Source organism: Phenylobacterium sp., assembly GCF_030681155.1.
GTDB lineage: Bacteria > Pseudomonadota > Alphaproteobacteria > Caulobacterales > Caulobacteraceae > Phenylobacterium.
On record NZ_JAUXXE010000003.1, the window covers coordinates 1 to 53797 of the forward strand.

Annotated in this window: 58 protein-coding genes and 1 pseudogene (1 of these 59 cut by a window edge); 31 read left to right on the forward strand and 28 right to left on the reverse strand. The window is 66.5% G+C overall.

Annotated elements, in window-relative coordinates:
* On the reverse strand, positions 1-922 hold a 922-nt coding region (gene coxB / locus Q8M13_RS00690), incomplete at its 3' end, for a cytochrome c oxidase subunit II (RefSeq protein ID WP_305297696.1).
* Positions 923-1264: 342 nt separating this feature from the next.
* On the opposite strand from coxB, the gene Q8M13_RS00695 reads away from it, so the two are divergent.
* From Q8M13_RS00695 to Q8M13_RS00705, 3 genes are all read left to right on the forward strand, one after another.
* Complete coding sequence (locus Q8M13_RS00695) at positions 1265-1552, forward strand: DUF3140 domain-containing protein (protein WP_305297755.1); 288 nt, start codon at positions 1265-1267, stop codon at positions 1550-1552.
* Positions 1553-1607: 55 nt separating this feature from the next.
* Positions 1608-3038, forward strand: a complete 1431-nt coding sequence (gene tldD / locus Q8M13_RS00700; protein WP_305297697.1) for a metalloprotease TldD — start codon at positions 1608-1610, stop codon at positions 3036-3038.
* Between the two features lie 121 nt (positions 3039-3159).
* Positions 3160-5199 (forward strand): TonB-dependent siderophore receptor, encoded by a 2040-nt coding sequence (locus tag Q8M13_RS00705; RefSeq protein WP_305297698.1) that lies wholly within the window; start codon positions 3160-3162, stop codon positions 5197-5199.
* A 73-nt stretch (positions 5200-5272) separates the two neighbouring features.
* Here the strand turns inward: Q8M13_RS00705 and Q8M13_RS00710 are convergent, their stop codons facing one another.
* Positions 5273-7213 (reverse strand): peptide MFS transporter, encoded by a 1941-nt coding sequence (locus Q8M13_RS00710; protein WP_305297699.1) that lies wholly within the window; start codon positions 7211-7213, stop codon positions 5273-5275.
* Positions 7214-7400: 187 nt separating this feature from the next.
* Here Q8M13_RS00710 and Q8M13_RS00715 point away from each other — a divergent pair, with 187 nt between their 5' ends.
* The gene (locus tag Q8M13_RS00715) at positions 7401-7892 is read left to right on the forward strand and encodes a DUF427 domain-containing protein (protein ID WP_305297700.1); all 492 of its coding nucleotides are present in this window, start codon (positions 7401-7403) and stop codon (positions 7890-7892) included.
* On the opposite strand, the gene Q8M13_RS00720 is transcribed toward Q8M13_RS00715, so the two are convergent.
* From Q8M13_RS00720 to Q8M13_RS00730, 3 genes are all read right to left on the reverse strand, one after another.
* The gene (locus Q8M13_RS00720) at positions 7889-8287 is read right to left on the reverse strand and encodes a GFA family protein (protein WP_305297701.1); all 399 of its coding nucleotides are present in this window, start codon (positions 8285-8287) and stop codon (positions 7889-7891) included. The two genes, Q8M13_RS00715 and Q8M13_RS00720, sit on opposite strands and share 4 nt — an antisense overlap.
* Before the next feature lie 9 nt (positions 8288-8296).
* On the reverse strand, positions 8297-9655 hold the full coding sequence (locus Q8M13_RS00725; protein WP_305297702.1) for a glutamate--cysteine ligase: 1359 nt from the start codon (positions 9653-9655) through the stop codon (positions 8297-8299).
* Between the two features lie 77 nt (positions 9656-9732).
* The gene (locus Q8M13_RS00730; protein WP_305297703.1) at positions 9733-10467 is read right to left on the reverse strand and encodes a 16S rRNA (uracil(1498)-N(3))-methyltransferase; all 735 of its coding nucleotides are present in this window, start codon (positions 10465-10467) and stop codon (positions 9733-9735) included.
* Positions 10468-10515: 48 nt separating this feature from the next.
* Here Q8M13_RS00730 and ppk2 point away from each other — a divergent pair, with 48 nt between their 5' ends.
* The gene (gene ppk2 / locus Q8M13_RS00735; protein WP_305297704.1) at positions 10516-11286 is read left to right on the forward strand and encodes a polyphosphate kinase 2; all 771 of its coding nucleotides are present in this window, start codon (positions 10516-10518) and stop codon (positions 11284-11286) included.
* A 7-nt stretch (positions 11287-11293) separates the two neighbouring features.
* Positions 11294-12487, forward strand: coding sequence for a winged helix-turn-helix domain-containing protein (locus Q8M13_RS00740; RefSeq protein WP_305297705.1), 1194 nt, complete (start codon positions 11294-11296; stop codon positions 12485-12487).
* 16 nt (positions 12488-12503) lie between these two features.
* Here Q8M13_RS00740 and Q8M13_RS00745 read toward each other — a convergent pair whose 3' ends face one another.
* The 4 genes from Q8M13_RS00745 to Q8M13_RS00760 form a co-directional block, all read right to left on the reverse strand.
* The gene (locus Q8M13_RS00745) at positions 12504-13304 is read right to left on the reverse strand and encodes a methyltransferase (protein WP_305297706.1); all 801 of its coding nucleotides are present in this window, start codon (positions 13302-13304) and stop codon (positions 12504-12506) included.
* 73 nt (positions 13305-13377) lie between these two features.
* Positions 13378-15165 carry an ABC transporter ATP-binding protein gene (locus tag Q8M13_RS00750; RefSeq protein WP_305297707.1) on the reverse strand — a complete coding sequence of 596 codons (1788 nt, stop codon included), beginning with the start codon at positions 15163-15165 and terminating at the stop codon, positions 13378-13380.
* A complete protein-coding gene (locus Q8M13_RS00755) occupies positions 15162-16955 on the reverse strand; it encodes an ABC transporter ATP-binding protein (RefSeq protein ID WP_305297708.1) in 1794 nt (597 codons plus the stop codon). The genes Q8M13_RS00750 and Q8M13_RS00755 overlap by 4 nt, the downstream gene beginning before the upstream one ends.
* A 105-nt stretch (positions 16956-17060) precedes the next feature.
* Positions 17061-17858 carry a bifunctional 2-polyprenyl-6-hydroxyphenol methylase/3-demethylubiquinol 3-O-methyltransferase UbiG gene (locus Q8M13_RS00760; protein ID WP_305297709.1) on the reverse strand — a complete coding sequence of 266 codons (798 nt, stop codon included), beginning with the start codon at positions 17856-17858 and terminating at the stop codon, positions 17061-17063.
* 380 nt (positions 17859-18238) lie between these two features.
* Here Q8M13_RS00760 and ubiA point away from each other — a divergent pair, with 380 nt between their 5' ends.
* A complete protein-coding gene (gene ubiA, locus Q8M13_RS00765; protein WP_305297710.1) occupies positions 18239-19171 on the forward strand; it encodes a 4-hydroxybenzoate octaprenyltransferase in 933 nt (310 codons plus the stop codon).
* On the opposite strand, the gene Q8M13_RS00770 is transcribed toward ubiA, so the two are convergent.
* On the reverse strand, positions 19168-19578 hold the full coding sequence (locus Q8M13_RS00770; RefSeq protein WP_305297711.1) for a MerR family DNA-binding transcriptional regulator: 411 nt from the start codon (positions 19576-19578) through the stop codon (positions 19168-19170). The two genes, ubiA and Q8M13_RS00770, sit on opposite strands and share 4 nt — an antisense overlap.
* 155 nt (positions 19579-19733) lie before the next feature.
* On the opposite strand from Q8M13_RS00770, the gene Q8M13_RS00775 reads away from it, so the two are divergent.
* Genes Q8M13_RS00775 through Q8M13_RS00790 form a run of 4 tightly spaced genes read left to right on the forward strand, consistent with a single transcriptional unit; the run spans position 19734 to position 22848 of the window.
* Positions 19734-20423 (forward strand): SDR family NAD(P)-dependent oxidoreductase, encoded by a 690-nt coding sequence (locus tag Q8M13_RS00775; protein WP_305297712.1) that lies wholly within the window; start codon positions 19734-19736, stop codon positions 20421-20423.
* A gap of 41 nt (positions 20424-20464) precedes the next feature.
* Positions 20465-21235 (forward strand): SDR family NAD(P)-dependent oxidoreductase, encoded by a 771-nt coding sequence (locus Q8M13_RS00780; protein WP_305297713.1) that lies wholly within the window; start codon positions 20465-20467, stop codon positions 21233-21235.
* Positions 21236-21277: 42 nt separating this feature from the next.
* Positions 21278-21913 carry a TetR/AcrR family transcriptional regulator C-terminal domain-containing protein gene (locus Q8M13_RS00785; RefSeq protein WP_305297714.1) on the forward strand — a complete coding sequence of 212 codons (636 nt, stop codon included), beginning with the start codon at positions 21278-21280 and terminating at the stop codon, positions 21911-21913.
* On the forward strand, positions 21913-22848 hold the full coding sequence (locus tag Q8M13_RS00790) for a fatty acid desaturase family protein (protein ID WP_305297715.1): 936 nt from the start codon (positions 21913-21915) through the stop codon (positions 22846-22848). Before Q8M13_RS00785 ends, Q8M13_RS00790 begins: the two co-directional genes overlap by 1 nt.
* Positions 22849-22858: 10 nt before the next feature.
* Here the strand turns inward: Q8M13_RS00790 and Q8M13_RS00795 are convergent, their stop codons facing one another.
* The gene (locus Q8M13_RS00795; protein WP_305297716.1) at positions 22859-23335 is read right to left on the reverse strand and encodes a hypothetical protein; all 477 of its coding nucleotides are present in this window, start codon (positions 23333-23335) and stop codon (positions 22859-22861) included.
* 113 nt (positions 23336-23448) lie between these two features.
* Between Q8M13_RS00795 and Q8M13_RS00800 the strand changes: the two genes are divergently transcribed.
* A complete protein-coding gene (locus tag Q8M13_RS00800; protein WP_305297717.1) occupies positions 23449-24243 on the forward strand; it encodes a TSUP family transporter in 795 nt (264 codons plus the stop codon).
* A 63-nt stretch (positions 24244-24306) separates the two neighbouring features.
* Here Q8M13_RS00800 and Q8M13_RS00805 read toward each other — a convergent pair whose 3' ends face one another.
* A complete protein-coding gene (locus Q8M13_RS00805; protein ID WP_305297718.1) occupies positions 24307-24900 on the reverse strand; it encodes an HdeD family acid-resistance protein in 594 nt (197 codons plus the stop codon).
* A 141-nt stretch (positions 24901-25041) separates the two neighbouring features.
* On the opposite strand from Q8M13_RS00805, the gene Q8M13_RS00810 reads away from it, so the two are divergent.
* Together Q8M13_RS00810 and Q8M13_RS00815 are read left to right on the forward strand one after the other, a co-directional pair.
* Complete coding sequence (locus tag Q8M13_RS00810) at positions 25042-25704, forward strand: methyltransferase (RefSeq protein ID WP_305297719.1); 663 nt, start codon at positions 25042-25044, stop codon at positions 25702-25704.
* Positions 25705-25748: 44 nt separating this feature from the next.
* Entirely contained in the window at positions 25749-26087 is a 339-nt protein-coding gene (locus Q8M13_RS00815) for a VOC family protein (RefSeq protein ID WP_305297720.1), read from the forward strand.
* A gap of 3 nt (positions 26088-26090) precedes the next feature.
* On the opposite strand, the gene Q8M13_RS00820 is transcribed toward Q8M13_RS00815, so the two are convergent.
* The gene (locus Q8M13_RS00820) at positions 26091-26378 is read right to left on the reverse strand and encodes a hypothetical protein (RefSeq protein WP_305297721.1); all 288 of its coding nucleotides are present in this window, start codon (positions 26376-26378) and stop codon (positions 26091-26093) included.
* 113 nt (positions 26379-26491) lie between these two features.
* Between Q8M13_RS00820 and Q8M13_RS00825 the strand changes: the two genes are divergently transcribed.
* From Q8M13_RS00825 to Q8M13_RS00840, 4 genes are all read left to right on the forward strand, one after another.
* Positions 26492-28255 (forward strand): gamma-glutamyltransferase family protein, encoded by a 1764-nt coding sequence (locus tag Q8M13_RS00825; RefSeq protein ID WP_305297722.1) that lies wholly within the window; start codon positions 26492-26494, stop codon positions 28253-28255.
* The gene (locus Q8M13_RS00830; protein ID WP_305297723.1) at positions 28255-28404 is read left to right on the forward strand and encodes a YdeI/OmpD-associated family protein; all 150 of its coding nucleotides are present in this window, start codon (positions 28255-28257) and stop codon (positions 28402-28404) included. The genes Q8M13_RS00825 and Q8M13_RS00830 overlap by 1 nt, the downstream gene beginning before the upstream one ends.
* Positions 28401-28760, forward strand: a complete 360-nt coding sequence (locus Q8M13_RS00835; protein WP_305297724.1) for an MmcQ/YjbR family DNA-binding protein — start codon at positions 28401-28403, stop codon at positions 28758-28760. Before Q8M13_RS00830 ends, Q8M13_RS00835 begins: the two co-directional genes overlap by 4 nt.
* A gap of 194 nt (positions 28761-28954) precedes the next feature.
* Positions 28955-29140: a hypothetical protein gene (locus tag Q8M13_RS00840; RefSeq protein WP_304808885.1), complete on the forward strand. Its 186-nt coding sequence runs from the start codon at positions 28955-28957 to the stop codon at positions 29138-29140.
* A gap of 3 nt (positions 29141-29143) precedes the next feature.
* On the opposite strand, the gene Q8M13_RS00845 is transcribed toward Q8M13_RS00840, so the two are convergent.
* On the reverse strand, positions 29144-29443 hold the full coding sequence (locus tag Q8M13_RS00845; RefSeq protein ID WP_305297725.1) for a UrcA family protein: 300 nt from the start codon (positions 29441-29443) through the stop codon (positions 29144-29146).
* Between the two features lie 121 nt (positions 29444-29564).
* A complete protein-coding gene (locus Q8M13_RS00850) occupies positions 29565-29786 on the reverse strand; it encodes a hypothetical protein (protein ID WP_305297726.1) in 222 nt (73 codons plus the stop codon).
* Between the two features lie 79 nt (positions 29787-29865).
* Between Q8M13_RS00850 and Q8M13_RS00855 the strand changes: the two genes are divergently transcribed.
* Positions 29866-31392, forward strand: coding sequence for a UbiD family decarboxylase (locus tag Q8M13_RS00855; protein ID WP_305297727.1), 1527 nt, complete (start codon positions 29866-29868; stop codon positions 31390-31392).
* A 361-nt stretch (positions 31393-31753) separates the two neighbouring features.
* Here Q8M13_RS00855 and Q8M13_RS00860 read toward each other — a convergent pair whose 3' ends face one another.
* From Q8M13_RS00860 to Q8M13_RS00865, 3 genes and pseudogenes are all read right to left on the reverse strand, one after another.
* Positions 31754-32017 (reverse strand): hypothetical protein, encoded by a 264-nt coding sequence (locus Q8M13_RS00860; protein WP_305297728.1) that lies wholly within the window; start codon positions 32015-32017, stop codon positions 31754-31756.
* A gap of 85 nt (positions 32018-32102) precedes the next feature.
* Positions 32103-32213: pseudogene (locus tag Q8M13_RS20910) on the reverse strand (DUF6481 family protein); the annotation flags it as partial.
* A gap of 413 nt (positions 32214-32626) precedes the next feature.
* Entirely contained in the window at positions 32627-32836 is a 210-nt protein-coding gene (locus Q8M13_RS00865; protein ID WP_305297729.1) for a cold-shock protein, read from the reverse strand.
* A 603-nt stretch (positions 32837-33439) separates the two neighbouring features.
* Here Q8M13_RS00865 and Q8M13_RS00870 point away from each other — a divergent pair.
* From Q8M13_RS00870 to Q8M13_RS00885, 4 genes are read left to right on the forward strand one after another with little or no spacing between them, the layout of a single operon-like run.
* Positions 33440-33841, forward strand: coding sequence for an MAPEG family protein (locus tag Q8M13_RS00870; RefSeq protein ID WP_305297730.1), 402 nt, complete (start codon positions 33440-33442; stop codon positions 33839-33841).
* A gap of 37 nt (positions 33842-33878) precedes the next feature.
* Positions 33879-35210 carry a TldD/PmbA family protein gene (locus Q8M13_RS00875; protein ID WP_305297756.1) on the forward strand — a complete coding sequence of 444 codons (1332 nt, stop codon included), beginning with the start codon at positions 33879-33881 and terminating at the stop codon, positions 35208-35210.
* Entirely contained in the window at positions 35210-36004 is a 795-nt protein-coding gene (locus tag Q8M13_RS00880; RefSeq protein WP_305297731.1) for a 3'(2'),5'-bisphosphate nucleotidase CysQ, read from the forward strand. The genes Q8M13_RS00875 and Q8M13_RS00880 overlap by 1 nt, the downstream gene beginning before the upstream one ends.
* Before the next feature lie 17 nt (positions 36005-36021).
* The gene (locus Q8M13_RS00885; RefSeq protein ID WP_305297732.1) at positions 36022-36258 is read left to right on the forward strand and encodes a DUF4170 domain-containing protein; all 237 of its coding nucleotides are present in this window, start codon (positions 36022-36024) and stop codon (positions 36256-36258) included.
* Between the two features lie 141 nt (positions 36259-36399).
* Here Q8M13_RS00885 and Q8M13_RS00890 read toward each other — a convergent pair whose 3' ends face one another.
* Positions 36400-37065 (reverse strand): beta-lactamase hydrolase domain-containing protein, encoded by a 666-nt coding sequence (locus Q8M13_RS00890; protein ID WP_304805761.1) that lies wholly within the window; start codon positions 37063-37065, stop codon positions 36400-36402.
* A gap of 67 nt (positions 37066-37132) precedes the next feature.
* Complete coding sequence (locus tag Q8M13_RS00895; protein ID WP_305297733.1) at positions 37133-37567, reverse strand: DUF930 domain-containing protein; 435 nt, start codon at positions 37565-37567, stop codon at positions 37133-37135.
* A gap of 140 nt (positions 37568-37707) precedes the next feature.
* Here Q8M13_RS00895 and Q8M13_RS00900 point away from each other — a divergent pair, with 140 nt between their 5' ends.
* From Q8M13_RS00900 to lpxK, 5 genes are read left to right on the forward strand one after another with little or no spacing between them, the layout of a single operon-like run.
* A complete protein-coding gene (locus tag Q8M13_RS00900; protein ID WP_305297734.1) occupies positions 37708-39480 on the forward strand; it encodes an ABC transporter ATP-binding protein in 1773 nt (590 codons plus the stop codon).
* Positions 39477-40196 carry a lysophospholipid acyltransferase family protein gene (locus Q8M13_RS00905; RefSeq protein WP_305297735.1) on the forward strand — a complete coding sequence of 240 codons (720 nt, stop codon included), beginning with the start codon at positions 39477-39479 and terminating at the stop codon, positions 40194-40196. The genes Q8M13_RS00900 and Q8M13_RS00905 overlap by 4 nt, the downstream gene beginning before the upstream one ends.
* 11 nt (positions 40197-40207) lie before the next feature.
* Positions 40208-41191 carry a cation diffusion facilitator family transporter gene (locus tag Q8M13_RS00910; RefSeq protein WP_305297736.1) on the forward strand — a complete coding sequence of 328 codons (984 nt, stop codon included), beginning with the start codon at positions 40208-40210 and terminating at the stop codon, positions 41189-41191.
* 7 nt (positions 41192-41198) lie between these two features.
* Positions 41199-42455 carry a 3-deoxy-D-manno-octulosonic acid transferase gene (locus tag Q8M13_RS00915; RefSeq protein ID WP_305297737.1) on the forward strand — a complete coding sequence of 419 codons (1257 nt, stop codon included), beginning with the start codon at positions 41199-41201 and terminating at the stop codon, positions 42453-42455.
* Positions 42452-43444 carry a tetraacyldisaccharide 4'-kinase gene (gene lpxK / locus Q8M13_RS00920; RefSeq protein WP_305297738.1) on the forward strand — a complete coding sequence of 331 codons (993 nt, stop codon included), beginning with the start codon at positions 42452-42454 and terminating at the stop codon, positions 43442-43444. Before Q8M13_RS00915 ends, lpxK begins: the two co-directional genes overlap by 4 nt.
* Here the strand turns inward: lpxK and Q8M13_RS00925 are convergent.
* The 5 genes from Q8M13_RS00925 to Q8M13_RS00945 form a co-directional block, all read right to left on the reverse strand.
* Positions 43441-45420, reverse strand: coding sequence for a transglycosylase domain-containing protein (locus Q8M13_RS00925; protein ID WP_305297739.1), 1980 nt, complete (start codon positions 45418-45420; stop codon positions 43441-43443). The genes lpxK and Q8M13_RS00925 overlap by 4 nt on opposite strands.
* A gap of 74 nt (positions 45421-45494) precedes the next feature.
* Entirely contained in the window at positions 45495-46562 is a 1068-nt protein-coding gene (locus tag Q8M13_RS00930) for a phosphotransferase (RefSeq protein ID WP_305297740.1), read from the reverse strand.
* Positions 46563-46699: 137 nt separating this feature from the next.
* Positions 46700-47974 (reverse strand): phosphoribosylamine--glycine ligase, encoded by a 1275-nt coding sequence (gene purD / locus Q8M13_RS00935; protein WP_305297741.1) that lies wholly within the window; start codon positions 47972-47974, stop codon positions 46700-46702.
* Between the two features lie 77 nt (positions 47975-48051).
* Positions 48052-48246 carry a hypothetical protein gene (locus Q8M13_RS00940; protein ID WP_305297742.1) on the reverse strand — a complete coding sequence of 65 codons (195 nt, stop codon included), beginning with the start codon at positions 48244-48246 and terminating at the stop codon, positions 48052-48054.
* 24 nt (positions 48247-48270) lie between these two features.
* Positions 48271-49299: a 2'-deoxycytidine 5'-triphosphate deaminase gene (locus Q8M13_RS00945; protein ID WP_305297743.1), complete on the reverse strand. Its 1029-nt coding sequence runs from the start codon at positions 49297-49299 to the stop codon at positions 48271-48273.
* 138 nt (positions 49300-49437) lie between these two features.
* On the opposite strand from Q8M13_RS00945, the gene metZ reads away from it, so the two are divergent.
* Positions 49438-50622 (forward strand): O-succinylhomoserine sulfhydrylase, encoded by a 1185-nt coding sequence (gene metZ / locus Q8M13_RS00950; protein ID WP_305297744.1) that lies wholly within the window; start codon positions 49438-49440, stop codon positions 50620-50622.
* A gap of 109 nt (positions 50623-50731) precedes the next feature.
* On the opposite strand, the gene Q8M13_RS00955 is transcribed toward metZ, so the two are convergent.
* On the reverse strand, positions 50732-51199 hold the full coding sequence (locus Q8M13_RS00955) for a glycine zipper 2TM domain-containing protein (RefSeq protein WP_305297745.1): 468 nt from the start codon (positions 51197-51199) through the stop codon (positions 50732-50734).
* 361 nt (positions 51200-51560) lie between these two features.
* Between Q8M13_RS00955 and Q8M13_RS00960 the strand changes: the two genes are divergently transcribed.
* Together Q8M13_RS00960 and Q8M13_RS00965 are read left to right on the forward strand one after the other, a co-directional pair.
* On the forward strand, positions 51561-52124 hold the full coding sequence (locus Q8M13_RS00960) for an HdeD family acid-resistance protein (protein WP_305297746.1): 564 nt from the start codon (positions 51561-51563) through the stop codon (positions 52122-52124).
* A 102-nt stretch (positions 52125-52226) separates the two neighbouring features.
* Positions 52227-52895, forward strand: a complete 669-nt coding sequence (locus tag Q8M13_RS00965; RefSeq protein WP_305297747.1) for a helix-turn-helix domain-containing protein — start codon at positions 52227-52229, stop codon at positions 52893-52895.
* A 104-nt stretch (positions 52896-52999) separates the two neighbouring features.
* On the opposite strand, the gene ccoS is transcribed toward Q8M13_RS00965, so the two are convergent.
* Complete coding sequence (gene ccoS / locus Q8M13_RS00970; RefSeq protein ID WP_305297748.1) at positions 53000-53167, reverse strand: cbb3-type cytochrome oxidase assembly protein CcoS; 168 nt, start codon at positions 53165-53167, stop codon at positions 53000-53002.
* Positions 53164-53797, reverse strand: partial view of a heavy metal translocating P-type ATPase gene (locus tag Q8M13_RS00975; RefSeq protein ID WP_305297757.1) — the final stretch only. Its footprint extends 1541 nt past the window's final position; only the last 634 of its 2175 coding nucleotides appear in the window; the start codon falls outside the window, past its right edge; the stop codon is at positions 53164-53166. Before Q8M13_RS00975 ends, ccoS begins: the two co-directional genes overlap by 4 nt.

Genomic DNA, 53797 nt, shown 5'->3' on the forward strand with positions numbered 1-53797 from the left:
CCGGGGTGCTCGCAGCCGGAGTCGCGGGCGCCGTGGCGGCGGCCGGCGTCGCGGCGTCGGCGGCGGCCGGAGCAGCAGCGGCCGGAGCGGCCGGAGCGTCTGGCGTCATCGAACCGCCCTTCGAAGCCACCCAGGCTTCGAACTCAGGCTGGGTCACAACCTTGATTTCCAACGGCATGAACGCGTGGTCGACGCCGCACAGCTCAGAGCACTGGCCGTAGAAGGTGCCGGTGCGCTCGGCGCGGAACCATGTTTCGTTGATCCGGCCAGGAATGGCGTCGATCTTCAAGCCGAACGCCGGAAGGGCGAAGGCGTGGATCACGTCGGCTCCGGTGACCAGCACGCGGACGGTCTTATTGACCGGCACGACGAGCGGCTCGGTGGCGGCCAGGCGATAGGGAACGTTGCGCGCCTTGGCTTCGTCTTCCGGCAGCATGTTGGAGACGAACTCGCCGACCTTTTGGTCAGGCAGTTCATAACCCCAGTACCACTGGTAGCCGGTGGCCTTAACGGTCAGGTCCGGCTTGGGCATGTCATGGTAGGCGAAGAGCAGTTTGAACGAGACGACCGAGATGGCCATCAGGATCAAAACCGGCACGACGGTCCAGATGACCTCGACGACGGTGTTGTGGCTCCACTTCGCCGGGATCGGGTTCGAACGCTTGTTGTAGCGAACCACGCACCAGATCAGCAGGCCGAGCACGAACACGCAGATGAGCGTGATGATCGGCAGCAAAATAAAATCGTGGAAATCGTGCGCGGCGTGCTTCAGCGGCGACGCAGCCGGTTGAAGACCGAGGCCACCTGGCGTCGGTTGCCCCATCAATTGCTCTGCGAACGCCTGGACGCCCCAGAACGCTGACGTCGCGCCCGCAGCGGCTGCCGCCGCCCACGTCCGCATGCCCTGAACCCTAGACTTCATGTCCCCTCGGTCTGCTTGGCCGGCCGCGCCTCGCGAAAGACGATCGCCCCCGCCGACTGGAATCGAGACTAGGCCCCGAAATCGCGAGGCCTTGCCCTTAAGCCGGGGTCCATACGCGCTCTCCCTGGGCTTGCCAAGGCGCTAAGACCCCCTATGGCGCGTTGTCTGCACACCGACCGACGATATGTCGGGCGCCAAGCGTCCAAAACGGCCAATCCGGCGTGGTTATCGCGAAACTGAAATTGGGGAATTCGTGAGCCTGCACCGCTCTCCCGACGAGGAAGACGCCATCCGGCGCGACTTCGAGTCGGTCGTGAACATGTCGCCCGCAAAGCTTCGTGACTGACTGCAAACCGACGAGAGCAAAAGGTCGGCTTCACCCGCCGCGGCGAAACCGAATCCGTCGGCCGGCAGTCCGGGCGGCGGATCCTGGAGATCATGGCCACGCCCGCCGACGACCTGAGCCAGGCCGACTACAGCCATATGAAAAAGGTGATTGGCGATGCCCGGCGCCACCTGGCCCAGCGACCTTGGGGCGATGTGACGCGGACCCGCTGGCGGTGGTCGCTGATGAACTGGGGTCACGATCCGTTGGTGCGTCGTGGCGGCGGCGACAGCGGTTTGGGGTGACGGCGGGGCCTGGACCTCCTATCTCTGATGGCTCGCCTTTCGAAAGCACAAGCCGATGAACGCCCTCTCCCCCGCCCCATCGATCCTCGACTCCGCCGGCGTCTCCCCGGAGCGCGCCCGCGAGATTCTCGGCGAGGCGCTGGTCGGGGCCGACGATGGCGAACTTTTCGTGGAAAAGTCCGAGAGCGAGGCGTTCCTGTTCGACGACGGACGATTGAAGTCGGCCTCGTATGATTCGTCGGAGGGCTTTGGACTGCGCGTCGTGGCTGGCGAGACCGCCGGCTACTCCCATTCCAGCGAAGTGTCCGAGGCGGCGATCAAGCGTGCAGCGCAATCCTCGGCCCTCGCCAAGCGCGGCTATTCCGGCGTCTCGGCTGAAGGCCCCCGCGCCACTAACGCCAAGCTGTACGGCGAGGACGATCCCACCGCATCGCCCGCCTTCTCGGACAAGGTCGCCTTGCTGCAGGAAATCGACGCCTGGGCCCGCGCCCGCGATCCGCGCGTCGTCCAGGTGATGGCGAGCCTGGCCGGTGAACGCCGCACGGTCGAAATCCTGCGCGCCGACGGCCGGCTGATCCGTGACGTGCGCCCGCTGTGCCGCGTGAACGTCCAGGTCACCGTCGAGAAGGACGGCAAACGCGAAAACGGATTCGCCGGCGCCGGCGGCCGTGCTGGCTTCGAAGCCTGGATCACGCCGGAGAAGTGGCAGGAACAGGCTGAGGAAGCGCTACGCCAGGCCCTGGTCAATCTGGACGCTGTCCCCTGCCCGGCCGGTGAAATGGACGTGGTGCTAGGCCCAGGCTGGAACGGCGTGCTTCTGCACGAAGCCGTCGGGCATGGGTTGGAAGGCGACTTCAACCGCAAGGGCACCTCGGCCTTCTCGGGCCGCATTGGCGAGCGCGTGGCCGCGCCGGGCGTGACGGTGTTCGATGACGGCACCCTGGCCGGGCGTCGCGGCTCCCGGACCAGCGACGACGATGGCACCCCCACCGAACGCACCATCATGATCGAGTACGGCATCCTGGTCGGATACATGCACGACCGGATGAGCGCCCGGCTGATGGGCCTGGCCGCGACCGGCAACGGTCGTCGCCAGTCCTACGCTCACATGCCGATGCCGCGCATGACCAACACCGCGATGATGGGCGGCTCGACACCGCGTGAAGAGATGATCGCCTCGACCAAGCGCGGCCTCTACTGCGCCAACTTCGGCGGCGGCCAGGTGGACATCACCAATGGCAAGTTCGTCTTCCAGTGCACCGAGGCCTACCTGATCGAGGACGGCAAGATCACCACCCCGGTGAAGGGCGCGACCCTGATTGGCGATGGTCCGTCGGCCCTGACCCGCGTCACGATGATCGGCGACGACTTCGACTTCGATCCCGGCGTCGGGGTCTGCGGAAAGTCCGGCCAAAGCGTGCCGGTCGGCGTCGGCCAACCCTCATTGAAACTGACCGGCCTGACGGTTGGCGGGACGAGCATCTAGCTCGCCCCCGCCGGCAGGCTGTCGGTAACATGTCGCCGATTTAACCTACCTTTCCGGGATTTAATTGGCGCGATTCCCGTAACGCAGGTCACTTGCCTGCGTTCTTGGGGAGCGTTGTTACATGATCGTTCAGGCCCTGGCCTCAGCCCTGGCGCTTGCTGCGCCTGACGTCGGCCAGGATACCCAAGCGGTCGTTGCGACCGCTCCCGCCGCGACAACCGGCGTCATCAGCTATCCGCCAGAATTCTTCACCGCCTCACAGCCTTCGACGGCGCTCGACATGGTGTCCCGGCTGCCGGGCTTCACGGTCGATGTGGGCGATTCGGTGCGCGGATTCGAAGGCGCGGCCGGCAATGTGCTGATCGACGGCCAGCGGCCGACGACGAAGACCGACGACCTCGAAGAAATCCTGCGGAGAATTCCCGCGAACCAGGTCGTCCGCATCGACCTGATCCGCGGCGGCGCGCCGGGCATCGACATGCAAGGCAAGTCGGTTCTGGCCAATGTGGTCAAGAAGCAAGGCGGCGGCTTTCGCGGCGTAGTCGCCCTGTCCAACAGCATCATCTATGACGGCCGCAACATGACCGGCGCGCGCCTGGAATTGTCGGGCGATAAGGCAGGACGCGCCTGGGAAGCCTCGGCCCGCTACGGCATGGGCGTCGATGACGGGGCAGGCGAGGGGCGGCGGGTCCGCAGCGGTCCATCGGGCGAACCGCTGATCATTTCGGACGTCGATTCAGAGGGCGACACCAATCAGGCGACCTTGACCGGTTCCTACGCGACGCCGCTGTTCGGCGGTCAGGCGAAGGTCAACGCCCGGCTGTTCAACGACAATTTCAAATACGAAGAGATCAATCGCATCACTTTCCCCACGCTCGGCCGCGAGGGGACGATCGAGCACTACGACGAGTTCCAGACCGAGCTTGGCGGCAACTTCACGCGCGGCCTGGGCGCCAAGACGACGATGGAGCTGATCGCCCTGCGCAAGGACGAGACGCAGGATATCACCTCAGACTTCCGCGCAGATGCCGCCAGCGCCCGCTTCTCCCTGAGCCGCGACACCAGCGAAACCATCGGCCGCGCCGTGCTGAAGCATCGCCCGACGGATCAGATCTCGCTTGAGGCTGGCGGCGAGGTCGCGATCAACATCCTTGAGAGCCAGACCGCCTACGCCAAGGACGGGGTGAACGTCCCGCTGCCGGCCGCCAATGTCCGCATCCAGGAGGATCGCGGCGAGGCGTTCGCCAAAGGCGTTTGGCGACCCAACTCGAAATGGACGATCGAGGCCGGGCTCCGCTACGAGGCCTCGACGATCGAATCCAGCGGCGACGTCAGCCTGGAAAAGAGCCTCTACTACGCCAAGCCGCGCCTGGCCCTGACCTGGTCGCCGCAGCCGGCGACGCAGGTGCGTTTCCGATTCGAACGCGTGGTGGACCAGCTAGACTTCGACGACTTCGTGGCCGATTCCTCGCTCAACACCGGGGTCATCACCGCCGGAAATCCAGACCTCGTCCCGGAGCAAGCCTGGGTCAGCGAGGCGGCCTTCGAGCAGCGATACGCTGGCGCGGCCATCGTGCTGACCGTGCGCCACTCGGCGCTGAGCGACGCTATCGACCGCGCCCCGGTCTTCCTGCCGACCGGCGTCTTCGACGCCCCCAGCAACATCGGCGATGGGACCAAGGACGAGTTGATCCTGTCGCTCAGCGTGCCGCTGGCCAAGCTCGGCTTGGAGGGCGCGACCATCAAGGGCGAATCCACTTGGCGGCGCTCGGAGGTGACCGATCCGACCACCGGCGAGAAACGCGAAATCTCCGGACTGCGGCCGCTGGAATGGGAGGCCCATTTCACCCACGACCTGCCGGCCCATCGCCTGACCTGGGGCGTCGACGTCTATAGCGCCTGGCGGGAGACCTACTACCGCTTCGACGAGATATCGACCGACAAGCTCAAGGCCTTTGTCGTGCCGTTCGCCGAGTGGAAGCCCAGGTCGGACATCGTGATCCGCGCTGAGCTGCAGAACGCCACCAACCGCGGCTTCCGTCACACTCGCACGGTCTATGACGGCCCACGCAACACCAGCCAGGTCGCCTTCGTGGATGACCGCGATCTCCAGTTCGGCCGCATGTATTGGGTGCGGATTCGCAAATCCTTCGGCGGCTAAGCAGAACGCCGCCCAAGAAAAAGGGCCGGAGCAGCGATGCTCCGGCCCTTGTCGTTTCTAGGCGCGGAAGAGGCTAGCTTTCCCGGTCGGCGCGCATCGCCGCGGCGCTGACCGCCTGGCGTTCGCCGTCCAGGACCGGAGCGATCGGCTCAGGCTGAGCGTGACCGGCCGGGGTGTTCGCGCCATGCGACCAATGCTTGATGAAGAAGCTGAGCGCGATGAACGCCACGCCGACCCCAAGGCCGGCCCAGCCGAGCATCTTGAACACCTCAAGCGATGAGGCGAGCGCGGCTTCCGGATCGAGCACCTGTCCCCCCACCGTCTCGGCGCCGGCCAGGCCGGCGATCCAGCCGCCCACCAGCTGAGCAATGGACGAGGCCAGGAACCACACGGCCATCATGAAGGACGCGATCGAGGCCACCGACAGCTTGGTGATCTCCGAAAGTCCCACCGGCGACAGGAAGAGCTCGCCCGTGGTGTGCAGCAGGTAGAGCATACCGAGCAGCATCAGCGGCAGGCGATAGGAGCCGTCGGCCATGCCGGCGCCCCAGACCACCACCATGAAGCCGAGCCCGACCTGGATGAGGCCAAAGCCGAACTTCATCGTCGGGTTCGGATCGCGGCCGCGCGCGGCCAGCCACGCCCACATCGCCGCGAAGATCGGGGCGAAGATCAGAATGAAGGCGGCGTTGAACGACTGGGTCTGGGCCGCGCCCATGGTGGCGTCGATCCAAAAGCCCTTCGGCTCGATGCCGGCGGCGGCCAGTTGCTCGGCCGATCCCATCGGGATGCCCAGGAAGCTGGTGGCCTGATGGGTGATCGACAGGTCGACGTTACGCGCCGCGAACAGGTTCAGCGAGGTGCCGGCCTGTTCGAACAGGGTGAAGAAGATGACCGAGCCGAAGATCAGCACCAGGGCGAGCATCATCCGCTCGCGCTCGACCTTGGTGCACTTGGTCAGGAAGTAGGCGATGTAGGCCAGCGAGGCGACGGTGGCGCTGAGCAAAGCCCAGGCCACGAAGCTGTTGCGTTGGACCAAGACCCAGACGCCGCCGACGCCCAGGATCGCGACGATATAGATCAGCCACTCGCGGTTGATGGGGCCGACGACGGCCTCCTTCAGGCGTTCGGGATTCGGCGGCTCGCCCTTGCCTTGCAGCAGCGGCTTGCCGAGCACGAAGACCACCCAGCCAAGCGCCATGCCGACGCCGGCCAGGCCAAAGCCCGCCCACCAGCCGACCGTCTGTCCGAGCAGGCCGCAGAGCACCGAGGCCCAGAAGGCGCCGAGGTTGATGCCGTAGTAGTAGAGGGTGAAGCCGGAATCCCGCCGCGGGTCGCCCTGCGGATAGAGCTGGCCGACGATGGTGGAGATGTTCGGCTTCAGGAAGCCGACCCCCATGATGATCAGCGACACCGCCAGATAGAAGGCGTTCACGCCCAGCGGATCGCTCTTCTTCTCCATTTTGTAGCTGCCTTCGGCCAAGACGGACGGCAGCGGCGCATTGGCTGGCAGGTCCTTGATCTCGAGCCCGCCGCCTTCGGCCGGACCGAACGCGTGAAGCGTGTCGCCGATCTTGAGCTGCACCGTGCGCGCTTCCATGCGCCCCTCGGCGACCACCTGGTAGCTCTGGTTGGCGTAGGTGAGGGTCTGGGTGGCGGGGCTGCCTTCAACGGCCATGGTCATGTGGCCGGCGACGAGCAGCAGCGCGCCAAAGGCCACGGCTTTGCGGGTGCCGAGATAGCGGTCGGCGAGCAGGCCGCCAATCAGCGGCAGCAGATAGACCAGGCTGGTGTAGGAGCCGTACTGAGCGCCGGCGGTGGCGTCATCAAACAGCAATTGTTGGGTGAGATAGAAAATCAGGATGCCGCGCATCCCGTAGTAGGAAAACCGCTCCCACATCTCGGCGAAAAACAGAATCATCAGCCCGCGCGGGTGCGTTTTCAGCAGCTGCAGCAGGACGGGGACGCCGGTCGCCAGCGTAATGACGATCCCCAAGAGGATAACAATATTCATAAGGGCGGTGTTCCGATTCCTTGGACGGCCGGCGCTCCCTGGGGTCGTTTCACCCCCGCCGGGCATATTTGGCGCGAGAAGATCACGCGGTAAGGCCAAGCACAAGCAAGGCGGCGCCTGTACACTGGCGCTCAGGGAGCCTCAAGCCCATCTTAGGCGTTGGACTGGTCATAGGAGGAGCGTCCAAATGCTAACCCCAGGCCCTGACCACCCCATCACCATCACGCCCGCCACGACCCGGTGGCGCGCCAAATATGGCGACCACGTTATCGCCGACACCGGCGACGCCCTTATCCTGAAGGAAGCGGAGTATCCGGCCGTGGTGTACTTCCCGCGCGCCGACGTCTCCATGGACTTCTTCTCGCGCACGGACCGCACGACTCATTGTCCGTACAAGGGTGACGCGGCCTACTACACCATCCTGATGGATGGCCGTTTCGCAGAAAATGCGGTCTGGACCTACGAGCAGCCCTTCCCCGCCATGGAGCAGATCCGCGGCCGGCTAGCCTTCTATCCGGACAAGGTTGAGGTCTATCAAGTGGACGGCGCGGTAGTCGATCCGACCCACGTTCACACTGTTATCGACGAGGTTGTCCTGCACACCGACAGCGGCGCCGGCGCCAGCCAGCGCGACCATTGGCCGCCGAACGTCGAAAGCCCGGCGCCGGAAGAGCGCTAGGCTTCAGAAGCCCGCGGCCCCGGCCATTCGGACCGGGCGCCGTCGGGGGCGAGGGTCATGCTTGCCCCTTCGGTCGCCCTGACCGGCATGCTCGCGACGTCAAAATTATCCAGGCAGAACACGTTGACCCCGTAGTGATCGGGGGCCGAACGTTTGCGGTGGAAGGTGTAGATCCCGCATCGACTGCAGAAGTAGTGCTTCGCCCGCCGGGTATTCCATTGATAGAGCGAGAGCGCTTCCTCGCCGGCCGTCACCGTCAAGGCGTCCTCGTGCACCTTGGCCATCACCGCGTTTTTCTTGACGCATAGCGAACAATCGCAAGTCGTCAGTTCATCGATCTGCGCGCTTACTTCAAAGCGCACGGCGCCGCAGTGACAGGAACCCGACCAGGTCATGGCTGGCCTCTAGTAGGCGAAGTCCTCAAAGACCCGGCGCACATCGCCCTTCCAGGGGCCGTTGTAGAGCTCTAGCAACCGCTCGGCGGGGGTGACGCCGCTGTCGGCGATCTCTTCCAGCTCGGTCAGATAGTTGCTCTCGTCGACCATGCCGGCGCTGAGGCGGTTGCGGTTCTTCAGGCCCTGACGCGCGATGGCGACCATGTCCTTGGCGACGTCCTGAACGCTGCGGCCGTTGACCTGCGCCTTCAGGCCCAGGCGCGCGACGTCGGCGCGAAGCCGCTCGTGATCCTCGACCTTCCAGTCCTTGCAGAGGTCCCAGGCCGCCGCCAGGGCGGCGCTGTCGTAGAAGATGCCGGCCCACAGCGCCGGCAAGGCGCAGAGGCGGCTCCAAGGACCGGAGTCCGCGCCGCGCATTTCCAGATATTGCTTGAGGCGCACTTCAGGGAAGGCGGTTGTCGTATGATCGGCCCAGTCCTTGATCGAAGGACGGTCACCGGGCAGGTCGGAGAGTTCACCGGCCATGAACTTGCGGAACGAGCGGCCGGAGAGGTCGACATACTTGCCGTCACGCTTGGCGAAATACATCGGCACGTCGAGGGCGTAGTTGGCGTAGGTCTCGAAGCCGAATCCGTCGGCGAACACGAAGTCCAGCATGCCGGTGCGGTCGGGATCGGTGTCGGTCCACACATTGGCGCGGGCCGAAAGGAAGCCTGAGGGCTTGCCTTCAATGAACGGCGAATTGGCGAACAGCGCTGTGGCGATCGGCTGCAGGGCCAGGCTGGTGCGGAACTTCGCCACCATGTCCGCCTCGGAGCCGAAGTCGAGATTGGCCTGAACGGTACAGGTGCGGAACATCATGTCGAGGCCGAGATTGCCGACCTTCGGCATGTACTCGCGCATGATCTTGTAGCGGCCCTTGGGCATCACCGGGACTTCGTCCCGCCGCCAGAGCGGAGTGTAGCCGAGACCGAGGAAGCCGAGGCCAAGCTCGTCGGCGACCGTCTTCACCTCTTCGAGGTGCGTGCCGGTTTCCTCGCAGATGTCGTGCATCGTCTCCAGTGGGGCGCCGGAAAGTTCGAACTGCCCGCCCGGCTCGAGGCTGATATTGGCCTTGCCGCGCTCAAGGGCGATGACGTTCTCGCCCTCATAGACGCCTTTCCAGCCGAATCGCATCAGCCCATTCAGCAGGGCCTGAATCCCGGCGGGACCGCCGTAAGGAATGGGCTCATAGGTCCCCAGGCGGAACACGAATTTCTCATGTTCGGCGCCGACCTTCCAATCGCTGGCAGGCTTTGAGCCTGCTTCGAACCATTGGATCAGGTCCTCGAACGTGAGGGGTCGGTCGTCTGCCACGACGTCGGCCATCTCAATCTCCCCAAGCCCATATTAGTCCGAAAAAACGGCGGCGCGATCTTTACGCCGTTCAGACAGGTGGGCGCAATTCAGGAAACCTCAAGGCCACGCCAGTCCCCCTGAGCAGCCTGCCACAAGGTCAGGGCGCTGATGGCGGCTGTGTCGGCCCGCAGTATCCGCGGTCCTAGTGAAGCGGGCGTAGCATAGATCAGGTTCCGAAGGCTCTCGCGCTCTGTCGGCGAAAACCCGCCTTCGGGTCCGATCAGGATCGCCCACGGCGCGGCCGGAGTTCCCGCCAGGGCCTCCAGAACCGGCTTGGCCTCGCCTGCTTCGTCGCAGAACAGCAGACGGCGCGGGGCGTCCCAGGTCTCGATGAGCTTGGCGAGTTTCAGAGGCTCGACAATTTCCGGCACATCCATACGGCCGGTCTGTTCGGCCGCCTCGGTGGCGATGGCGGTCAGCCGGTCGAGGCGAACCCGTTCAGCGTTGGTTCGCTCGGTGATCACCAGGCGCACGCGGCGCGCGCCCAATTCCGCCGCCTTTTCAATGATGGTCTCGATCCGGGTGCGCTTCACCAGGGCGACGACCAGATCGAGGTCGGGGCCAAAGGCCTGCGGCCGCTCCAGCGCCGTCAGTCGCAGCACCACCCCGCGCTTGGCGACCACTTCGAGCGCGCCGCGCCATTCCCCGTCCCGGCCGTTGAAGACCAGCACCTCGTCGCCAACCTCGCGGCGCATGACGGCGGTCAGGTACCGGCTCTGTCCCAGGTCAAGGGCGAGCGCGTGGTCTTGGGCGAGATCGGCGGTGACGAACAATCGGATCATGGAAAGAGGTTCTAGCCGCGCGAGCAGGATCAGGACTAGGCTCATCCTATGGCAAAGTCAGATGACGACGACGCATACGAAACCGAGCTCGCGGAACTGCAGCTCGCCCTCGTGAAATACCAGCAGCACGCCATGCAGAACGGCGACAAGGTGCTGATCATCCTCGAAGGCCGCGACGCCGCCGGGAAGGACGGCACGATCAAGCGAATGACCGAGCACCTGTCGATTCGCGCGACCCGGGTGATGGCGCTGCCCAAGCCCACCGAAATCGAAACCACGCAGTGGTACTTCCAACGCTATGTGCAGCACCTGCCGGCGGCGGGACAGATCGTGATTTTCAACCGCTCCTGGTACAATCGGGCGGGCGTCGAGCGGGTGATGGATTTCGCCACGCCCAAGCAGCAGGAGATGTTCCTGCGCGACGTCCCGCACTTCGAGGAGATGCTGGTCGAAAGCGGCATACAGTTGGTGAAGATCTGGCTCGACATCAGCCGCGAGGAACAGGCCGAGCGCCTGAAGGAGCGACGCGAAGATCCGCTGAAGGCGCTGAAGGTCAGCCCGCTGGACGATGTCGCCCAGGAGAAATGGGCCGAGTACAGTTCGGCTCGCGACGAGATGCTGACCCGAACCCACAACGGAACAACGCCCTGGACCTGCGTCGTCACCGACAAGAAGAAGGACGCGCGGCTAAACGTCATGCGTCACGTCGTGCGCACCATCGCGCCGGAGGACATCTCCAAGGATGTCGCCAAGCCCGACAACAAGGTGCTGTTCCCGTTCGAGATCGGGGCGATCGCCGAAGGCCGATTGAACAGGTAGCTGGCTGGTGGAGACGATCTCGGCCCGCGAGGCCCGCCGCATAGCGTTGGCCGCGCAGGGGTTCGCCGAGCGACGTCCCGACGCCCCCGGCAAGCGCCACCTGCTGAAGACCATCGACCGGCTGGGTGTGCTGCAGATTGACTCGGTCAATGTGGTGTCTCGCACCCACTACCTGCCGCTGTTCTCTCGGCTCGGCGCCTATCCTCGGCCACTGCTGGAGGAGATCGCCTGGGGAAAGCGGCCGTCGCTCGTGGAATATTGGGCGCACGAAGCCTCGCTGCTGCCCGCCGCCAGCCATCCCCTGTTCCGCTGGCGGATGGACGACGCCCGGGCCGGCGTCGGCACCTGGAAAGGCATCGCGCGCTTCCTACGCACCCACGAGGACTTCATCGAGCGCGTGTTGACCGAGATCGACACGCGCGGCCCGATGCCGGCCTCTGAACTGAACCTCGGCGCCAAGGGCGCGCAGGGCTGGTGGGGCTGGAGCGAGGGCAAGCGCGCGCTCGAATGCCTGTTCTGGGTCGGAGACCTGACCGCCGCCACCCGGCGGGGGACTTTCGAGCGGGTCTACGGCGTCAGCGACAAGGTGCTGCCGCGTGCAGTGCGCGAAACCCCTACGCCGCCGCGCGAAGAGGCCCAGCGCGAGCTGATCCGCATCGCCGCTCGCGCGCAGGGCGTGGCGACCGAGCGTGACCTCCGCGACTATTTCCGCATGCCGGTCGCCGACACCAAGGCCCGCATCGCCGAGTTGGTCGCTGGAGGCGAACTGACTCCGGTGGAGGTGAAGGGTTGGGGCCAGCCAGCCTATCTGCACCCCGAGGCGCGGCGGCCGCGAAAAATCACCGCCAACGCCCTGCTCTCGCCGTTCGACAACCTGATCTGGTTTCGCGAGCGCACCGAGCGATTGTTCGACACCCGTATCCGGCTGGAGATCTACACCCCGGCCCACAAACGGGTTCACGGCTACTACGTCCTGCCCTTCCTGCAGGGCGAGGCGATCACTGCGCGGGTGGACCTGAAGGCCGAGCGCAAGAAGGGCGCGCTGATGGTGCAATCGGCCCACGCCGAACCCGGCGCGGACGATGCGACGCGTTCGCTGCTGGCGGGCGAACTGCGGCTTATGGCGGGCTGGCTCGGACTGGACCGCGTCGAGGTGCAGCCTAAGGGCGACCTCGCCGAGCGATTGGCGGCGGCGCTCTAGCTTTGGTCGCGGCCGCCTAAGCCTTCGGCGTCATCACCAGCCACGGCGTGGCCTGGAGGCGGAACTCCCAGACGGCCAACAGCTGGTCGAGATGCCCGGCCCCCTTCAGGAAGTCCGGCAGCGGCAGGGTCTTGGCTTGCGGATCAAGCCGCAGAATGTCGTGGGTGGGCGAGAACCGCTCAACCAGGCGATCCAGTACGCCCTTGCGATAGACATCGTGCGTCTCGACGATCAACGGCATCTGCGCCAGGGCCGGTGAAAGATCGGGCCGCAGCAGGTCATCTTCCGCGCCTTCGATATCGACCAGCACCAGGCAGCGCCGATCCTTGAACACCTCGAAGCCGTCGGGTTTGAACTCTTCGCCAATGATCACCCGTTCGGCGACGCCGTTCTTGGCGGCGAGCTCGGCACAGGCTGCGCGGGCCTGAGCCTGGATGTCATAGGCGTACACCGTCACCTGCGGCATCAACCGCGCCAAGCCGACCGCGTAATAGCCCTCCGCGCAGCCGACATCGATCACGCAGTCCAGCGGCTGCTCTGCGAAGGCGGCGATGTGTGGATGCAGCTCGGACTCATAGGTGCCGATCAGGCGCGGCGTGAGCGCGCCTTCGGTCGCAGATGTCACGTAGTCCATCCCCGCGAACGGCCCCTGCATGATCTTCGCGCCATGATGCCGGACATAGGCGTCGGCGATCAGTCGTGAGCGCCAGATCGCCAGGATGCGCAGCACCTCATTGAGCTGCCGCGGCTCGGCCAGCGGCGGATCGCGGTCCAACCGCCGGCGCAGCCACTGAACCACCTGTTCCATATAGGTCATGCATCACCCCCAGCATCCGTCACGACCGGACGCCGGGGGTTTCTAGCATCGTTCAGGAAGCCAGCGTCAGCCTTCAAAGCGATCCTTCGGTCACCGCATGCAGGCGGGCATAGGCCCCGCCTTTGTCGATCAATTCACGGTGGCGGCCCTCTTCGACGACGCGGCCCTGATCAAAGACCAGGATGCGGTCCGCGCCGCGCATGGTCGACAGGCGGTGGGCGATAACGATGGTCGTGCGGCCCACCATCAGTTCCTCCATCGCCGCCTGCACCTGGCGCTCGGTCTCCACGTCCAGGGACGAGGTGGCTTCGTCCAGCACCAGGATCGGCGCATCGGCCAGGAAGGCCCGTGCGATGGCCACCCGCTGACGCTCGCCGCCGGACAGCTTCACGCCGCGCTCGCCGACCAAGGTGTCGTAGCCAAGCGGGAGCCGGGCGATGAAGTCGTGTGCCCGGGCGCGCCTCGCCGCGAGCGCGATCTCTTCTTCCGAGGCGTCCGGCCGGGCGTAGCTGATGTTCTCGGCGATGGTTCGGTGGAACAGGGCCGGGTCCTGCGGCACCACGGCGATGGCGCGGCGCAGCGCGCCTTGATTGACGCCGGCGACGTCCTGGCCGTCAATCAGGATCGAGCCGTCCTGCAGGTCGTAGAGCCGCTGGATCAGCTTCACGAAGGTCGATTTTCCTGATCCTGTCGGCCCGACCAGCGCCACCCGCTCGCCCGGCGCGATGCGCAGGGAGAAGTCGCGATAGAGCGGCTCGTCCGCCGACTTGTAGCGGAAGGTCGCACGGTCGAAGACGATCTCGCCCAGTTCGCCGGCGAAGGCCGGGGCACCCGGCCGATCCATCACCTGGGCCTCGGTCTGGGCGTAGCGGGCGACGTCCTCGACATCGTCCAGCCTCTTCTGGAGCATGCGGATGTTCTCGCCGATGTTGCGCAGATAGCCGCTCATCAGCATGAACGAGGTGATCGCGAAGGCGACGTCCCCGGCCGTGGCCTCACCCCGCGCCCACAGCCGGAGCAGCAAGCCGGTGAGACCCGCCTGCAGCACCACCAACAACAGGTTGTGCCACAGCCAGACGTTCAGGAAGCGGTTCCAGGTGATCAGGGTCAGCTTGCCCCACAGCGAGGTGATCCCGCCTATCCGCGTCTCCTCCCGATGCTCCGCGCCAAAGGCCTTCACCGTCGGGTTCGACGACAGCGAGTCGGCCAGCGCGCCGCCGATCCGGCTGTCGAGGGCGACGGACTTCAGGTTGGCCGGCCGCACATACTTGGCGGTCAGGATGATGTTGGAGGCCACGTAGAGGATCACGATGGCCATGGAGAACAGCCCCACGGCCGGCCAGCGGAAGATCATCACGCCCGAGAGGCCGAACAGCACCAGGACCGCCGGGCCAAGCCACAGGATCAGGGCGTCGGACACGGTGTCGTAGCCCCACATGGCGCGGCTGAGGCGCCGGACGGTCGATCCGGCGAAGGTGTCGGCATGCCAGTCGGACGAGAACGATTGGACCCGCTTGAACCCTTCGTCGGTCATCTCCTTCATGTTGGCCGCCGCCAGCGGATTCCAGAACCGGAAGCTGGTGTTCCGGATAATGGCGAAGGCCAGGTAGACGCCGACGAACAGCGCCCAGGCGCTCCACGCCAGATCCTGCCTGGCTGGCCCCGCGGCGACGGCGTCGACCAGCTTTCCCGCCGCCCAGGGCAGGGCCAGGTCGAAGCCGACCGACACCAGGGTCAGCACGATGCAGGCGGTCAGCAACCAGGGCCGGCGTAGCCAGAACGAGGCGATGAAGGCCAGGACTTTTCCGTTGGAAAGGACCCGCTTCTGCTCGTCCTCGGCGTCTTCGTAGTGTTCGGTCACAGATCCGATCCTTCAGTCACGGCATGCAGCCGGGCATAGGCCCCGCCCATGTCGATAAGGTCCTTGTGGCGGCCTTCTTCCACGATCCGGCCCTGATCGAAGACCAGGATCCGGTCGGCGCCGCGAATGGTCGACAGCCGGTGGGCGATGACCACCGTGGTCCGACCGACCATCAGTTCTTCCATGGCCTCCTGCACCTGGCGCTCGGTCTCCACGTCCAGGGACGAGGTGGCTTCGTCCAGCACCAGGATCGGCGCATCGGCCAGGAAGGCGCGCGCGATGGCCACCCGTTGGCGCTCGCCGCCAGACAGCTTCACGCCGCGCTCGCCAACCGGGGTCTCATAGCCGTTGGGCAGGCGAGTGATGAAGTCGTGCGCCCGTGCGCGCTTGGCCGCCAGGATCACCTCGTCCGGCGTGGCGTCGGGCCGGGCGTAGCTGATGTTCTCGGCGATCGAGCGGTGGAACAGGGCCGGGTCCTGGGGCACCACGGCGATCGCGCGCCGCAGGGTGGCCTGGCTGACCCGCGAGATGTCCTGGCCGTCGATCAGGATCCGGCCGCCCTGGACGTCATAGAGTCGCTGGATCAGCTTGACGAAGGTCGACTTGCCCGCCCCCGTCGGCCCGACCAGCGCCACCCGCTCACCGGGCGCCACCACCAGGGTGAAGCCGTCATAAAGCGGCCGCGGCTGGTTGGCGTAGCCGAACACCACGCGGTCGAACACCACCTCCCCCAGTTCGCCGCGGAAGTGTTCGGCGTCGGGGGCGTCAGCGAGCTGCGGCTCGGTGATCATGTAGGAGGCGACGTCCAGGGTGTCGTCGAGCCCCTTCTGCAGCATGCGGGTGATCTCGCTGAAGTTCCGCATGTAGCCGGCCATGACGATGAACGAGGTGATGGCGAACGCCACGTCGCCCGGCGTCGCCTTACCCTGCGCCCAGGCGTGAACCAGGAAGCCGGTCAGACCCGCCTGCAGCACGATCAGGAACATGTTCTGGACGAGACCGACATTGTTGAAGCGGTCCCAGGTCTTGTTCACCGCCGCGCGCCAAGCCTCGACCGTGCGGCCGAAACGCGCCTCTTCGCGCGCCTCGGCGCCGAAGCTCTTCACCACCGGGTTGGCGCCGACCGCGTCGGCGAGGGTCGCGCCGATCTTGGAGTCCAGCGACGTCGAAACCAGGTTTACCGGCCGAATATAGTGAACCGACGACAGGATGTTGAACGCGCCGAACACGACGATCATCACCCCGACGAACACACCGGCCAGCGGCCAGTGCAGACCCAGCGAGATCGCCAGGCCGCCGAGCACGATGAGCGTCGGCGCCAGCATCATCAGCAGAGCGTCGGAGGCGCTGTCATAACCCCACATCGCGCGGCTGACCCGGCGCACGGTGGCGCCCGCGAAGTTCGACGCGTGCCAGTCCGACGAGAAGGCCTGCACCCGCTTGAAGCCGTCATTGACGATGCGGGCCATGATGCGGGCGTAGAAGCCGTTGGCCGCGCGGAACATGGCGCTGCGCATCAGGTAGAAGACCAGATAGAGGCCCGACAGGCTGGCCCAGGCGATCCAGGCCGTGCGCGTCACCGGCTCAGGACTCGAGACAGCGTTGATCAGCGCCCGGGTGGCCCAGGGGATGGACAGGTCGCAGGCCGTCGCCACCAGCATCAGGCCGACGATCAGCGCGAACTTGCGCGGCTCGGCCAGCCAATGGCGAACGATGAAGCCCAGAACCTGGGAGTTGGTCAGTATTCGAGGACGGTTCGGGTCCTCATCGTCGTCGTATGGATCGGTCATGACGCACTTCACGAATGGCCCGGTGCAAACCGGGATGAATGGGATCTCGAGTTGGGCGCCGGAGCCCGTGGGGGAGCACGGGCCCCGGCGCCTCGCCGCGCCCCGCTAAGCGGGTCGCCGGGCCTCGAAATTGAGTATTCGGCTCGATCGGCTTGGGCGCCGGCCGGGCTGGTGATCGGCACCGACGCTGATCGCCTCGAAGCCCGCGGCGGCGAGCGCCAGTTCGAACTCCTTCAGGCCCCAGAGGCGGAAGGCCATCACCTCCAGCTCGGACTCCACCAGCTTGCCGCCCCGCCACCGCTCGTAGCGGTCGTGGGTGACACGGCGCTGGGCCAGCAGGTCGATCTCCACCGCCCGCCCCTCGATCCGCAACATGTCGCCGTCGGCGGTGGTCCAGGTTCGGATGTCCGGCTTCTCGTTGGTCAGATAGGCCAGGGGCATCAGGTCGATCAGCAGCCGGCCGCCCGGCTTCAGGTGGTCGAAAAACCGCTTCAGCACCGCGAACGCCTCGGCGAAATCATCCAGCAGGGTGAAGGTCCCCACCGGTACGAGGATCGCGGCGAACTCATTCTCGTAGGCGAAGTCCTGGAAGCGGGAACGCCGTAGCGAAGGCGTGAGCCCACGGGCGGCGCAGTGCCGGCGGCAAACCGCCAGCATGTCCTCCGAATGGTCGAAACCCTCCACCTCCAACCCCGCTTCGAGCAGGGGGATGAGCAGGCGTCCGGTTCCAACCGCGGCCTCCAGGATCGGCCCGCGCGTTCCGGCCAGCCGGTCGAGATAGAACGGCACGTCGGGCAGCGAGCCCGGCGGCTTGTCGAGGTCGTAGATCTGCGTGCAAAGCGCCCCGTAGCGATTGGGAGCTGGGGCGTTGGAAGGGACCGAGATCGGTTCGGCGATAGGCATGTCATCGTCTCTGAGACAGACGGACTCCGCGCGAGGCGAGTGGGGAATCCGTGGAATCGGGGAGCGCCGGCGGACGCGCAAAGCTGCGCGGGTGAGGCTGGCGGTGGAGTGCAGATCTGCCCGAGAAGGGCCCGGTCGCAGCTAGTCGTGGAACCCGATGCGGGCGATCACAGCGACAAGCGGCATCTGCGGACGATGATTTAGTGCTTTCACTTCGATCACCTCCCTCTCAGATGGCTGTGGGCCGGACAACGACGGCGCGAACCCTGCGCGTCTCGAATTCCCCTGTCAATCCGGGTGACCCGCGTTATTTCGGCCACCCGGTAAAGTAGCGCCGCGACAGTGGCCCGAAGGCAACAGGCGGTGCTACATGCTGCGCCATGGTCGCTCACCTTCCCGACGCCGCGCCCACCAACTGGGTGGACCGCTACGCCCCGCCATCGCTACGGCCCTGGCTGAAGCTCGGCCGGTTCGACCGTCCGGCCGGAATCTGGCTGCTGATGTTACCGGGCTGGCAGGGCGTTGCACTGGCCGCCGCGATGGAGGGCCTGCTTCCCGACCTGCTGCTGCTCGCCAAGTTCTTCGTCGGCGCGGCGCTGATGCGCGCGGCGGGGTTCGACTATAACGACATCGTCGACCGCGACATCGACGCCAAGGTCGCGCGCACCGCCGCCCGGCCGGTCGCCTCGGGGCAGATCAGCGTCAAGCAGGCCTGGGCCTATATCGCGCTATGCTCGCTGATCTCGCTGGCGATCCTGCTGACCATGCCGCCCATCGCCATCGGCCTGGGCGTCGCCTCCCTGGCCCTGGTCGCGGCCTATCCGTTCATGAAGCGGATCACCTGGTGGCCCCAGGCCTGGCTTGGCCTGACCTTCAACTGGGGCGCCCTGCTGGGCTTCGCTGCGGCGACCGGGACGCTCGGTTGGCCCGCCGCCCTGCTCTACGTCTCGGGCATCTTCTGGACGCTTGGCTACGACACGATCTACGCGGTCCAGGACATTGAGGACGACGCCCTGATCGGTGTGAAATCCTCGACGCGGCGGCTCGGCGACAATCTGCAGAAGGGCGTGCTGTTCTTCTACGTCGCCTGCTTCGCCCTGGTGCTGGCCGCGGCGTGGGCAGGCGGTCTCGGACCGCTGTTCCTGCCGCCCGTCGCCCTGTACGGCATGCACCTGTCACGCCAAGCCGCGCGCCTGGACGCCAGTGACGGCCCTGGCGCGCTGGCGCTCTTCAAGTCGAACAGCTTCGCCGGTTTCCTGCTGTTCCTGGCCATGGTGGCCGGGAGCTGGAAAGGCCCGACGGGCGGGTTCTAGGCGGCCGCTCGGCCCGCCTTGCTCAGTTCCTGCTCCAGCGCCGCGCTGGCCGCATGCAGAACTTCGATCGCGGTGTCGATCTCCGCACGCTGGGCTTCGAAGGCGGCGATGCGTTCACGATATTTCCGAAGCGCCTGGGTGTTCTGGGCGATCAGCCCGTCGTCGCGACCATAGAGATCGAAGATATCGCGGATTTCGGCCAGGGCCAGGCCGACGCTCTTGCCCCGCAGGATCAAGATCAGCCGGGCGCGATCACGGTAGGAATAGATGCGGGCTTGGCCATCGCGGCTCGGCGACAGCAGCCCCTGCTCCTCGTAATAGCGCAACGCGCGCGGCGTCGTGCTGAACTCGCGGCAGAGTTGGGTGATGGTGAATGTGGACGCCGGACGGCGCAGCTTCGTGAGCATTCTGGTCTCTCCCGATACCCGCGGGCGATTGTATCGCGCCCGTCAGGCAATGAACCTTCCCTGGCGTTTGCCTTACGTCAAGCATGACGCGACGTCAGGCTTGTGCCCCGTCACCCTGGCGCGGAAGGATGGCGGGAAAAGGGAGGAGCTAGGCCATGGGCGAGCTCGACTTTACCGGCAAGACCGTCCTGGTCGTCGGCGGCTCCAGCGGCATCGGCAACGGCATAGCCCACGGCTTCCGGGAACGTGGGGCGCAGGTCCACGTCTGGGGCACTCGCGCCGATGCTGGCGCCTATGCCGGGGTCGAGGGGTCTGACCTCTCAGGCCTGACCTACGCCAAGGTCGATGTCGGCGAGCGCGCCGAAATCGCCGGCCACATTCCGCCCTTTGCGGCCCTCGACGTGCTGATCCTCTGCCAGGGCACGGTGGTCTATCGGCGCGGCGAGTTCGAGCCCGAAGGGTGGGACAAGGTGATGGCGGTCAACCTCGACAGCCTGATGGCTTGCGCGATGAAGTTCCACGACACGCTGGCCGCGCGGCGCGGCTCCATCGTCATTGTCAGTTCGGTCTCCGGCTTCCAGGCCAATCGCGGCAATCCGGCCTATGCGGCGTCCAAGGCCGGCGCGGTCAGCCTGACCAAGACGCTAGGCCAGGCCTGGGCGGGCGACGGCATCCGCGTGAACGGCCTGGCGCCGGGCTTGGTCGACACCAAGCTGACAAAGGTCACCACCGAACATCCTGACCGCCTACGCGGCGCGATGCGGAGCATTCCGGTTGGCCGGCTGGGCGAGCCCTCGGACATGGCAGGGGCCGCCGTGTTCCTGGCCTCGCCGCTGGCGTCCTAAGTGGTCGGTCAGACGCTCATCGTTGATGGAGGCCTCAGCCTATGAGCCGGCTCAGCAGGTCGGTCAGAGGCTCGCGGGTGCTGATCACCGGCGCCGCATCAGGCATGGGCCGGGCGACCGCCGAACTGTTCGCTGAGGAAGGCGCTCAGGTCGCTGTCACGGACTACGTCCTGGCGCCGGCCGAGGCCCTGGCGGACGAACTCCGCGGACAAGGATTTTCGGCTAAGGCCTGGAAGCTCGACGTTTCCGATCCGGCGGAGATCGCCGCCGTCGTGGCCCAGATCGCCGATGAGTTCGGCGGGCTCGACATCGTCATCAACAACGCGGGCGTCTCCGGCTTCGCCGCGGTCGATAGCGACACCTACGAAACCGTCTGGGACCGATCGCTGGCGATCCTGCTCAGCGCCCACCAGCGGATAGTTCGCGCGGCCCTGCCACATCTGCGCCGCTCAGCGGCTCCGCGCATCGTCAACATCGCCTCCACCGAGGCGCTTGGCGCGACCGCGATGGACAGCCCCTATGCCGCGGCCAAGGCCGGCGTCGTCGGCCTGACCCGCGCGTTGGCGGTGGAGTTGGGTCGCGAGGGGATCACGGTGAACTGCATCTGCCCCGGCCCGATCAGCACCGGCATGACCGCCTCAGTCCCCGACGAGCACAAGGCGACCTTCGCTCGGCGACGCACCGCGCTCGGCCGCTATGGCGAACCGGAGGAGGTGGCGCACATCACGCTCAGCCTTTGCCTACCGGCGGCGTCCTACATCACCGGCGCGGTGATCCCAGTCGATGGGGGGCTGACCGCTCGGAACGCCTGACGGTTGCTTGACGGCTTTATTTGTACCGCATACAAATACGGCATGTCCAACGTCCGACCCTTGGCCGAACTGCGCGCCGTGCGGGAGCCCGGCAAACGGATGCGTTCCCGGCTGCTCGACGCCGCGGTCGAACTGTTCAAGGCCGAGGGCCTAGCCGGGGTGGCGGTGGCCGACATCGCCGCCGCCGCCGGGGCCTTCCCCAGCCAGATCACCTACTACTTCCGCACCAAGGAGGCCCTGTTCGTCGAGGCCGCCTGCCGCGAGGTGCTTTATGTCGCACGCCAAGCCGAGACCTCCGCCGCCCAGGCGCTGACCGGCTCGGACTACAATCGCCGGCTGGTGGAGACCGTGATCGGTTCGCCGGGCTTGGCCCTGTTCGTCGAGGCGCTGTCCCTGACCCGGCGGCGCCAAGACCTCGCCCCGCTGATCGAACGCACTTTCGACCGCCTCCACTCGCAGGGCGACCGCGCTTATGCTGAGACCAAGACCCAGCACGGCTGGTCCGGCGGTGACGACCCGGCCACCACCGCCCGCCGGTTCTGGACCTTGGCGCTCGGCGTCGCGCTGCGCGACGGCGCCACCGGCGCGACGGGCCAGGAAGCGATCAACGAAATGCTCGCCCTCCTGCGGCACAGCGGCGCTGGTCCGCGCGCCGCCCACTCTCATTGGGAAAACTGATGGCTGCCGCCGCTCGCCTCGATCCCAAGCAGTTCTTCACCCCCGAAGAATGGGCGCCCCTGGCGGCGCGATCGTCATGGAAGGGCCCGGCGATGATCGCCCATGCCTGGGCCCTGATCATCGCGGCCGGCGCGATGGTGGTGGTCTGGCCGCTGACCCTGCCGCTGGCAGTGATGATCATCGGCACGCGCCAGCTTGGCCTGGCGATCCTGATGCACGACGCCGCCCACGGCGCCCTGCACAGGAACCTGAAGGTCAATGACTGGATGGGAGAATGGCTGACCGGCGGCGGGCTGCAGCGCTATCGCCCCTATCACCTGACCCACCACCGCTTCGCCCAGCAGTCGGAGGACCCAGATCTTGGCCTGTCGGCGCCGTTCCCGATCACACCGCTGTCGCTGCGCCGCAAGATCGTGCGCGACCTGACCGGCCAGACCTTCTTCAAGCAACGCTTTGGCGACTTCGTGCAGCGTCTCAAGGCGCGCAAGCCCGGCGAGCCGCTATTGCCGATCATCGCCGAGGAGATCCGCCGCAAGCGTCGCTGGCTGGCCTTTGGCGTCATCGTCACCGCCGCCGGCGCACCGTTCGGCCTGTGGTGGATCTGGCCGGTGCTGTGGGTCCTGCCCCAGGCGACCTGGTATCCGCTGGTCACCCGCCTGCGGAACATCGCCGAGCACGCCTGCATCGACAAGAATGAGCCGGACCCGATGCGCCAAGCTCGCACCACGCGCGCCAGCCTGCTCGAGCGGCTGCTGATCGCGCCCTACTATGTGAACTACCACTGCGAGCACCACATGTTCATGTACGCAGGCTGCAGCCAGCTCCCGGCGATCCACCGCGCGATGATCAAGAAGGGCTATGGCGACCAGATGCTCATCGAGCCCGGCGGCTATCTCGCCGTGCTGCGCAAGGCCTCGTCCAAGACGGCGGCCTAAGGGGCGGCCCTCAGTCCGGCGCCCAAGGGCGGCGGGGGGTTCGCGCGGCGAGCGTCAGGCTGGCCGGTGTCGGCGGCCCCACGTCAATGACATGCCGCGGCTCGAAGGGGATTTCGGACCCGCTCCACAGCTCGTGGTTCTTCTCGATGCAGGTCGGCTCGCTGTCGAGCACGCCGAGATAGCCGCCTGGAAAGCGGCGGCGGACGACGACCCACAGCCGCTCGCACTCCGGCTCCTCGCCGTCTTCCACCGTGATCATGAACAAAAGCTGCGCCAGAGCGCCGCGCCCCAGTCCCGAGCGCAGTTTTTTGGACGGAATGACAACCGTGTCCGGCGCGCTCGCGCGCCTCTGCTCGGCGTCATCGAGACACCATCCGTCCAGGTCCAAGCTCGGTTCGCGCATGGCGGCAAGGTGCACGCCTAGCGGGCTGATGCAATCGCCCATCCCGCAAGCGACGCCGCTGCCCCTTTCGTCGCCCGCGCGCATGGCCTATCACGCCGGACAGCGCCCTGAGCGAGCCGACAGAGCTTCGCGGGCCAACCACCACCAACCCATCCACGCTCGGCCGCATGTCTCCCGTAGCGACAACGCGGGAAACCATGAGCGTCGATCCTGAACTTCTCGCCACCCTGTTCGCCGTCGCAGCCGTAGCGGGCGCGTTCGACGCCATCGCCGGCGGCGGCGGGCTGCTGACTGTGCCGGCCCTGTTGCTGGCGGGCTTGGATCCGGTCGCGGCCCTCGCCACCAACAAACTGCAAGGCGCGATCAGCTCGATCTCCTCGACCAGCGCCTTCGCCCGGCGCGGCCTGATCGACTGGCGCTCGGCTTGGCCGGTGGCCGTCGGCGCCGCCGTCGCCGGTTTAGCCGGGGCGCTCTGCGCCAGCCTGCTCTCGCCGCGCGTTCTGGCCGCGCTGGTTCCGCTGCTGCTGATCGTCATCGCGCTATATTTTGGCTTCTCGCGAGGTCTCAAGGCTCATGATGCGCCGGCAAAGCTGCCGCTGATCGCCTTCGCCGTCGGCATTGCGCCGGTGATCGGCTTTTATGACGGCATCTTCGGCCCCGGCGCGGGCGCCTTCTACATGGTCGCGATCGTCACCTTGCTGGGCTACGGCGCGCTCCGGGCCACGGCCCACACCAAGCTGGCCAACGCCGCCAGCAATGTGGGCGCGCTGTCGCTGTTCGTGATCAAGGGGGCGGTGATCTGGCCGCTGGGCCTGGCCATGGCCGCCGGCGCCTTCATCGGCGCCCAGGTCGGGTCGCGCCTGGCGATCCGCTTCGGAGCCAAGCTGATCCGACCGCTGCTGGTGGTGATGTCGTGCCTGATGGCGGTGAAGCTGCTCTCGGACGCCCAGAACCCGCTGCGCCAATTGCTCGCCAATGTGCTGGCTGGGTAGCTTCGCACAGCCAAACGCCGCCGCGGCCTGTGGACCGCGGCGGCGCTCTAGAAGTCTCTCGCGCTAGGCCGCGAGCGCAGCCTTCTTCTGAGCCGAGCGGACCTGGAAGCCCAGGATCAGCAAGGCGACACCGAAGACCAGGCCATAAATGCCGAGCCACCAGGTGAGCACGATCCCGCCCGCCAACGGCGAAATCAGCAGCACCACCCCGAACAGCAACGAGATGATGGCCGAGAGCGCCAGCCAACCGCGCGCCTCGACCGGTCCGCGGCGCATTGCCGTGATCAGCTTCAGCCCGCCAGCGAACAGCGCCCAGACGGCGACGATGACGACGAAGGTGACGAGGGCCAGGCCGGGCATCAGGAACAACACCAGGCTGGCGATGATATCGACCACGCCCTCCAGGGCCAGCAGGCCCCAGCTATTCTTGTGGCGCATCGCCTTGATGGCGCTGGCGATCGCCAGGAAGCCATCGGCCATCAGATAGATCGAGAACACGAGGACAATGGTCGTCGCCGCGGCGACGGGCGCCATCACAGCGAACAGGCCAAACAAGATTCCGGCGACTCCGCGCAGCACGATCGCTTGCCACGAAACGCCCTCGAACAGCGCGGTCAGGCCCGCACCGCCGGTCACATGCAATCCCTGGTCAGTCATGTCGCTTCCATCCCGTTTAAGGTGAAAAGCCTGGCGCGCCTGTCGGGTTCCCGACTAGGGGCAAAATTTCGCCACAATCTGACACCGATCCAACGTTGTTGAACGCCTACCGTTCCGCGCCCTTCGTGCTAGGGGGAGCCGGTGATTACTCAGTCCCTCGAAGGCCGCCGCGCCTTCATTCTCGAAAACACCCGGCTGCAGCCGCCGCCGCACACGCCAGAGCTCACCCTGCATCTGGCCGACGAGGTCACGCCGATCTGGCGGCTGACCGAGGAAGCGCTAGCGGAAATCGGCCTGCCGCCGCCGTTCTGGGCCTTCGCCTGGGCGGGCGGCCAAGCCCTGGCGCGCTACATCCTCGACCACCCGCAAGAAGTCGCGGGAAAGCGGGTGATCGACTTCGCCTCGGGCTCCGGCATCGTCGCCATCGCCGCCATGAAGGCAGGCGCGGGCCACGTGCTGGCCGCCGACATCGACCCGTTCTGCGGCGCAGCCCTGGCCATGAACGCCGAGGTAAACGCCGTTCGTATCGACTTCACCGACCAGGACTTGCTGGACGCCCCGCCGCCGGACGCCGACGTGATCCTGGCCGGCGACATCTGCTACGAGCAGCCGCTCGCCTCAAAGGTGATGGACTGGTTGGCCGCGGCCCATGTGCGCGGAACCCGGGTGCTGATCGGCGATCCTGGCCGCAGCTACTTCCCACGGGTCGGCCTGGAGCAACTGGCCGAATACCAGGTGCCGACGACCCGCGAGCTCGAAGATCGCGAGATCAAGAAAACCGCCGTCTGGACTCTGCCCGCCTGAACCAATAGGCAAGAACAAACGCAGAACTAAAGGCGGAGGACGAAATGCGCGAAGACGGCAAGATCGACTATGTGGAGCTGCCCGGGGGCGAACTCCTCCCCACTAAGCGCTTCTATGAGGCCGCATTCGGCTGGACCTTCACCGACTATGGCCCCAGCTACGCGGCGTTCGAGCAGGGCGTCGACGGCGGCTTCGATTCTGACGCGGCTGGAACACAGCAGCCGCTGGTCGTCCTCTACGCCCACGACCTGGAAGCCATGGCCGCCAAGGTTGAGGCGGCCGGTGGGGCGATTCTGAAACCGATCTTCAGCTTCCCGGGCGGACGCCGGTTCCACTTCCGCGACCCGTCGGGCAACGAACTGGCGGTGTGGTCGGAAGGCTGAACCTCAGTCGGACGACAAGATCGAGGGATCGCAGGCAGCGGCGAAGGTGACCTTGGCGCGGTCGGCGGCCAGCGGCAGCAGACCGGCATGGACCTGCTGCGACGGCAAGGTCATGGCGTAGCAGGCCTCGAACGGCCCGCTCATCTTGCTAAGCAGCGCCATGAAGTCCTGCTCGGCGAACCAGGTCTCGGCCGCGAGGTCGTCGGGCGAAGTCCGGTAGCCGGGCATACGGCCCAAGGCAATGCAAGCCAGCAGCCCCACTGAGGCCGCCACGGCGTCGATTGTGCGCATATCTATCCCCTGGCTCCATCATAGCGGAGCTGGTCGAGCCGATGCAAACCCCCGATGCGCAGACAAAAAGCGGCTCTATAGTGCCGCTGTAGAACACCTGTTCTGGAGCCGCCATGCGCCGCCGCACCTTCCTCGCCGCCCTCCCCGCCAGCGCCTTGGCCAGCACGACTCTGGCCCAGAGCCGTGCGGAGAACCCGAACCGAAACCGGCCCGACGTCCACGGCGGCGACCGGATTGACGGCGCCACCTTCGCCTCGCGCAGCGCCGCCTGGGGCACAAACGGCGCGGCCGCGACCGCCCACCCGCTGGCCAGCCTGGCCGCGCTCGACATGCTGCGGCTGGGCGGCAGCGCGGTCGACGCCGCCATCGCCGCCAATGCGGTCCTTGGCCTGGTCGAGCCGATCGCCTGCGGCATCGGCGGCGACTGCTTCGTGATGCTGTGGGACCCGAAGACCAAGAAGGTCGAAGGCCTGAATGGATCGGGCCGCAGCCCGCAAGGCCTCAGCCTAGCGACCGTGCGGAGCCGCGCCAAGAACGGGCTGATCCCCTCCTATGGCGCGATCTCGGTCAGCGTGCCCGGCGCCGTCGACGCCTGGTGGACCCTGCACCAGCGCTATGGAAAGCTGCCGTGGAAGGACCTGTTCGCGCCAGCCATCGCTCACGCGGAGCTGGGCGCGCCGGTCAGCCAGAACGTCGCCTACTACCTCGGCCGCTCGCTGGTGAACTTCACCAAACCCGGCGCGGGCATCGAAGAGGTCGAGAACTTCAAAAAGGTCTGGGCCGTCGATGGCCGTACGCCGCGCGAAGGCGAGGTGTTCAAGAACCCGGCGCTGGGCCGCACCTATCGGCAGATCGCCCAGAACGGCCGCGAGGCCTTCTATGGCGGCGAGGTCGCCGACGCCATCGAGCGCTACTTCAAGCGCATCGGCGGCTGGATGACCAAGGCCGACCTGGCCAATCATCACGCCCGCTGGGACCCGCCACACAAGGTCAATTATCGCGGCGTCGATGTCTGGGGTCTGTCGCCCAACAGCCAGGGCTTGGCCACCCTGCAGATGCTGAACATCATGGAGACCTTCGACTTCAAGGCGATGGGCTTCCAGTCGGCGGCCGCGATCCACCACGGCGTCGAGGCCAAGCGACTGGCGTTCGAGGACCGCGCCAAGTTCTACGCCGATCCGGACTTCTTCAAGGTCCCGACCGAGTGGCTGCTGTCGAAGGAATACGCCCGCCAGCGGGCCAAGCTGATCTCGCCCAACAAGATCCTGACGCCGGTCCACCCCGGCCAGGCCCCGAGCCAGGGCGACACCACCTATTTCACGACGTCAGACTCCAGCGGGATGATGGTCTCCATCATCCAGTCGAACTATCGCGGCATGGGTTCGGGCCTGTCGCCGGACGGCCTGGGCTTCATGTTCCAGAACCGCGGCGAACTGTTCGCCCTGACCGACGGCCACGCCAACATCTATGCGGCGGGCAAGCGGCCCTTCCAGACGATCATTCCGGGCTTCGCCACCAAGGGCGCCGAGCCCTGGCTGTCGTTTGGGGTCATGGGCGGCGACATGCAGCCCCAGGGCCAGGCGCAAATCATCTCCAACATGGTCGACTACGGCCTGGGCGTGCAGGAGGCCGGCGACAGCCCACGCTGGCACCATGGCGGATCCTCGGAGCCAACCGGCGAGGCCCAGCAGGGAATTGGCGTGTTGAACCTGGAGACCGGCGTGCCCGAAGCCACGCGCGCGGCCCTGGCCCAGATCGGCTGGAAGATGGCAGCCGATCCGGGCGGATACGGCGGCTACCAGGCCATCGAGCGCTGGCCCGGCCGCTACGCCGCCGCCACCGAGATGCGCAAGGACGGCGTCGCCCTGGCTTACTGATGGCCTCGACCGTCTTCGAGACGCCGGCGATCCGTCGCGTGGTCAGCGCCAAGAAGGACGAGACCCGCGCCAAGCGCCTGTCGATCCTGATTGACGCCTGCGCTGACGGGGTGAAGCTGGTTTCGACAACCCAAAGGGAAGAGCCATGACCCCCGAGGAAATACGCAAGATCGTGCTGGCCTTTCCCGGCGCCGAGGACGGCGTCTCCTACGGCCAGCCATCGTTCAAGGTGAACAACAAGTTCTTCACCCGACTGCGGGCCGAGGACCAGAGCATGGTCCTGCTGGAGGTCAGCCAGGATGAGCGCGAGCTGCTGATGGAGGCCGAGCCGGCCACCTTCCACTTCACCGCGCACTACAAGGATTACCCCATCGTCCTGGCCCGGATCGCGACCCTGCACCCTGGTTCGCTGCATAACTTCCTGGCCCGCCGCTGGCGCAAGATCGCGCCCAAGAAGGTTGTGAAGGCCTTTGATCTTGGCGAGCCTGACCGCCCGGTCCCCTAAGCCTTTTGGCGAGGAACGGGGTTCCCTGGCCCACTATCCACGGCTAGAGCGCAGGCATGCCGCCGCTTCCTGGACCGCAGGGGCGAGAGGTCGCGCTTCAGAACGCGGTCAAGGCGCACGACGACGCGAAGGGTTGACGGACCCAATCACGCCGACAGGGGTTCTTCCCCTGCTGCTGCCGACAGGAGATCGAGATGGCCGAACCCAAGAACCTCGAACGTTTCGAGTTCGAAGAAACCGAAGAAGGTTACCTGCTGACCGTCGGTGCTGAAGGCGGCGGAGACCTGAAAGTGGCGGTGACGCCCGATCAGATGGACGCCATCATCGACGCCCTGAACGAAGTCCTGGGCGGCGACGATGACTTCGAGGACGAAGACTAGGCGCTAGCGCGCGGCCAATTTGGCCTCTGCGGAGATCCTCGCCTCGGCGAGGGTCTCCCGATAGCAGTCCGATCCAGCGATCGCCCGCTTCACGTCACGGGCGCTGAAACGTTGCGCGCCGCACGCCGCCATCGAGGCGGTTGCCAAACGCTTTTCAAGACGTCGGGCGTCAGCGGGTTGGTTGATATCCAGGTCGGCAAGCCGAACGATCGCGTAGTCATAGCCGACAGGACCGACGGGCGCGGCCGCAAAAGCAGAACTGCTGATGACTGCAAAAGCGGCAGACAGTGCTAATATTTTCATCTTGGCGTTTCCCTACTGCTGAATATTGTCGCAGTAGCGAGACTCTACGGCCTCATCTTACCGTGACCCTTGACAGATAGGACAGACGCAGACCGCGCGCCACCTCGAAACCTTGCAGAGTTTAGAAGTCGTCTTCCATGGCGGCGCGGAAGTGCTCGAAGACCTCGGCGGCGTTTTCGTCGCTCGGCTCCTCGGCCGGCGCTTCAGGCTTGGGCGGAGCTCCGCCCACCAACCGCCCGGCCACGCCGCCGTTTTGAACCAGCAGCACCTCCTCGCCCTCCTCCAGGCTGGTGAGCAGTTGAGCCAGCTTCGGCGGCAGGTCGTCGAGATCGATGCGCTTCATGGCCCGATTTTACAGGCCTCCCACTGGTGACACCAGCCCGCCCCGGCCCTAGACCAAGCCCCTGACTATGGGAGATCGCATGGCCTACCGGTCCTTGAGGGATTTCATCGCCAAGCTCGAGGCGGCGGGCGAACTGGTGCGCGTCACCGAGCCGGTCTCGACCGCGCTTGAAATGACCGAGATCCAGCGCCGCCTACTGGCGAACGGCGGCCCGGCGGTATTGTTCGAAAACGTCATCCGCGCCGACGGGCAGCGGTCGGACATGCCCTGCCTGGTCAATCTGTTCGGCACGGTGAAGCGCGTGGCCATGGGCGTGACGCTGGATGGTCAGGAACGCACCACCGCCGCGGAGTTGCGCGAGGTCGGCGAACTGCTGGCCTTCCTGCGCGCGCCGGAGCCGCCGCGCGGCTTGAAGGACGCCTGGGACATGCTGCCGCTCGCCAAGACGGTGATGTCGATGCGCCCCGCCACGGTGAAGAAGGCGCCCGTCCAGGAAATCGTCTGGACCGGGGACGATATCGACCTGGGCAAGCTGCCGATCCAGGGCTGCTGGCCGGGCGAGCCCGCGCCGCTGATCACCTGGCCGCTGGTGGTCACCAAGGGCCCGTCCCAGGATCGCGAGGACGACTACAACCTCGGGATCTACCGCATGCAGGTGCTGGGCAAGGACCGCACCATCATGCGCTGGCTGGCCCATCGCGGCGGCGCCCAGCACCACCGCCGCTGGAAAGCCGCCGGCAAGCCTGACGCCCTGCCCGCCGCCGTGGTGATCGGCGCCGATCCCGGCACCATCCTCGCGGCCGTGACGCCGGTGCCCGAAACGCTGTCGGAGTATCAGTTCGCCGGCCTGATGCGCGGCGCCCAGGTCGAGCTGGTCCAGGCCAAGACCGTGCCGCTGCTGGTTCCGGCCGAGGCCGAGATCGTCATCGAAGGCCACGTCATGCTGGACGAGTACGCCGACGAGGGGCCGTACGGCGACCACACCGGCTATTACAACTCGGTCGAGCAGTTTCCGGTCTTCAAGGTTTCCGCGATCACCATGCGGAAGAACCCGATCTATCTGACCACCTTCACCGGCCGCCCACCGGATGAGCCGAGCGTGCTGGGCGAGGCCCTGAACGAGGTGTTCATTCCGCTGCTGCGCCAGCAGTTCCCGGAGATCACCGACTTCTGGCTGCCGCCGGAAGGCTGCTCCTACCGCATCGCCGTGGTCTCCATGAAGAAGGCTTACCCCGGCCACGCCAAGCGCGTGATGATGGGCGTCTGGAGCTATCTGCGGCAGTTCATGTACACCAAGTGGGTGATCGTCGTGGACGACGACATCAACGCCCGCGACTGGAAAGACGTCATGTGGGCGCTGTCGACCCGCATGGACCCGGCCCGCGACATCACCCTCGTCGAAGGGACCCCCATCGACTACCTCGACTTCGCCTCGCCCGAGAGCGGGCTGGGCTCGAAGATCGGCCTCGACGCCACCAACAAGTGGCCGCCCGAAACCCATCGAGAATGGGGCGAAAAGCTCGGCATGGACGAGGCCACGGTGAAAGCCGTGACCGAGAAGTGGGCGCGGCTGGGACTGCCGGGGAGTGGGGAGCCGGTGGAGTAGCTGCTGGCCCCTTGATGGCTCACCGTCGCCGGCTTTGCGCCAATACCGGAACTGGGCTCTAGGCTTAAGAGCGGACTCGCCCGCTTACGGGATTGTCTCGTTCGGCCGGATTCGACCCATTGCCGTCCTTCCGAACGGCTGTTCCCGGCACCCGGGCGTTTGCGCAAAGCGAAAGCCCAGATCGTCGATCCGGAAGGTCGGATGCCCGCTACGAGAAGGACCACATGGCCGGCGGCTTTCTCATGACCCGGGCTGACGGTGCGATCGTGGGGACCATCGTCTTCCGGTGGAGGGACTTCGGAATTCGGTCGCCGACGCACGCGCCGAGAGGCGCCTCCCCCGGGGGCGCGCGGTTGCGCCCCTAAATCCCTACGCCCGTCCTGACGAGGAAATCATCTAGATAGTCGCGCATGCTCATCGCGGCGGCACGAGTGTCTTCAAGGGGAAGGCTTTCGTCTGTGATCCGCGTCAGATCATCAGTGAGCCGTGAGAGGTATTTGCGGACGTCGCCGGAAGCCGCCGCCTCACGTTGCACCAACTGCATGAGAATGTGGTGATGGACCACAGAGCGGGCTTGTAAGTCGGCGATCAGTCTAGTGACGTTGAGTTCGGTCTGATTGGTCATGGTCCCTCGTTTCGTGCGCGCCCTGCGTGCGTGACGATCACTCCCCGGACGTACTGCCCGGGATGCGTGTGACGGCTCTACAAACCTACTTCCGCGCTTTCCTCCCGGCGTACTTCTCGTCTCGCTTGGATTTGGCGTCGGCCGCAGAGAGCGCCTTTCGCTGGTTTCGTTCGCCGCGTTTCGTGTCCACTGCATCGGCTTCTACGGCCGCCTAAGCGCGCTCAGCTTCCAACGCTTTGGCCGCGGCTTGCGAATTGGCGGCTTTGACGGCGGTGCGGTGCTCGCGCACGCTATCCAATATAGCCGCGCGCTAATCAGCGCGCTCGCCATGACGCGGGTCAGCCCCAACCATGGAGGGTTCTGGCGGACGCTGCACAAATGGCGCCTAGATGACCCCGGATCGATCGAGGTGCGAGAAGGGTGTCGACGGCACGGCGCCCGTCAACTCTCAGTTGCTTCTGAACTTGAACGACTGTGGCCTACTGGCCGGTACGCGCGAGCGCGTAGGCCCGTTCAATAGTCGACATAGTCGTCACCCCCTCCGGATGTGACGAAGGCGGCGAGCACGCTCGCCGCCTTCCAACTGTCCGGCGATCGCCGAACCGTCGCCTAGGCCGACTGGAGCTGACCGGCGGACATTTTGCCGCTCCGTTGGTCACGCTCCAGCTCGTAGCCGAGCTTTTGGCCTTCTTGGAGCGAGCCGAGCGTTGAACGCTCGACCGCTGAGATATGGACGAAAACGTCCGGGCCGCCATTGTCAGGTTGGATGAAGCCGAAGCCCTTGGTGGGGTTGAACCATTTCACGATGCCAGTGGTCATGTGAGTGTCTTTCAAGCAAAATTTCGCGCACGTCCGATGACGCGTGAGATCTAAATGTCGGAGAGGATCTTGGTAGGCCCGGAGCTCAATCCTAAGATCAAGCGTGGAGAGCAACCGAAGCCAAAGCGCATGTCGATGATTGATCATCTCATGCCCGCTCGTTGAATGCTATCGAAAACTACTCAAGATCGCTGCAGAGCAAACGGGATCTATGTGGGGGGAGCGGAAAAGTAGCGCGCCCGTAAGGGCTCTGGCATTTATCCTGGAACGTCGAACGCTCACCCAGCTATTTCAGTCCGTACTCGAAGAGGCCGAGGCAAAGGACGTTCCGTGAACAGGACGAGGAGGCAGTTTTCCAGTGAGAATGACCGCTCCAAAGAGCCAAGCTTCCGAGAGAACCGCAATGAGCCCAACGCGGTCATTGCGGTCTTCGGCGGGTTCGATGACCAGAAGCCGACCCTCCGATGGTGGAGCCCATCGTGGACTCTTGGCATAGTCGCCGGCGACACTTGCCCGACGTCCGGGCCGCCCTCCCCCTTGCCCTTTGCGTAAATCCAAGCCCAACTGCAGGCCGTCGCGGGGGCGATAGAAGGACAATCTGACATGGGCGCCGTCACATCCGGCCACGCTGCGGCGTTGTGGGTCGGTCTGCATCTGCTGCTATTGTTGGTGCTGTCGCTGCTGGTGGTGCGTCAACGCCAGCGTCACAAGGTGGCGCTGGGCGACGGCGGGGTGCCGGAACTGGCGCAGGCGATCCGCGCCTTTGGCAACGCCACGGAATATGTACCGGCCGCCATGGTCGGGATCGCCGTGCTGGCCCTGGTCGAGGCGCCGCCGCTGGCTATCCACCTGACCGGACTGTTCCTGTTCACCGGCCGGCTGCTGCACGGATTTGGCCTGTCGCGCAGCGGCGGAGCCTCGTTCGCCCGCGCCATCGGCATCACCCTGACCTGGCTCGCCTATGTGTTCGCCAGCGTCGCGCTGCTGTTCTACGCGATTGCATAAGCTTGCCGCGAGCCACGCATCCCGCCATATGGCCAGCATGGAAGAGAGCCTCTTAGCCGATGTCGTCGCCGCCGCGCTGAAAGCCGGGGCCGACGCCGCTGAAGCCGTGGGCGCCGAACGGCGCGCGCTCGGGATCAATGTCCGCCTCGGCGAACTGGAGGAAGTGGAGCGCGAGGAAAGCCGCGATCTCGGCATCCGGGTCTTCGTCGGGCAGCGACAGGCGACCGTGTCCGGCTCCGACATCTCCCCCGAAGCCCGCGCCAAGCTGGTCGAGCGCGCGGTGGCGATGGCCAGGCTCGCGCCCGAGGATCCCTATGCCGCCCTCGCCCCCAAGGACCGACTGGCCCAGGGCCCGGTCGCCGATCTCGACCTCTACGACCCGACCGAGCCTTCGCCGGAATCGCTGGAAGAAATCGCCCGCGTGGCCGAGGACGCCGCCCGCGCCATGCCGCGCATCACCAATTCCGAGGGTGGATCGGCGTCGAACTCGTCCACCCATTGGCGCCTGGTCACCTCGGACGGCTTCTCGGGCGTCTATCGCGCGTCGGGCTTCTCGGTCGGCGCTTCTGTCGTCGCCGGCGACGGCGAGGCGATGGAGAGCGGCTATGACGGCCGGTCCACGCGCTACCACGCCGACCTGCCGGACGCGCACGCCATCGGCCAGGAAGCTGGCCGCCGCGCCGCCGCCCGGCTGGGCGCGCGCAAGATCGACTCCACCACCGCCGCGGTGATCTTCGAGAACCGCTCGGCCATGTCTTTGATCAGCCCGCTGATCGGGGCCATCGCCGGCCCGTCGATCGCGCGGGGCACATCGTTCCTGAAGGACAAGCTGCACCAGCAGATCTTCGCCAAGGGCGTGAACATCACCGACAATCCGCACAAGATCCGCGGGCTGGGCTCCTCGCCCTTCGACGACGAGGGCGTCGCCAACCGCGCCTGGTCGCTGATCGAGGACGGCGTGCTGACCACCTGGATCATGAATTCGTCGTCCGCCAGGCAGCTTGGCCTGGAAACCACCGGCCACGCCTCGCGCGGCCTGGCTGGCGCGCCAGGCGTCTCGACCACCAACCTGACGCTGGAAGCCGGAACCCGCAGCCAAGCCGAGCTAATGGCCGATGCTGGCCAGGGCCTGCTCATCACCTCGATGTTCGGCCCATCGCTGAACGGCAACACCGGCGACTGGTCGGTGGGCTGCGCGGGCTTCTGGTTCGAGAACGGCGAACTGGCCTATCCGGTCGCCGAGATCACCGTCGCCGGCAACCTGATCGACATCTACGGCCGCCTTGTCCCCGGATCGGATCTCGAATTCCGCGGCTCGGCGAACTCGCCATCGTTGCTGGTCGACGGCCTGGCCATCGCCGGGCGCTGATGCAGGACTGGGCCGCCGACCTTCAACTCATCATCGACGCAGCCCGCGAGGCCGGGGCGCTGGCGCAACAACTGCGCCGCGATGGCCTGGATGTTCAGTACAAGGAAGGCGACTCGCCGGTCACCAACGCCGACCTCGCGACCGACGCCCTCATCAAGACCCGGCTGACCACCGCGCGGCCCGACTATGGCTGGCTGTCGGAGGAGACAGCCGACAATCCGTCGCGTCGCAATCACCGCCGGCTGTTCGTGGTCGATCCCATCGACGGCACCCGCGCCTTCATCAAGGACCGGCCCTGGTGGGCGGTATCCATTGCGGTGGTCGAGGACGACCAGCCGGTGTCCGGCGTGGTCTTTGCGCCCGACGTGGACGAAACCTACACGGCCACCGCAGGCGGCGGCGCCTGGTTGAACGGAGCGGCGATCCGCGCCTCGCAGCGCGACCTGGTCGAAGGCTGCGGGATGGTCGGCGACAGCCGCATGTTCAGTCACCCCGCCTGGCCCACGCCATGGCCCGATATGCGGATCGAGGCTCGGAATTCCACCGCCTACCGGCTCTGCGCGATTGCTTCGGGCACCTTCGACGCGACCCTGGCCCTGGTTCCGAAGTTCGATTGGGATCTAGCTGCGGCGGATCTGATCGCCAGAGAGGCAGGCGCCTTCGTCGGCGACCATCTTGGTCGCCCATTCGCCTATAATGGCCCCAAACCGGCGCAACCGAGCCTAGTATGTGCGGCGCCGCGTCTCGCCCCATTGATCCTGGAGCGGGTCCGGCATATTGCCCTAATGAACTGAGCAATTTGGGGAATACCATGCCCGAGAAACAGCTTCTGCATCTCGTGATCGGCGGCGAACTTGAGGATCTGGAGCACAACCAGTTCCGCGACCTCTCAAAGATCGACTTGGTTGGCGCCTATGCCAGCCACGGCGAAGCCCTGGCCGCCTGGCGGCAGAAGGCCCAGGCCACGGTAGACAATGCGTTGATGCGCTACTTCATCATCCACGCCCACAAGCTGCTCGATCCGGGCAAGGACCCGCAGCAGGGCTGATATCGGCGGGGCGCGGCAAGTTAGCGCCGCTACGCGCCGCCCCCTCACCTAGCCTCTCCCGAGGGAGAGGAATATTTCTTCTCCTCTCCCCGCCGGGGAGAGGTTGGGTGAGGGGCGAGCCTCACCGTCGCGGGGCGTCGCCTATTCCCGCTTGAGAATGCCCTCGGTCAGCAACCGGCCCCACATCTGGGCGCGGAAGTCGGCCTTGATCGCGGCCTCGTCATAGGCGTCGCTGTCGACCCATTCCAGGAAGCTCTGGCCCTTGGGTTCGCCCTCTGCGAGGTAGCGCTCGAAGGTGTAGTCCAACACCCCGGTCTTGCCTTGCTTCACATGCAGATAACGGATGTGAAGCTGCTCCAGGGCCTCGCGGATCGGCAGGCCCTTGCGGAAGTGCATGTAGAAAACGCTCATGATGCCCGCCCGGTCCGCGCCGGACTTGCAATGCATCAGGGCCGGATACTCGATCGTCTCGAACAGTTCCTTGGCCCCGTGAACCCGGGCGCGGCTCGGCACCTCGCGCGAGGTGATGGTGAAGTCCACCATCTTCAAGCCCAGGCGTTCGCAGGCGTCCTTCTCCAGCGCGTGGAAGCTGGCGTCGAACCCGCCGCGCAGGTTGATCACTGTCTTGATGCCGCGCTTCTTCCACTCGGCCAGTTGATGCGGCCAGGGCTGGTTGGTTCGCACCAGCTCGTCACTGATCCAGTGTGCGTTGGAAAAGCCCAGGCGCAGATAGGCGTGATCCTTCCAGAGATAATCCAGATAGGTCGAGGTGCGCCCCTTGGGCGTGGATAGGTCGAAATCGGCCAAGAGGGCTTCCTGTGTGAAGCGCCCTAGATATGCGTTTCGGTCGTCCGGCGGAAGCCAGCCGCGTCGATCAGTTCCCCGGCGTCATCTTCGCTGTGAACGAACGAGCCTTTCCGCTCCGAGGATCGAGCTGGCAGGCGAAGCTGAACTCCGTCCAATTGGCGCCCGATCGCACTTGGCCAGTCCCGACCAGGCTCTTGTTGCTGACCAGGGTGAGGGTCGCCGGATCGTTGGTCCCCAGGAACACCCGGTCGGCGCCGGGGATCTGCTTCTTCAGCGCGCTTAGGGCGGCGAGGCGGCAGATCACCTCCGCCACCTTCTTGGCGTTGGTCATGCTCGAGGCGAGCGCGCGTTCTTCGGGACGCTCCAGCTTGGCGATGGCCTTGGACACCACCTTGGTCTGCGCGGCAGACAGGGACGGCTCGCCGGGCGTCGCCGACTGGGCCGTCAGCGGCGTGATCATCAACAGCATCGTCGCGCCCAACGCCCGCATCGCACCCACCATTCGCCGTCTCCCGTTCTATTCAGCGTGAGCCTACACCTTGGCGGCGGCCAGGCGTCCTCACAGCTTGTTTCGCGGTACGCAGGGTCGCCCCCCAAGACGTCGTCTTGACTTCGCCGCCCTGACAGCCGACGCCAGGACCGATGAGCGAGCCCGCCGCAGAACTCTCCACCCGCGCCGTAATCGGCCGGATCGCGCGCGTCTATATGAGGCCGCGCTGGAAGGGCTGGACCGTGGCGATGATCGCCGCCGTCTGCGTCGCCTATCTCAGCGCCAGCCTGATCCAGATTCTGGAACCGGCGATCAACGACCTGTTGGTCAACCACAAGCCCGGAACACTGCTGGCCGTGCCGCTGACCATCGCCGGCCTCGCCCTCGCGCGCGGCCTGGCCCAGGTGATCCAGGCGACCCAAGTCAACCGCATCGGCAACGAAGTTGTCGGCCAGGTCCAGGTCCAGCTGTTCGGCAAGCTGGTCCGCGCCGACCTGGCCCGGCTGCGCGCCAGCCACTCTGGATCCTTCGTGTCCTCGGTGCTCTACGACGCCGGCCTGATCCGGGAGGCCGCGACCTCAGGCGTCATCAACTACACCCAGCACCTGCTGACGGTGATCGGCGCCATCATCGTGATGGTCGGCAACGACGCCATGCTGTCCCTTACCCTGTTGGTCGCCGCCCCGCTCTCGACCTGGGTGATGCGCCGGTTCTCCAAGCGCACCGTCAAGGCCACCAAGGGCGCGATGGTCGAAACCTCGGCGCTGTCGACCGCGATCATGGAAAGCCTGGACGGCGTCCGGGTCGTGAAGATCGAGAACCGCGAGGCCTACGAGGAACAGCGCGTCGCCGAGGTGGTGAAGCGTCGCCAAAAGCATCTGGTCAAGGGCGCCAACGCCCGCGCCCGCGCCGCACCGGCGACCGAGACCCTGATGACGCTGATCACCGCCGGCGTCATCGCCTACGCCGGCTGGCGCTCGCAGTCGGGCGGAATGAACGTCGGCGCCTTCGTCGCCTTCATCGGCGCCCTTGGCCTGGCCTCGCAGTCGCTGCGCCAGCTCGCCAACCTGCAGACCGTGATGGCCGAGGGCTTTTCCGCAGCCCGCCGCCTGTTCGCCGACCTGGACGTTGAGCCGGAGATCCGCGAACGGCCCGGCGCGAAGGAACTGCCCCGCGGCGAGGCGACCATTCGCTTCAACGATGTCGGTTTCACCTACGGCGCGGACGGCCCGCCGGCGCTGCAGGGCGTCACCTTCGAAGTGCATCGCGGCGAGACGGTCGCGCTGGTCGGCCCGTCCGGCGGCGGCAAGAGCACCATCCTGAACCTGATCCCACGCTTCTACGACGCCACCACCGGCGCGGTGACCATCGACGGGACCGACGTTCGCGACGTGACGCTGGCCTCGCTGCGTCACCAGATCGCCCTGGTGACCCAGGAGCCTTTCCTGTTCGACGAAACGATCCGCGCAAACATCGCCTATGGGCGGCCAGACGCCTCTGACGCCGAAATCATCGAGGCCGCCAAGGCCGCCGCCGCGCACGAATTTATCGAGGCCCTGCCCGATGGCTACGCCACCCTTGTCGGCGAGGCCGGCGCCCGACTATCGGGCGGGCACCGCCAGCGCATCGCCATCGCGCGGGCCTTCCTGAAGGATGCGCCGATCCTGCTGCTGGACGAAGCCACCAGCGCGCTCGACACCGAGAGCGAAGCCCAAGTGCAGATCGCTTTGTCGCGGCTGATGGCCGGCCGCACGACGATCCTGATCGCCCATCGGCTGTCGACGGTTCGGGGCGCCGACCGCATCTACGTCATCGAAAAAGGCCGCGTCGTGGAGACCGGCGATCACGACTCCCTCGTCGAAAAGGGCGGCCTCTATGCCCGCCTGGCCAAGAGCCAGGATCTCGAGGCGGAGCCCGCCGCTTGAAGAAACTGCTGAGAAACCCTGGGGTCCAGGCGGTCCTCGGCTGGGTGTTATGGGCCTATCTGGCGCTCACGCGCCGCACCCGTCGCTGGCGTCATGAGAACGTCGCCTGCGTGGAGCCCGTGCTGAACGCAGAGGTCCCGGCCATCGGCCTGTTCTGGCATGGGCGCATCCCGATCTGCCTGGGCCTGGCCGAGATCTGGTGGCGGCGCTCGAAGCTCCGCTGCATGGTCTCGCCCTCGTCAGATGGAGAGTTCGTCGCCCAGGCCCTGGCGCGCGCTGGCTTTCCGGCCATTCGCACCTCCTCGGCCAAGAAGGGCGACTCAGCCAAGGCGCGCGCCGCCCTGGCTGCGATCCGCGAGGCCATCGCCTGGGTGAAGGACGGCGGCGTGTTGATCGTGACGCCTGACGGTCCTCGGGGCCCGAACGAGGTGATCGCGCCAGGCGCACTGCAGATCGCCAAGCGCACCGGCGCGCCCATCTATCTGATGGGAGTGGCGGTCTCTCCAGTGAGCGTCCTGGACACCTGGGACAAGGTGAAGATCGGCTGGCCGTTCGGACGCGGGGCCACGGTGTGGGACGGCCCGTTCTATGTTCCCACCGACGCAGATGACGAAATGATCGCCCGGCTGGTGGTGGACCTGTCGGCGAAGCTGACCGCGGTCAACCGGCGAGCCGACGCCCTGGTCGGCCACGTTGATCCCGCCGCCGGGCAGTGACACATAGGGTCATGGGCCAAGGCGAACACCATCACGGGCACGAGCATGATCACGATCATGGCGCGCACGCGCACGGCGCATCGCATGCCCACGCGCACGGACCAGGCGGTCACAGCCACGCCCCCAAGGATTTCGGCCGCGCCTTCGCCATCGGCGTAGGGCTGAACTTCGCCTTCGTACTGGTCGAGGCCGGGATCGGCCTTTGGTCGGGCTCGCTGGCGCTGATCGCCGACGCCGGCCACAATCTGTCGGACGTGCTTAGCCTGTTGTTGGCCTGGGGCGCGACGATCCTGGCGAAGTCGGCGCCGACCTCGCGGCGGACCTATGGCCTGCGCAAGGCAACCATCCTCGCCTCCCTGGCCAACGCCGTGCTGCTGCTGGTGGCCGTCGGGGTGATCGTCTCCGAGGCGATCCACCGGTTCAGCGAACCGGCCCCCATCGCCACCATGCCAGTCATGATCGTCGCCGCCATCGGCGTGGTGATCAACACCGCCACGGCGCTGATGTTCATGAAGGGCCACGAGGACCTGAACATCCGCGGCGCCTTCCTGCACATGGCCGCTGACGCCGCAGTTTCGCTGGCCGTGGTGATCGGCGCGGGGCTCATCGCCCTGACCAGTCTCTACTGGATCGACCCGGCGCTCAGCCTGCTGATCGCCGCGGTCATCGTCATCGGCACCTGGGGCCTGCTGCGCGACTCCGTCGACCTGGTCCTCGACGCCGCGCCTAAGGGCATGGATGTCGAGGCCGTGCGCGCCTGGCTGTTGACCCGGCCGGGCGTGACCGAGGTCCACGACCTGCACATCTGGGCCATGAGCACCACGGAAGTCGCCCTGACCGCCCACCTGACTCGACCGTCCAATGACGATGGCGACGCCTTCCTGCACGCGACTTGTGACGGCCTGGCCTCCAAATTCTCGATTGGCCACGCCACCCTGCAGATCGAGGTGGGCGAGGCGGGACCCTGCCGGCTCGCTCACGCTCACGCGATCTGAGCCGCCGTTGCGCCCGCTGTCTCTCGCGCTCTACGCCGCCGCAACCGGCCTTGCCGAACCGCTAGCTCCGGGCCTGCTCGCCCGCCGCGCGGCCCAAGGCAAGGAGGACCCTGCGCGGGTCGCCGAGCGCCTGGGGCGCGCCAGTGTGGCCAGACCACCCGGCCCGCTGGTCTGGCTGCACGGCGTCAGCGTCGGCGAGAGCCTCTCGCTTCTGCCGCTTGCCCAGGCGCTCAACACCCCCGGTCGCACCCTGCTCGTAACATCCGGCACCCGAACCTCGGCCGAACTGCTGGCAAGCCGCCTGCCGCCAGGTGTGATCCATCAGTACGCTCCGGTTGACGGCCCTAAGGCCGTGCGCCGCTTCCTCGACCACTGGCGCCCGGACGCCGGCGTCCTGGTCGAGAGCGAGCTGTGGCCGAACCTGATCCTGGCTGCCAAGGCGCAGGGCGTGAAACTCGCCCTGGTCTCGGCCCGCATGACCCAGGCCAGCGCTGATGGGTGGGCGCGAGCGCCTGGCGCGGCGCGCGCCTTGCTCTCGGCCTTTGATCTGGTCCTGCCGCAGGAGGCGCAAACGGAGGCACGGCTAACCAGGCTGGGCGCCCGGACAGGGCCGCAACTAAACCTCAAGGTCCTGGGCGAGCCCCTGCCCTGCGATCCCGCCGAACTGGCCCGCCTCAAGGCTGCGATTGGCGAGCGCAAGGTGGTGCTGGCCGCCAGCACCCATCCAGGCGAGGAAGAGATCATCGCTCGCGCCTTCCGCGCCGCCGAGGTCGAAGCCCTGTTGATCGTCGCCCCGCGGCATCCAGAACGAGGCGACGCCGTCGCCAAGCTGCTGCGAGACCAGGGCTTCAAGACCGCGCGGCGTAGCGCGGGCGAACCGCTGAGCGCCGACACCCAGGCCTATGTCGCCGACACCCTGGGCGAGATGGGCCTGTTGTTCCGCGCCGCCGACGTGGCGGCGATGGGCGGCAGCTTCGTGCCCGACATCGGTGGGCACAACCCGTTGGAACCCGCCAGGCTGGGCGTCCCGATCGTCACAGGGCCGTACATTTTCAACGCCGCCGCCACCTACGCCCAGATGTTCATTGAGGTCGCCGCCATCGAGACGCCCGACCCCGCAACCCTGACACGTGATCTGCGCGGCCTGCTCACCCAGCCCCTGATCGCCCGCCGCATCGGCGAGGCCGCCCTGACCTATGCCGAGCGCCAGGGCGCGGTGCTGGACGAGGCGCTGGCCCTGCTGAAGCCGCTGCTACCCGCATGAAACTCTCCACCCCCCGCTGGTGGTATGTGCGCGAAGGCGCGCCGGCCCCGGTCACCCGCGCTCTGCTGAAGCCGGTTTCCTGGATCTGGGCGGCGGTCACCGCGCGGCGGATCGCCCGGGCGGTCCCGGTCGATCCGGGCGCGCCGGTGATCTGCGTCGGAAACCTGACGGTAGGAGGCACTGGCAAGACGCCGGTGGTCCGTGAACTGCTGCATCGCCTGCCGGGCGCCCACGGTCTCTCGCGCGGCTATGGCGGCTCCGAGCCCGGCCCGCTGCGGGTCGATCCGCGCATTCATACCGCAGGCGAGGTAGGGGACGAGCCGCTGATGCTGGCGGGCGAGGCCCCAATCTGGATCGCCCGAGACCGAGTGGCCGGCGCCCAGGCTGCGGCGAAGGCCGGGGCGAAGGTCGTCGTCATGGACGACGGCCACCAGAATCCGAGCGTGAAGAAAGCCCTGACCTTCGTGGTCGTCGATGGCGAGACCCGGGACAATAGCTGGCCGCTGGGCGACGGCTCGGTGTTCCCGGCTGGGCCGTTGCGCGAACCGCTAGACGTGGGCCTGGCGCGTGCCGACGCGGTGATCCTGATGCTGCCGGCCGATCTGGCCGAGCCGGACCCCGCCTTGATCCGGACCCTGATCAAGAAGCCGATCCTGATCGCCCGGCTGGATCCCGCCGCCCCGCCGCCTCCGGGGCCGCAGGTCGGTTTCGCCGGGATCGGCATGCCCTGGAAGGTGGAGCGCGCGCTGAAAGCGGCTGGCTGCGAACTGGTGGACTTCGCCAATTTCCCGGACCACTTCGCCTATGACGAGGCGACGCTGAAGATGCTGTCCGACCGCGCCGAGCAGTTCGGCGCCGGGCTAGTCACCACCGAGAAGGACTGGGTGCGGCTGCCGCCGGCCTGGCGCGACCGCATCCACGCCTGGCCGGTGCGCGCGGTCTTCGAGGACGAAGCCGTGCTGGAACGGCTGCTGGCGCCGTTCAGCTAGAACGGAGGTTGCGCCGCTGCCGGCGGGGTCACGGACGGCGCGGGCTCTGCGGCCGGAGCGGCCGGCGCCACGGGCGTCGCTTGGCCATCGATCGGAGGGACTGCCCCATCGACCTGCGGAACCGCTAGCGGATCAATTTCTTCCACGGGAGCTGGCCGCGGTGCGACGGGCGCAAGGCCGATCTGGCGCCCATTCACCCGCACGGCGCCACGGTTCATGGCGAAGCGCGCGAAATCGCGCCAGATCTCGGCCGGAAGCCCGGCGCCCGCCACGCCGTTCATCGGGCTGTTGTCGTCGTTGCCAACCCAGACTCCGATGACCATGTCGCCCACGAAACCGACGAACAAGGCATCGCGGTAGTCCTGGGTCGTTCCGGTCTTGCCGTAGGCGTACTGCGAGACATTGGCGACGTTGCCGGTCCCGAAGGTCACCGCAGCCCGCAGCAGGTCCAGCAGGCCATCGCGCTCGGCGCGCGGCAGTTGACGGGCCGGCGCCACACGAACTTGCGGCACGCCGTAGGGCGTGACCGGAAACTGACCGGCCGCCACACCGGCATAGCCGGCTGTGAGCTCGAGCAGGGTCATCGGGGTGGTGCCGAGCGCCAAGGTCAGGTCATTGGGGAAGTCCGCCTCAACGCCCATGTCTTGGGCGGCCTTCACGACCGCGGCACGGCCGACCTGCTGCGCCAGACGTGCCGCCGCCACGTTCGACGAGCCGGCGAAGGCGTTGCGCAGGTGGATCTCGCGGTTGGCGTAATGGCCCTCGTGGTTCTTCGGCGACCAGTCGGCGATGGTCAGCGGCGCGTCGAGGACCAGGCTGTCGGGAGTCATGCCGCTGCGCAGCGCCGCCTGATAGACGAAGAGCTTGAAGGCTGAGCCCGGCTGGCGCTGAGCGTCGGACACCCGGTTGAACTGGCTGACCTTATAGTCGTCGCCGCCGACCATCACGAGCACCCGGCCATCCGGACGCATGGCGACCAGGGCCGCTTGGGTGGCGTGCAGATAGCCGCCGTGACGCTTCAGCGCCTGGCTGATAATCCGCTCGGCCTGGGCCTGCAGCACCGAGTCCAGCGTTGTCGGCACCAGCACCTCGCCATAGGCGCTCTCGAACGCCCGGCGGGCCTGGGGCGACACCCAGTCGGCGAAATAGGTGCCGACCGGCAGCTTCTCGCGGCCCTGGCGAACTCGGACATTGCGCGCCGCGCGAGCCTGCTGCGGCGTGATGGTCCCAACCTCGACCATGGTGGCCAAAACGATCCGCGCCCGTTCGCGGGCGGCGGGCAGGTCCTCGGTGGGGGCGAGCCGTGAGGGAGCCTTGACCATGCCGGCCAGCATGGCGGCCTCGCCGATGCTCAGGGTCTCGGGCGTCTTGTCGAAATAGTGCTTGGCCGCCGCACGCAGACCGAACACCCCATCGCCGAAATAGACCGTCGACAGATAGCGCGAGAGAATTTCGTCCTTGGAAAGCCGCGCCTCCAGATAGAGTGCGATCAAGGCCTCTTGGGCCTTGCGGCGCAGGCTGCGCTGACTGCTCAGAAAGGCGTTCTTGGCGAGCTGCTGAGTGATTGTCGAACCACCCTGCTGGACCTCGCCCTCACCGACATTGCGCTGGAGCGCACGCGCGATGGCGCGGAAGTCGATGCCGATGTGGCTGTAGAAGCGCCGGTCCTCGATGGCGACGAACGCGCCAGGCACGTGCTTGGGCAGCTTGGTCACATCGACCGGCTGTTCCTTGTAGGAGCCGCGCCGGGCGAAGGGTTTGCCGTCGGCGGTGACCAGGATCAGGGTCGGATTTGGCAGAGGCTCAAGCGCTCGCCCCAGCGGCAGCGACCAGACCATGAAGACGACCAAGGCCACGGCCAACAGCACCGCGCCGCCCGCGATCTGCCAGGGTCGGCGAAGCCAGAAAGGCCGTTTGGCGGCGGCCACGTCCTTCGGCGCGCGCACGGTCTCAGGTGCGCCGGTGGGATCGGTCATGAAATTGCGTGCTCGGACGTTGGCGGCGTGTCAGGGACCCTACCGGCCCTCATCGCACGCCGCCGCGCCGGTTTCTAGGCCCCGGCCTTCTGGGCGTAGGTCCAGGCCGATTTGGCCAGCAACGGCACGCGCTCGGCCATGGCGGCCGCTTGCGGGCTGTTGGCGGTGCCGTCGCGCACCCGCCCGACGATCCCCTGACAGATCCCGGCCAGCCGGAACATGTTGTAGGAGAAGAACCAGTCGAGATCGTGCAGGCCGGTCCGGCCCGTCAGGCGGCAGTATTCGGCGACATATTCGTCGATGCTCGGAATGCCGTGCGCCTTCAGATCAGGGATCTGCGACACCCCGCCGTTCACCCAGTTCATCAGCAGGTAAGTGAAGTCGGCCAGCGGCTCGCCCAGGGTCGACAGTTCCCAGTCGAGCACGGCGATGACGCGCGGCTCGGTCGGATGCAGCACCATGTTGTCGAGGCGATAGTCGCCGTGAACGACCGAGGTCCGCTCCTGAGCCGGCAGGCTCTTGGGCAGGAACTCGATCAGGCGCTCCATCTCTTCCAGGTGGGTCGTTTCCGACGCCTTATATTGCTTGGTCCAGCGGTCGACTTGCCGGCCCATATAGTTGCCGGGCTTGCCGTAATCACCCAGGCCGATGGCCTCGTGGTCGGTGTTGTGCAGGTCGGCCAGGGTCTTGAGCTTGGCCATGAAGATGGCGTGACGCTCTGCCGGTTCATACTGCGGCAGTTGCTGGTCCCAGAGGATGCGGCCCTCGACCATGTCCATGACGTAGAACATCGTGCCGATGACGCTGTCGTCGGTGCAAAGCCCATAGGAGCGCGCCACCGGGAAGCCGGTGGGATACAGGGCCGAGATCACCTTGTACTCCCGATCGACCGCGTGGGCCGAAGGCAGCAGCTTGCCCGGCGGCTTGCGGCGCAGCACGTACTTCTTGGTCGGGGTGACGAGTTGGTAGGTCGGGTTCGACTGGCCGCCCTTGAACTGGCGCACTTCCAGCGGGCCGGCATAACCCTCGACGTTGGCCTCCATCCAGGCCGCTAGCGCGGCCTCGTCGAAACGATGGCTCTCAGCGACTTCCTTGGTGCCGCTGTTCAGCTGCTCGCGCTGTTGCTCCGCGGTGTCGACCATGGCGCTCCCCTTCAATCTCGTACGCTTGTTTGAACCACCATACCGAGACGCCCGCCTAAGGAGCAAGGCGTCAGGCGCCCTCCAAACCGAAACTTCGAAAATACCTGACGCCGGAACACCGGCGCAGTCCGGGAAATCTAGCGCGCGCCCAGGGCCCGCCAACCAATGTCCGTGCGATGGAAGCCGCCCGGCCAGTCGATTTTCGCGATCGCTGCATAGGCCTTGTCGCGGGCTTCCTTCAGGGTCCCCCCACGTGCGCAGACGTTGAGGACGCGACCACCCGCCGCACGCAGCGTCCCGTCGTCATCCCGCGAAGTGCCGGCGTGGAACACCACGACGCCGTCGCCAAAGTCCTGCTCGGCCCCACGGATGATCGAGCCGCTCACCGGGCTTTCCGGATAGCCGTCGGCCGCCAGCACCACACAGATCGCGGCCTCGTCACGCCAGACCGGCGCCGGCGCCTGGGCCAACGTTCCATGTGCGCAGGCCAATAGGTACGGCACGAGGTCGCTTTCGAGCCGCAGCATCAGCACCTGACACTCAGGATCGCCGAAGCGGACGTTGAATTCGACCAGCTTGGGGCCGTCCTTGGTCGCCATCAGCTCGACGAAGAGCACGCCCTTATAGGGCGAACCCTCCGCAGCGATGCCGGCGAAGGCCGGTTCGGCCAGTCGCAGACGGGTCTGCTCGACCAGTTCCGGCGTGAACACCGGGGCTGGCGAATAGGTGCCCATGCCGCCGGTGTTGGGACCGATCTCACCGTCATATGCGCGCTTATGGTCCTGGGCCGAGCCGAAGACGATCGAGTCCTTGCCGTCGCAGAGCGCGAACAGCGAGCCGATCTCACCCTCCAGGAACTCCTCGATCACCACCCGCGCGCCGGCCGCGCCGAACCGGCCGCCCAGGGCGTCGTCAATGGCCGCTTCGGCTTCGGCCCGATCCTGGGCGATGACCACGCCCTTGCCGGCCGCCAGGCCGTCGGCCTTAATCACATAGGGCGGCTGGAAGCCGGCCAGCGCGGCCTTGGCTTCGTCGGCGCTCTCGCAGACCTTGTAAGCCGAGGTCGGCAGACCATGCCGATCGCTGAACGCCTTGGTGAAGGCCTTCGAAGACTCCAGTTGTCCGGCCGCGGCGACGGGCCCGAAGCAGGGAATGGCCGCTGCGTTCAGCGCATCGGCGAGACCCGCCTCGACCGACAGCTCAGGGCCGATAACCACGAGATCGGCCGCGATCTCCTGGGCCAGCGCCACCAGCGCCGGAACGTCCGTGACCTTGAGAGCCCGAAGCTCGCCCAGCGAGGCCATGCCTGGATTTCCAGGCGCCATCACCAGGCGCTTCAACAGCGGCGAGGCCGCGATCTTCCAGGCCAGCGCATGCTCGCGCCCGCCCGAGCCGACGAGAAGAATGTTCATGGCCCCGCCTTTCGCGCGGGCGGGCGCGGCGGTCAAGAAGCGGTGCTGGCCTGAGCGCGCATATCAACCATCAAAGGTCAGTGCCCCCAGAACTGCCAGCCCAGGTCGGCCATTGCGACCGCGGCCTTCAAGACCGGCATGGCGGGGAGCAGGACAAGGTCGGCCTCGGTAATCCGCCAGACCACCGCGCCGCCGACGAAGAACAGGCCAAGCACGACCGCCGCCGTTCCCAGCCCGACACTCATCGTCCATCGGTCGTCGCGCGGCGGCATGCCAACTTCCCCCGAGGCCCAGCCTCAGCTCCAGATACGGAAGTGCTTGGAGAGCTTCAACCCCTGGCGCTGATAGTGGGAACCCTGGTCGCCATAGAGCCGCGACGGTTTGGCGGTGAGCGGCTCGTAGACCAATCGCGCGACGGTCTGGCCGTCCTCCAGCAGGAATGGGGTCTCGTGACTGCGCACTTCGAGCACGCCGCGCGATCCCACGCCCCCCGCCTCTTCGGTGCCAAAACCCGGATCGAAGAAGCCGGCATAGTGCACGCGGAATTCGCCCACCGAAGGATCGATCGGCGTCATTTCGGCGGCTTCCATCACCGGGATCTCGACGGCCTCCTTGGAGGCCAGGATGTAGAATTCGCCCGGATCGAGCAGCAGTTCGCCGCGACGCGGGACCAGGGGTTCCCAGAAGTCCTTCGGATCGTGGCCGTCCACGTGGTCCATATCGACGACGCCGGCGTGACGCCGCGCGCGGAAGCCAGCGATGCCGTCGGATAGATCGACGCCGACGCTGCGGATCGACAGTTTCGGTGGGTCGCCGCGCTTGAGACGAAGCTGGTTCAGGCGGGTGTTGGTCCGCACCAGGATCGAGAAGGTCTGAGGCGCGATCTCAATGTAGGTCGGCCCGACATAGCCCTCGGAGACGTCGTCGAAAGCTACGGAATTGTTGGTGAGCAACCGCACGAAGACATCTACCCGCCCGGTCGAGCTCTTCGGGTTAGCCCGCGCCGAGATGCCCTTGGGCAGCGCCAGGGCCTCCTGCAGTTCGGCGATATAGACGCAGCCACGCTCCAGAACCGCGCCCTTGGTGAGGTCGAGCTCGTGCATCGCCACGTCTTCCAGGCGCTGCGGCACGGTGCGGCCAAGCCCAGGCAGGAACGAGGCCCGCACCCGCCAGGCGCGCGCGCCCAGCCGCAGGTCGAGGCTCGCCGGTTGGACCTGATCAAGATCAAAAGGCTTGGCGGACGTGATGGCGCCGGACGCGATCAGGTCATCAATGGATTGGCAGGGCAGAATGCCGGAGGAACTGCTGGACGGGGCGTCGATCATCGCCGCGACACTCGCCGTCCCTCGCGCATCTGGCAAGGCTTAGCCGCCGGGCAGCTGCAAGCTGCGTCAGATTTTCCACTGTGGCGGCGGCCCGAGCTGGGGTTTAGAAGGCGCTGCTTCTGTTGGAAGGATAGGAACATGGCCGAAGACCCGCGCGATTGGCAGCAGGAAACCAAGCTGGTGCGCGGCGGTATGGCCCGCTCGCCGTACGGCGAGATTTCCGAAGCCCTATATCTGACCCAGAGCTTCTCGTACGACACCGCCGGCGCGGCCGATAAACGGTTCTCCGGCGAGGATCCGGGCTTCATCTACCAACGCTTCGGCAACCCGACGACGCAGATGTTCGAGGACCGCCTCGCCCTGCTGGAGGGCGCCGAGGCCTGCCGCGCCACCGCCTCTGGGATGGCCGCCGTGCATGTGGCCCTGCAAGGCCTGGTCCGGGCCGGCGACCACATCGTGGCCGGACGCGCCCTCTTCGGTTCGTGCCGCTGGATCCTGTCGGAGTGGATGCCCCGCTTTGGGGTCGACATCACCTATGTCGACGCCACCGACCTGGACGCGTGGAAGAATGCCGTGCGGCCCAACACCAAGGCCTTCCTGGTCGAGACCCCGGCTAATCCGCTGCTCGAAATAACCGATGTCGCCGCCGTGGCGAAGATCGCCCATGAGGCTGGCGCAAAGCTGGTGGTCGACAATGTCTTCGCGACGCCGATCTTCCAGAAGCCCCTGGCGCTGGGCGCCGACATCGTCGTCTATTCGGCGACCAAGCATATCGACGGTCAGGGGCGCGTGCTGGGCGGCGCGATCCTGGGCGCCGAGCCGCTGATGACGGAGTCCTACAAGGACATCCTGCGCCACACCGGCCCGGCCCTGTCGCCGTTCAACGCCTGGGTCCTGCTGAAGGGCCTGGAGACCATGGAGCTGCGGGTCACGCGGCAGACCGAGAACGCCGCCAAGATCGCTGACGTGATCGGCGCGCACGCCAAGGCCAAGACCGTGCTCTACCCGGCCCGCGCCGACCACCCGCAGGCCGAGATCGTCGCCAAGCAGATGAGCGGCGGCGGCACGGTCGTGGCTTTCGACCTCGGCAGCCGCGAGGCCGCCTGGCGGTTCCTCGACGCGCTCGACATCGTCGATATTTCCAACAACCTCGGCGACGCCAAGTCGATGGCGACCCATCCGTCGACCACAACCCACCGCTCCATGCCCGAAGAGCAGCGGCTGGAAATCGGCCTGACCGAAGGTTGGGTGCGGATGAGCGTCGGCCTGGAGAGCGTGATCGACCTCACCCGGGACGTCAGCCGGGCCCTCGACGGCGCCTGATCGGCTCCCATCCCAGCACAAACTCAGCAAGCGCCCTGTCTAGGGCAGAGCGCTTGCCGCCTTGTCTGAATAATCATGCGCTCGGCTGGGTTGCCGAGCGCGGCGCTGACTATCGGCTGACCCGCGTATTGACGCCGTCGGACGTCACTCGGACCCGATCACCGACCCGGAAGTCGTTGACTCCGCCGGGTTGAACCACGGCCACGTTATTGCCGTTGTCCAGCTTGACGGTCAGTTCGAGGCCGGGCGTGTTCTGCGATCCCTGAATGGCGCTGCCGAGCGCGCCGCCGGCCACCGCACCGGCCACCGCGCCAGCCGCGTTAGCGGCCGTGCCGCCCCCGATCTGACTGCCGGCCAAGCCGCCAAGAACCGCACCGGTTCCAGTGCCGACCATGGTGCTGTCGGGGCGGATGTTCACCGGGCGAATACTGAGGATCGACCCGAATTCCACCGACTGCGCCCGCATCGCCTCACCGCGGCCGTAAGAATTGGCGGTCGGCGTCGCTGTACAGCCGGCAATGAGAAGTCCCGACACCAGAGCAGGGATCAAGAAAATGCGACGATCGTTAAGATTCATATTGGCTCTCCAAGAGCTCCGCGACCCTATCGCCGCGCAACATTTTCCCCGACCGACTGAAATGGCTACACCACACTCATAGGTCGTCAAGGGTCGAATTTCGATCAATGCCTGTCGCTTACAGGCCGTGTCTCAACATGACAGTCGCCTGGTAAACTCTGCCTGAGCGCCAAAAACCAAATATAGATCAGCGCTTTCCGGGTACGAACCACAGGTTTCACCTGACGGGGGCGCATTGCCGACTGGCGGGGGTCTACCGATCGTCGACTCGTCGACACGTCTTCCCTTCGCCGCTGGTTGCGATCATGCTCGCCCATGCGGCGAGTAGTCGCCAAAAACAAGCCAGGGATGGGAGACGCCAATGGCAGCTTTCAGGTTCACATCCGACGAGACGGCGGCTGAACCCGTATGGGTTCGTGCGCTGCTTGGCGGCGTCCTGCTCCTCGGCGGGATTTTCGTGTTGGCCGACATCATGCTGGTCAAGACCGTCAGCGCCTTGGTCATAGGCGGCGCGGCCGTCGTCGCCGGCGGGTTCGAGCTCATCCACGCCTTCTGGACCAAGGGCTGGGCCAGCGCGACGCCGCGCATCCTGCTCGGTTTCCTCTATGTGGTGTTCGGCGTCGTCCTGCTCACCCAGCCAGCCTTCCGGGGCGTGTTCCTGACCTACGCCCTTGGTTTCGCCCTGGTGCTGTCCGGACTGGTTCGCTTGCCGGTCGGCTTCCGACTGCGCACCTCGATCGGGCGCCTGCTGATCATGCTGTCCGGCGTGTTCGGAATCGTCGCGGGTCTGATCATACTGAGTGGCTGGCCGATCTCAGGCATCCAGGTGATCGGCGCCCTGCTGGCGATCGACCTGATCTCCCAGGGCATCGGCTGGCTGGTGGTCGCCTGGTGGCGCGGCCCGGGCTTGTCATCCGCCCTCTAGAGCGGCGAGTTGGCGGGGCGACTCGGCAACTCCGTAGCTTTACTTAGGGGACGCTCCGGAATTTTGGGCCCGCAGCCTAGGGTCTAGCTTCGAGATCAGCCGATGGAGGGCGTGATCTTGATGCACATGGTCAATGAGTTCCGCGCCGCGCCTCGCGAACTGAGCCAGCCCACCGACCTGATGGGCGCGATCGGCGTTCGTATGGCCTTTGCCAAGGACGAGGAGATCTACGGCCAAGGCGAGGCGACCGATTTCGTCTATCGCCTCGTGCACGGCACGGTCCGCACCTCGCATTTCATGGCCGACGGCCGCCGTCCGATTGGCGACTTCTATTATGACGGCGAGCTCTTTGGTCTGGAGACCCGCTCCCAGCACGGCCTCACCGCCGAGGCGTTGAGCGACTGCATCGTCCTGGTCGCCAGCCGCAAAGCGCTCATCGCGGCCGGCGGGGACGAAGAACTTCGACAACTCATCTGGAAGGCGACCGTGCGCGACCTTGATCGCGCGCGCGAACATCTGAGCCTGCTCGTCCGCAAGAGCGCGTCGGAACGGGTCGCCAGCTTTCTGATGGGTCTGGCCGATCGGTGCTGTGACGAGGTCGTTGAATTGGCCATGGGCCGCCAGGACATGGCTGACTATCTTGGCCTGACCATTGAGACGGTGTCGCGGATGATCACTCAGTTGCAGTCGGCGAAGGTCGTGGAGTTCAAGTCCTGTCGGCAGTTCCGCATCACCGACCGGGACGCTCTGCTGGACATGGCGGCCGGCTAAGCCCCAGCCTCGCCCGGCGAACTTCGCGGGCCGACTGCATCACAAAACAAGCTCGCGCGGTTCGGCGGACCGGGTGCTGAGCACCGCGCTCACGCCTCGCGCGCCTAAGCCTCACGTGCGTCAGGCCTGTCCAACGGGTCCTCGATCAGGATGCGTGAGGCGTCGCCCATCGGGTCGTCGTACTGGCCGCTACGCAGCGTCCACCAGAATGCGCCCAGCCCCACCAGCGCGATCATCACCGACAGCGGCGCGAGAAGCATGAAGATGCTCATGAGGTTTTTCCTCGCCCGGTCCGCAGGGCGTTCAAGGTGACCGCCAGCGACGATCCGGACATGGCGAGCGCCGCGACGAAGGGGTTGATGAACCCGAACATGGCCGCGGGCGCGGCGATGAGATTGTAGAGCGCGGCGAAAGCGAAGTTCTCCAACGCCCTGCGGCGCGCCGAACGCGCCACATCGAGCGCGGCGACCACCGCGCCAAGCCCCTCGCCCGAAAACACCAGATCGGCGGCGTTCTGGCTGGCGTCGAGCGCCGAGCCGGGCGCCATGGCGGCATGGGCGTTGGCGAGCGCCGGAGCGTCGTTGAGGCCGTCCCCGACCATCAGCACACGGCGTCCGTCGCGGCCGCGCGCGGCGATCGCCTCGGACTTCTCGGCCGGCGTGAGGCCGGCGCGCCAGGTTTCAATGCCGAGCGCGGCCGCGACCTTGGCCACCGGCGCGGCGAGATCGCCGGAGAGTATCTCGACGGTCAGGCCTCTCTGGCGCAAGGCCGCGATGGTTTCGGCTGCGTCGGGGCGGATAGCATCGGCGAAGGCGAAGCGAATTTTGGTGTCGTCATCGAAGCCGAACCATAGTTCGGTTTCGCTGGGGGCCGCGCCTGGCACGCCCACGAAGCCGGCGCGG

What these genes read in the sequence shown, in the direction of transcription:
- Q8M13_RS00725 (WP_305297702.1), bottom strand. Translation starts at nt 9,655, where the DNA reads ATGGCCGACGTCGTGGCAGACGACCGACCCCTCACGTTCGAGGACCTG.
- purD (WP_305297741.1), bottom strand. Translation starts at nt 47,974, where the DNA reads ATGAACATTCTTCTCGTCGGCTCGGGCGGGCGCGAGCATGCGCTGGCC.
- Q8M13_RS00940 (WP_305297742.1), bottom strand. Translation starts at nt 48,246, where the DNA reads ATGCCGCCGCGCGACGACCGATGGACGATGAGTGTCGGGCTGGGAACG.
- Q8M13_RS00760 (WP_305297709.1), bottom strand. Translation starts at nt 17,858, where the DNA reads ATGCCTATCGCCGAACCGATCTCGGTCCCTTCCAACGCCCCAGCTCCC.
- Q8M13_RS00855 (WP_305297727.1), top strand. Translation starts at nt 29,866, where the DNA reads ATGGCCTACCGGTCCTTGAGGGATTTCATCGCCAAGCTCGAGGCGGCG.
- metZ (WP_305297744.1), top strand. Translation starts at nt 49,438, where the DNA reads ATGGCCGAAGACCCGCGCGATTGGCAGCAGGAAACCAAGCTGGTGCGC.
- ubiA (WP_305297710.1), top strand. Translation starts at nt 18,239, where the DNA reads ATGGTCGCTCACCTTCCCGACGCCGCGCCCACCAACTGGGTGGACCGC.
- Q8M13_RS00715 (WP_305297700.1), top strand. Translation starts at nt 7,401, where the DNA reads ATGCTAACCCCAGGCCCTGACCACCCCATCACCATCACGCCCGCCACG.
- Q8M13_RS00965 (WP_305297747.1), top strand. Translation starts at nt 52,227, where the DNA reads ATGGAGGGCGTGATCTTGATGCACATGGTCAATGAGTTCCGCGCCGCG.
- Q8M13_RS00835 (WP_305297724.1), top strand. Translation starts at nt 28,401, where the DNA reads ATGACCCCCGAGGAAATACGCAAGATCGTGCTGGCCTTTCCCGGCGCC.
- Q8M13_RS00930 (WP_305297740.1), bottom strand. Translation starts at nt 46,562, where the DNA reads ATGGTCGACACCGCGGAGCAACAGCGCGAGCAGCTGAACAGCGGCACC.
- Q8M13_RS00785 (WP_305297714.1), top strand. Translation starts at nt 21,278, where the DNA reads ATGTCCAACGTCCGACCCTTGGCCGAACTGCGCGCCGTGCGGGAGCCC.
- Q8M13_RS00815 (WP_305297720.1), top strand. Translation starts at nt 25,749, where the DNA reads ATGCGCGAAGACGGCAAGATCGACTATGTGGAGCTGCCCGGGGGCGAA.
- ppk2 (WP_305297704.1), top strand. Translation starts at nt 10,516, where the DNA reads ATGGCAAAGTCAGATGACGACGACGCATACGAAACCGAGCTCGCGGAA.
- Q8M13_RS00860 (WP_305297728.1), bottom strand. Translation starts at nt 32,017, where the DNA reads ATGACCAATCAGACCGAACTCAACGTCACTAGACTGATCGCCGACTTA.
- tldD (WP_305297697.1), top strand. Translation starts at nt 1,608, where the DNA reads ATGAACGCCCTCTCCCCCGCCCCATCGATCCTCGACTCCGCCGGCGTC.
- Q8M13_RS00780 (WP_305297713.1), top strand. Translation starts at nt 20,465, where the DNA reads ATGAGCCGGCTCAGCAGGTCGGTCAGAGGCTCGCGGGTGCTGATCACC.
- Q8M13_RS00745 (WP_305297706.1), bottom strand. Translation starts at nt 13,304, where the DNA reads ATGACCTATATGGAACAGGTGGTTCAGTGGCTGCGCCGGCGGTTGGAC.
- Q8M13_RS00865 (WP_305297729.1), bottom strand. Translation starts at nt 32,836, where the DNA reads ATGACCACTGGCATCGTGAAATGGTTCAACCCCACCAAGGGCTTCGGC.
- ccoS (WP_305297748.1), bottom strand. Translation starts at nt 53,167, where the DNA reads ATGAGCATCTTCATGCTTCTCGCGCCGCTGTCGGTGATGATCGCGCTG.
- Q8M13_RS00840 (WP_304808885.1), top strand. Translation starts at nt 28,955, where the DNA reads ATGGCCGAACCCAAGAACCTCGAACGTTTCGAGTTCGAAGAAACCGAA.
- Q8M13_RS00880 (WP_305297731.1), top strand. Translation starts at nt 35,210, where the DNA reads ATGCAGGACTGGGCCGCCGACCTTCAACTCATCATCGACGCAGCCCGC.
- lpxK (WP_305297738.1), top strand. Translation starts at nt 42,452, where the DNA reads ATGAAACTCTCCACCCCCCGCTGGTGGTATGTGCGCGAAGGCGCGCCG.
- Q8M13_RS00900 (WP_305297734.1), top strand. Translation starts at nt 37,708, where the DNA reads ATGAGCGAGCCCGCCGCAGAACTCTCCACCCGCGCCGTAATCGGCCGG.
- Q8M13_RS00825 (WP_305297722.1), top strand. Translation starts at nt 26,492, where the DNA reads ATGCGCCGCCGCACCTTCCTCGCCGCCCTCCCCGCCAGCGCCTTGGCC.
- Q8M13_RS00945 (WP_305297743.1), bottom strand. Translation starts at nt 49,299, where the DNA reads ATGATCGACGCCCCGTCCAGCAGTTCCTCCGGCATTCTGCCCTGCCAA.
- Q8M13_RS00830 (WP_305297723.1), top strand. Translation starts at nt 28,255, where the DNA reads ATGGCCTCGACCGTCTTCGAGACGCCGGCGATCCGTCGCGTGGTCAGC.
- Q8M13_RS00875 (WP_305297756.1), top strand. Translation starts at nt 33,879, where the DNA reads ATGGAAGAGAGCCTCTTAGCCGATGTCGTCGCCGCCGCGCTGAAAGCC.
- Q8M13_RS00800 (WP_305297717.1), top strand. Translation starts at nt 23,449, where the DNA reads ATGAGCGTCGATCCTGAACTTCTCGCCACCCTGTTCGCCGTCGCAGCC.
- Q8M13_RS00925 (WP_305297739.1), bottom strand. Translation starts at nt 45,420, where the DNA reads ATGACCGATCCCACCGGCGCACCTGAGACCGTGCGCGCGCCGAAGGAC.
- Q8M13_RS00845 (WP_305297725.1), bottom strand. Translation starts at nt 29,443, where the DNA reads ATGAAAATATTAGCACTGTCTGCCGCTTTTGCAGTCATCAGCAGTTCT.
- Q8M13_RS00805 (WP_305297718.1), bottom strand. Translation starts at nt 24,900, where the DNA reads ATGACTGACCAGGGATTGCATGTGACCGGCGGTGCGGGCCTGACCGCG.
- Q8M13_RS00960 (WP_305297746.1), top strand. Translation starts at nt 51,561, where the DNA reads ATGGCAGCTTTCAGGTTCACATCCGACGAGACGGCGGCTGAACCCGTA.
- Q8M13_RS00795 (WP_305297716.1), bottom strand. Translation starts at nt 23,335, where the DNA reads ATGCGCGCGGGCGACGAAAGGGGCAGCGGCGTCGCTTGCGGGATGGGC.
- Q8M13_RS00730 (WP_305297703.1), bottom strand. Translation starts at nt 10,467, where the DNA reads ATGATCCGATTGTTCGTCACCGCCGATCTCGCCCAAGACCACGCGCTC.
- Q8M13_RS00910 (WP_305297736.1), top strand. Translation starts at nt 40,208, where the DNA reads ATGGGCCAAGGCGAACACCATCACGGGCACGAGCATGATCACGATCAT.
- Q8M13_RS00820 (WP_305297721.1), bottom strand. Translation starts at nt 26,378, where the DNA reads ATGCGCACAATCGACGCCGTGGCGGCCTCAGTGGGGCTGCTGGCTTGC.
- Q8M13_RS00790 (WP_305297715.1), top strand. Translation starts at nt 21,913, where the DNA reads ATGGCTGCCGCCGCTCGCCTCGATCCCAAGCAGTTCTTCACCCCCGAA.
- Q8M13_RS00755 (WP_305297708.1), bottom strand. Translation starts at nt 16,955, where the DNA reads ATGACCGATCCATACGACGACGATGAGGACCCGAACCGTCCTCGAATA.
- Q8M13_RS00705 (WP_305297698.1), top strand. Translation starts at nt 3,160, where the DNA reads ATGATCGTTCAGGCCCTGGCCTCAGCCCTGGCGCTTGCTGCGCCTGAC.
- Q8M13_RS00955 (WP_305297745.1), bottom strand. Translation starts at nt 51,199, where the DNA reads ATGAATCTTAACGATCGTCGCATTTTCTTGATCCCTGCTCTGGTGTCG.
- Q8M13_RS00720 (WP_305297701.1), bottom strand. Translation starts at nt 8,287, where the DNA reads ATGACCTGGTCGGGTTCCTGTCACTGCGGCGCCGTGCGCTTTGAAGTA.
- Q8M13_RS00710 (WP_305297699.1), bottom strand. Translation starts at nt 7,213, where the DNA reads ATGAATATTGTTATCCTCTTGGGGATCGTCATTACGCTGGCGACCGGC.
- Q8M13_RS00870 (WP_305297730.1), top strand. Translation starts at nt 33,440, where the DNA reads ATGGGCGCCGTCACATCCGGCCACGCTGCGGCGTTGTGGGTCGGTCTG.
- Q8M13_RS00775 (WP_305297712.1), top strand. Translation starts at nt 19,734, where the DNA reads ATGGGCGAGCTCGACTTTACCGGCAAGACCGTCCTGGTCGTCGGCGGC.
- Q8M13_RS00885 (WP_305297732.1), top strand. Translation starts at nt 36,022, where the DNA reads ATGCCCGAGAAACAGCTTCTGCATCTCGTGATCGGCGGCGAACTTGAG.
- Q8M13_RS00850 (WP_305297726.1), bottom strand. Translation starts at nt 29,786, where the DNA reads ATGAAGCGCATCGATCTCGACGACCTGCCGCCGAAGCTGGCTCAACTG.
- Q8M13_RS00770 (WP_305297711.1), bottom strand. Translation starts at nt 19,578, where the DNA reads ATGCTCACGAAGCTGCGCCGTCCGGCGTCCACATTCACCATCACCCAA.
- Q8M13_RS00895 (WP_305297733.1), bottom strand. Translation starts at nt 37,567, where the DNA reads ATGGTGGGTGCGATGCGGGCGTTGGGCGCGACGATGCTGTTGATGATC.